The sequence below is a fragment of the Aeromonas sp. QDB17 genome (assembly GCF_027705305.1).
In the GTDB taxonomy this organism is placed as follows: Bacteria; Pseudomonadota; Gammaproteobacteria; order Enterobacterales; family Aeromonadaceae; genus Aeromonas; species Aeromonas caviae.
Window position 1 is genome coordinate 285,535 of record NZ_JAPDBP010000002.1, and the last position, 56,665, is coordinate 342,199.

Here is a 56,665-nt window from a genome sequence, read left to right on the forward strand (position 1 = left end):
GCAGATACTCCTGTACCCGGCGCACCACGGCGGGTGCCAGGCCGCCGCGCACCTCCGGCAGCGCCGGGGCCTCGCGGGTGTGATGGCGATAGGCGTGCAGCATCAGCATCCAGGCACCGTGGGAGAGCGCCATGCGATCGATGCCGTGCTGCCAGTCCAGCTTCATCAATTGCCCCTGCACCAGGGCCGCCGCCTGGGGATCGTCGATGAAGGTCTTGTCTTCCAGTTGCAGATGACGCCCCTCCTTGTCACACGCCTGCTCGGCGATACGGGTGAAGTGGGCGGGGGTGAAGTAGAGGTGGAAGAAGCGAAACTCCTCGCGCACCAGCCACTCGGATCTGTGGTGATCCGGCATGATGCACACCTTGCCCGCACCGCCATGGCCACCGGGGCCGTCCAGCCGCTCGGTCTGCTCGCCCCCCTGCAGGTAGACGCTGATGGTGTGGTTGCCCGGCTTGTGGTAGCGGGTCTGATCGTAGCGGTTGCACCAGCTCGCCACCCCGAGCCCGGGCTCCAGCCAGCAGGAGTCCTCCAGCCTGGCACCTGTGCTCACCAGGGCATCAAAGACCCCTGCCTGTCTTGTCTGCTGCATGGCATGCTGCACGCTTGCGTCCCTCTCTGGCACTTGCCGCCCCTTTCCTGTCGCCATCTTATCGCGCCTCATGGTCAAAGGCTGCGCCTCCGTTGAAAAAACCGCAAGATGGTGCAAGCCGGCCCCCCGCCTCACGGTTCATGCTGATCACATCATCTTCTCTTGATGGGATCACACCATGAATCTGATGCTCTATGTTTCCACCGTCCTCATCTGGGGCAGCACCTGGATTGCCATCGCCTGGCAGCTCGGCCCCATCCCCATCGAGGTCTCGGTGCTCTATCGTTTCGCCCTGGCGGCCCTGGCCCTGTTCGCCCTGCTCACGGTGAGCGGCAAGTTTCCGCGCCTGCCCTGGGCGGGCCAGCGTTATGCAGCCCTGCTCGGCGCGTTGCTATTTTCCACCAACTTCCTCTGTTTCTACCACGCCACCCTCTATATCCCGAGCGGCCTGTCGGCGGTGATTTTCGCCAGCGCCAGCATCTTCAACGGCCTCAATCTCTGGCTGTTCGAGGGTAAACGACCGGGCCTGCGCTGGCTGCAAGGATCGTTGCTGGGGCTGCTTGGCACCCTGCTGCTCTTCTGGCCGGTGCTGGCGGATGCGCAACTGGGTGCAAACGGCTGGAAGGGCTTGCTCTTTGCATGCGCCGGCACTCTCTGCTTCTCCCTGGGCAACCTGGTCTCCGCCCGGGGACAGCGCCAGGGCTATCACGTATTGCAGATGGTACCCTGGGGTATGGTCTACGGCGTGGCGCTGCTGCTGGGCTGGGTCACGGTACTCGGTCAGTCACTCACCCTGCCCACCGACCCGCGCTACCTCGCCGCCATGGTCTATCTGGCCATCTTCGGCTCCGTCATCGCCTTCACCGCCTACCTCACCCTGGTGGGGCGCATCGGTGCCAGCAAGGCGGCCTACGCCACCGTGCTCTTCCCCCTGGTGGCCCTCACCCTTTCCACCTTCTATGAAGGCTTTGTCTGGCAGACGGTCTCCATCGTCGGCGTGGTGGTGAGCCTCATCGGCAACCTGGTGATCTTCGCGCCCCCCGTCAAGGCATGGCGCTGGCCGCTATCAAGGGCCGCAAACGGTACTTGCCCCTGATGCCACCAGCCCCTAAGGTAACCGCGTCCAACACACGAGGAGGGAGGACGCATGTTACTGGAAGGGCTGGAGACACTCTGCCTGCTGGCAAGCGAGGGCACCATGGCCAAGGTTGCAAGCCGCCTCTATATCAGTCAGTCGGCGGTCAGCAAGCGCATCGCCCAGCTGGAGCAGCGCCTTGGCAAGAAGCTCATCGAGCCGGATGGCCGTCATATCCGCCTCACTCCCCAGGCCCGTGAGCTGCTCGCCCGGGTAGCCCCGAGCCTCGCCGAAATGAAGGGGGTGCTGGCGGACAGCCAGATCCTCACGGATCAGACCCCTCTGTCCATCGCCTGCTCCGAAACCCTGCTGGCGGGCTACCTCGCCCGCTTCATGCACGCCTACCTTGAACGGGATCCCCACATTGCCCTCTCTACCCACCACACCCCGGTCATTCTGGCCCGGGTGCGCGGCGGGGATGCCCTGCTCGGGATCTGCGCCGGTCGCCTGCCGCCGGGCCATGGGCTGTGTGCCGAACGGCTGCTGGAGGAGCCCTTCTATCTGGTGGGGGACACTCTGGATGAGGCGGCGCAGCCGGATCACCAGAGCGCCTTGCAAGAAACTGTGACCAGCAAGCAACTGGCTGAAGGCGACGTGAGTAAGGGGGTGCAGGGCAAGGTGCGCAAGATCCTGACCATGGATCTGGAGAACCCCTCCAACCGCTATCTGCGCGAGCCCCTGGCCGCCCTCGGGCTTATCCCCGCCATGGAGCTCGATTCCTACCTGGCGCTGATCGAGCTGGCCAAGGCAGGCATTGGCCCCGTGCTCCTGCCCGCCGGCCTGCTGGCGCTGGTGGGTGAGCAGGGGACACAGGCACGCCCCCTGCCGGGACTGGGCCGCCCGCTCCACCTGGTCTATCGGCCAAACAGCCTCAAGCGCGATCGCATTGCCCGCCTGGTGCAGGCGCTGCAAGCCCATTTCCGGCAACTATCGGCACAGGGCTGAAACGCAAGAGGGCCCGATCTGCGATCGGGCCCTCGTCATGGCGGGTACCGGCTCAGCCCAGCCAGGCAAAAAGCTCGGGGTACTGGCTCCACACCAGCTTGGCGGACATCACCAGGGAGACGGTCACCAGCAGCGGCTTGATGAGCTTCACCCCTTTCTTGAGCACCAGCTTGGAGCCCATGCGCGCCCCGATGAACTGCCCCAGCGCCATGCACAGCCCCACGCTCCACACCACCTTGCCCCCCAGGGTGAAGAAGAGCAGGGAAGCGATGTTGGAGGTGAAGTTGAGCAGCTTGGTGTGGGCAGTGGCCCGCGCCATGCCAAAGCCCGCCAGGGCCACGAAACCGATGGCAAAAAACGACCCCGTGCCCGGCCCGAAGAAGCCGTCATAAAAGCCCACGCCCCCGCCCACCAGCAAGGCGAACGCCATGGGGGTGAGGCGGCGCTGGCTCTCCGCATCGCTCACCCTGGGGGAGAAGTAGAAATAGCAGGCAAACGCCATCAGCAGGAAGGGGAGCAGCCGCTCCAGGATGGCGGCATCGATGGTCTGCACCGCCAGGGTGCCGATGGCCGCCCCGATGAAGGTGCAGATGACAGCCGGCCAGATGATGGCCCACTCAAGGAGCCCCTTGCGAGCATAGAACCAGGTGGCGGAGAAGGAACCGAAACTGCTCTGCAACTTGTTGGTGCCAAGCACCAGGGCCGGCGGCATGCCGGTGGCCAGCAGGGCCGGCACCGTCAAGAGTCCCCCGCCCCCGGCGATGGCATCGATAAAGCCGGCGATGAGGGCCACCCCGAACAGGGCGACCAGGGTGAGCAGTTCCAGTTCCATCCATAGACCTCGTGTGATTGGCGGCGCCCGGCATGGCCTGGAGCCTGAAGGAGTCAACAGGTCGCTATCCTAGCGAGGGCGGGCTCATGAAGCCAACGAAACAATGGCAGCCAACTAATTCCTTATTTTCATTAATCAGCGTGCGAGAGGGCCTGTGCTTTGATAGCCGCCACCCACTGCAACAGGGGCGCTTCATCCTCACCGGGCGCACGGCTTACCCGGCCAGCCATGTAGCGGCTGCTGATGAGGATTAATCCAGAGCGCGGCTCTGGGCTTTGATGGCCTCCAGCCCCTCCAGCAGGGGCGCTTCATCCGCACCGGGCGCACGGCTTACCCGGCCAGCCATGTAGCGGCTGCTGATGAGGATTAATCCAGAGCGCGGCTCTGGCCCTTGATGGCCTCCAGCCCCTGTAGCAGGGGCGCTTCATCCTCGCCGGGCGCACGGCTCACCCGGCCAGCCATGTAGCGGCTGCTGATGAGGATTAATCCAGAGAGCGGTTCTGGCCCTTGATGGCCTCCAGCCCCTCCAGCAGGGGCGCTTCATCCTCGCCGGGCGCACGGCTCACTCGACCAGCCATGTAGCGGCTGCTGAAGAGATTGAACCAGAGCTGCAGCGCCTGTCCCGCCCGCAGCTCCCCGGCCACTTCCAGCACGCAGGCGGCCACCTCGGCAGTGCACAGGTGCTCGTCGCTGTGGGCGACGCGCATGCCGTAGGTAGAGAGCGCATCCGGCTTGATGGCGAGCACCGGGAAGCCGTCCAGATAGGGACTCTTGTTGAACATCTTGCGCGCCTCGGGCCAGGTGCCGTCCAGCAGGATGAACAGCGGCTTCTTGCCGGGGGCCAGTACCACCTCGCCGGTCAGACGGTCGGGCACTTTCTCGCAGGCGGGAAAGACCACGTAGGGCTGCCAGGCGGGATCTGCCAGCAGGGCCAGCAGCTCGGGATGGGGTTCGGTACGCGACCAGAGAAAGGCCCAGGTGGAGTCCGGCAGCACGTCGGCGATGAGCCGCCCGGTGTTGGAGGGCTTCATGGGCTCGCTGTCATACATCATGAGGCAGAAACCGGCCTCGGCCTTGAGCGCCGGGCGCCAGTCGCAGGCACACCAGTCGTGGCGCAGCTGGCAGGCATCGCAGCGTGGCACGCTGCCGCCACGGGCAAGAAAGGGTCGGGTCGAGACGCTCTTGCGCCAGATGCGCAGGCGGTTGACGGCGTGATCGGGGATGGGCTTCATGGAACGCGGCTCTGACGGTGCCTGTGGCGGGACAAAAGGGGGCTGATTGTAACGGTGCGCCCTCCTGGCGGCAAGGCTTGCCGGGCGGCGCCCAGCCCCCTTCCCTCCAGCGTTCTGCCCGCCTCTCCCCCATGAAAAAAGGGGCCCTGAGGCCCCTACTCACCATCCGTTGCAACCGGGTCTGGCGATGTCAGACCGCCTTTCGCAGAATCTGCTCCAGATAGTGCGCGAAGCTGTGGCCGTGGTGCTCCAGCAGTTTCGGGAACATGGAGATGGAGGTCATGCCTGGGAAGGTGTTGATCTCGTTGAGCAAAATCTCCCCCTCTTCGGTCAGGAAGAAGTCGATGCGCGACAGATGGGTCAGCTTGAGCTGACGGAACGCCTTGAGCGCGTACTCGTGGATGGCATCGGCCTGGGCCTGTGTCAGCCCCTCGGCCTTGAGCGCGGTCTCGGTGTGACTGGCGCTGCTGTACTTCTCTTCATAGGTGTAGAACTTGTCCTGGGGTACGCAGATCTCCCCCGGATAGGTGGCCACCAGCTCGTCACCATACTGGTAGACCGCCACTTCCAGCTCGCGGGGCTTGACCGCTTTTTCGATCAATACCTGCTCGGAGTAACCGAAGGCATCGGCAATGCCCTTCACTAGGTCTGCCTCGTTGCTGGCGGAGTAGCAACCCACGGAAGAGCCCTGGGAGGCCGCCTTGATGAAGACCTTGCCCCACTTGGCCAGCGCCGCTTTCGCCTCGGTCAGGCTCGCCTCGCCTTGCTCGGTCAGGAACAGGTAGGGGGTATTGGGGATGCCGATGGCGGTGAGCCACAGCTTGGTGGTGATCTTGTTGAAGCACACCTTGCTCGCCTCGGCGTCACAACCCAGATAAGGCAGGCCGGCCAGCTCGAGGAAGGATTGCAGATCGCCGGTCTCACCGGGATAACCGTGGATGCAGGGCACCACGTAGTCCACCGGACGGGCCACGCTGTCGAACGAGAGCAGCTTGTCCAGCCCCAGCTTGCACTCGCGACCGTCGGCGGAGAGCCAGCGGTCGGCAAACATCTCGACCCGGGTCACTTCGATACCGGGCAGGAGCCCGAGCTGTTTTTCGAGGAAATTGGCGCTGCGCAGCGAGACTTCGTGCTCGGAGCCGCCACCGCCGCACAGCAGCAAGACATGCATGTTCTTCATTAGATGTGATCCCTTGGGAGAAGCGGCTTCGTCATCACCATGTCAAACCCAACCGCATGAAAACCGGACGAAGCCAGAAACGAACATAAGTGCGGGCAGTGTAGCAAGGGAGGGGAAGCCTTGTCAGCCGATGGGGCGCACCTCCCCCTGCCCGGGCAGATAAAAGTCTCTTCCTGTGTCAGAAACAGGATGAAATGCGCTCAGCGGGGGGGATCGACCCGCCCGGCGCCATTGCCGTTGACCCGAAACCAGCCGGCAATGCTGTAGCGCTCCCGACTTGCGGGCAGCACCTCGTGGGGAAACTCTTCAGACAGGAAGAGCACCAGCCGCCCGCCCCGGGGGGAGACATCCATCAGAAACTGCTCGCTGTCGTCATAGACCCGCAATATTCCCCCCGCCTCTGGCTGCCAGTCGTTGTTCAGGTAGAACACCGAGGTGAGCCGGCGGTTGGATCGCCCGGCGAAGGCGTCGCGATGGGTGGCGTAGAAGTCTCCCTGACGGTAGCGGGCAAAGTGGGCCTCGTAGTCGAACAGCCCCAACATCAGGCTGCGATTGGCGGCCAGACGCAGGGACTCCATCCGGGCCAGATAGTCGGCCACCGGCGCGCCGAGGGAGGCGTCGAGCCAGTGGATCTGATCCCGACGGATATCGCGGTTGTCCTGATGCAGGGTCTCACGCCCGATCCCCGCCGGTCGCCACTCGTCCGGCAGGCAGGCCTTGAGGGCATCCACCTCGGCGGCGGTTAAAAAATCATCCACTATCACCCAACCCCGGGTGTAGATGGCATCCATGACGGCTTGATAGTCCAAGATAGGCTCGCAGCGAGGGGAGAGAGTGCGCTTTGTAGCGACTTCGGACCATCGGCACAAACCGGATTGCTTCTCTTGAGAAGTCCCGCCATCAATAGGAGTCTGGGGGGCACAGACGCCCTCCCCCTTGCTCCCCGGCCCTCGGCCCGTTAACGTGCAAGGATTGTCCCCCGGGCGCCTTGTCGCCCCTCTTGCATCAGGAGAAACCATGCCCCTGCCCCTCATCCCCCTGCAACGACTCGATGGCACGGCCTGGTCCACCGCCGATCTGCAGGGCCGTGTCGTGCTGGTGGTCAACGTGGCAAGCCGCTGCGGTTTTACCCCCCAATACACCGGGCTTGAGGCCCTCTATCGCCAGTTCGGCCCCCAAGGCTTCGAGATCCTGGGCTTCCCCTGCGATCAATTCGGCCATCAGGAGCCGGGCGATGCCGAGGAGATCGCCCGCTTCTGCTCTCTCGACTACCCGGTCAGCTTCCCCCTGATGGCCAAGTGCGAGGTCAACGGCGCCGGTACCCACCCCCTCTATCGCTGGCTCAAGGAGCAAAAGCCCGGACTCCTTGGCAGCGAGGCCATCAAGTGGAACTTCACCAAGTTCCTGATTGACCGTGAAGGCCGGGTGGTGGACCGCTTCGCCCCCCAGACCAGGCCGGAGGATCTGGTGCAGGCCATCGAGGGACTGCTCTGACGGGCGTGCGCCGCTCGCGACACGGCTGCTGCGCGTACGCCTCGCATCTGCTATATTACGCGCCCACTGTCTCTTGTGCGGTCGCTTTGCCGGGCTCAGGCCCAGCCTCGATGGCGACCCACCCTATTTTCCATGTCGTGACGGACCAAGGCTGCCGTCACCCGTTGAGCCCAAGGCTCGGAGTGTCCCTCGAACATGTCATTCAATGAACTGGGTCTGTCACCGCACATCCTGCGGGCCGTCAAGGAGCTGGGTTACGAACAACCCACCCCCATCCAGCAGCAAGCCATTCCCGCCATCCTGGCCGGGCAGGACGTGCTGGGCGGCGCCCAGACAGGCACGGGCAAGACGGCCGGTTTCACCCTGCCCATGCTTCATCGACTGCTGGCCAACCACGGCCGTGGCGGTCGTCGCCAGGTGCGAGCCCTGGTGCTGACCCCGACCCGGGAGCTGGCCGCCCAGGTGGGTGAGAGCATCATCAAATATGCCCACCACCTGCCGTTTCGTACCCTGATCGCCTATGGCGGCGTCAGCATCAAGCCAAACCTGGACGCCATCAAGCTCGGGGTCGACATTCTGGTCGCCACCCCGGGCCGCCTGCTGGATCTGCTGACCCAGGGTGCCCTGACCCTGAGCGCCCTCGAGGTACTGGTGCTGGATGAAGCGGACAGAATGCTCGACATGGGGTTCATCACCGACATTCGCCGCATCATGAAGGCCCTGCCGGAGGAGCGTCAGACCCTGCTCTTCTCCGCCACCTTCTCCAATGACATCAAGGCGCTGGCGGACGATCTGCTCAAGGATCCCACCCTCATCGAGGTGGATCCCAGCAACACCGCCGCAGAGCAGGTAAGCCAGCGCATCATCCAGGTCGATCGGGAACGCCGCCGGGAGATGCTCTCCCACATGATTGGCCGTGGCAACTGGCAGCGGGTGCTGGTGTTCGTGCGCACCAAACAGATTGCCGACAGGCTCGCCCAGCAAATGCAGAAAGATGGCCTGGATACGGTCGCCATCCACGGTGACAAGAGCCAGGGGGCCCGCAACCGGGCGCTGGCGGATTTCCGTGAAGGCAAGGTGCGGGTGCTGGTTGCCACCGATATCGCCGCACGGGGTCTGGACATCGATCAGCTGCCCCACGTGATCAACTTCGAGCTGCCCCAGATGGCGGAGGATTACATCCACCGCATCGGCCGCACCGGCCGTGCCGGGCGCGGCGGCGAGGCCATCTCCCTGGTGAGCCAGGACGAGCTGGGTCAGCTCAAGGAGATCGAGGCGCTGATCGGCCAATCCCTGACCGTGGAGATCCTGGAAGGGTACGAGCCGAGCGGCAAGCCGAGCCGTCAAACCCTGCCGGGCAGCAAGCCGGTGCAAAACCCGCCCCGCGCCCGTGGCGCCGCCAATACCAAGGGTGGCAACGGCAAAACAACCGCAGGAAAGAGCAAGGCGAAGAGCGATGGCGGCAAGAAGCCAGCCCCAGCCCGCAAGCGGGAAGTGGTGGGCGAGGACATCGGTTTCGCCCCCATGCGCCGTCTGCCCAAGGCCCAGCGGGGCGACTATCAGGACAACTCCAACGAGGAGTGAGACGGTGCGAGCCCTGCGTCCTGAACAACAAAAAACCGCCCGAGGGCGGTTTTTTCATGCGCCAGCCCCGGCAGACAGGGACAGATGCAGCAGGGGATAAGGTTTGCCCTGCCCGTCCAGTGCCGAGCGGCCCACCACCTCGAAACCCAGGTGGCGATAAAAACCGAGGGCCGGTTCATTTTGCTCGTTGACGTCCACCCGGGTCGCCCCCAGGCGGTGGATGGCATCGGCGACCAGCAGGCGGCCCACTCCGCCCCCCTGCCTGCCGGGGTCGACGAAGAGCATCTCGATATTGCCCTCGTGTACCCCGCAAAAGCCGGCGATCTCCTGCCCGTCACGGGCGCAGGTGAGGGTCACCGCCTCGAAGTAGTGAGCCAGGATGAGCTCGCGCAGGATCGCTATCTCCTCCTTTGGCAAAAAATGGTGGGTGGCGCGCACCGACGCCTCCCAGAGGACGATCAGGGCCTGATAATCCCCGCCCACAGCCTGTTCCAGTCTCATATTCCGTTCACTCGATGGTGGGAAACCTACCCGGCCGCCATGGCCTGCTTGATGACAAACCCCTTCTCGATGCCCGCCTTGAAGCCCAGCTTCTCATAGAGGCGGTGGGCTTCATCGCGCCCCTCCCCCGAGAGCAGCATTACCTTGTAGCAACCCAGCCCCCAGGCCAGGGAGAGCGCCTCTTCAAGCACCTTCTGGCTCAGCCCCTGGCGCCGGAACGCTGCGGCCGTTACCACGTGCTCTATGATGCCAAAGGGCCTGCCACCGTTGGTCAGAGTCGGGATCACCCCGAGCTGGCAGGTGGCGGCGAGCTCGCCACCCACCTCTGCCACGATGATCCGCACCTCGGGCCTGGCCAGCAGGCTCGCGAGCGTCTCCCTCGCCATGGCGGGCGTCATCACGGGATCCCGGGGTCTGAGCTCGGCGTAAAGGCTGAGCAAGCCCGCCAGATCCTGCTCCCTGCACTCTCTGATCACCACCATGACACACCTCCTGATCTGCCACTCTCCTCCGGCTGGTCATGTCATGACGCCAGCATGGGGTGTGCGCAGGCATAAAGAAAATGAGGATGCCTCCCCTGGTTGGGAAGGCATCGGGTTCAGCGGGTCTTGACCGCCTGGAGCAGGACAGAGACGTCGGCGCCAACGCGGCGGGTCGCGATCGCTTCGCGAATATCGCGCTCGCTGTAGCGACTGGCGGGGTAGACCACCACGCAGGCGGTGTCACCGGGAGCGAGGAAGTGGGTCTCGCCAAAGGGGGTGTAGCGGGTGGCGCCAATGCTGATGAGTGCATGGGCCGGGCATCCCGCCTGGGCCAGCAGCCCCTGGATATGCTCGGCCGGGCCTTCGTCCTGCTGATGGTTGAACTTGTCGATGGCCCACGCCAGCAACTGACCGTGGAAATAACTGTAATCCACCGCCGCGCTGTCGATCCCGTAGGGATGCAGCTCACCGTCCCGCTCCAGGTAGCAGGCGATGCGGTAGTCATCGAGCTCGCATCCTGCGGCAAAGTGGGTCAGGGGCAGCAGGTTCGCGGCCAGCCCCTTGCTCTCTTCACCCCAGTTCTTCTTCTCGCTGATCTTGTTGGCGTTGGGACGACGGATGGAGCAGTCGTTGTAGGCGCCAAACGCCTTGGGATGGATGGCCACCACCTGCTCCCCCGTGTACTCCAGCTCGCACCACAGTGCCACCTCGGGTTCAATCTGCACCTTTTCGTCCCCGCTCACCGCCGCCTCCGGCAGGAAGATGGCCTCGCCGCTCAGGGGAAAGACCCCGAGCTGGCCGGGATGGTTCGGCACATAGAAGGGGAACAGCGCCTTGGGGGCGACCTTGTCGTCAACCTTGACGGCGACGAAATCCGCCGCCTCCCCTGCCTGCTCCAGGTGACCGGCGAAGTTGCCCGCCACGCCCAGTCCGATAAAGGGGGTCTGTGAGGTGATCTGCATCTGTGGCTCCACTGGCGCGGCCGGGGCCGCCGCCTCGTTGTCGTTGTTCAGGGCGGCAATACCGCCAAAGAGGGAGCTTATTAGAGCACAGCCCCCGTACGGCGCCCAGCCACCGGGCCACAAGCTGTGCACCAGGGCGGATTTTCCCTCACCATCTGGTCATAAAGTCGGCAGTCGATGCGAAGCTGTGATCCCGATGCTTGGGAGAGCCCGGCACTTTTGCTAGGCTGCCCTATTCATTTGCCGTTCGGGAGCCGTCGCAAGGCCATGACCACCCACTTTCAGGGGCGCTTCGAGGTGGAGTTCAAATACCGCCTGACGGACAGCGCCGCCTTTGTGCATACCCTCACGGCCCTCGGCCCCGAGGTGATGGTGGCGGACAATCATGAGCAGGACTGCTACTTCGACACGGCAGACGGCGCCCTGGCTCGGGCAGAGAAGAGCCTGATCATCCGCACCATGGCCCCCAGCGGCATCCGGCTCTGGATAGTCAAAGGGCCCGGACCCGATCGCTGCGAGGCGGTCAACATCACCGACGCCGACAAGGCCGCCAGCATGGTGCGCACCCTGGGCTACCAGCCGGTGCTGACCATCGACAAGCGGCGCAGCATCTATTTTCTGGGGGCCTTCCACGTCACGGTGGATCACCTGGCAGGTGTCGGTGATTTTGCCGAACTCGCCATCATGACTGACGACGAGGCCGCCCTGCCCGCCTACCGCGCGCAGTTGCTGGCACTGGCTAGCCAGCTGGGACTGGCGCCCGAAATGCGGGAAACCCGCTCCTATCGCACCCTGTGCGAGCAGCGAGCCCCCCTTTGACAAGCGGCAACAAGAGGAATCTGCCCATGATCGACAAACTCGCCTGGTTGACCTTCAAGGAGGGACAACTGCTGTGCGCCCGCTCCCACGGCAAGGACATCTACTACATTCCGGGGGGCAAGCGCGAGCCGGGCGAGAGCGACGAGGCGGCCCTCGTTCGTGAAATTGAGGAAGAGCTCGCGGTCACCCTGAAACCCGACACCCTGGCGTTCGCCTGCGAGTTCAGCGCCCAGGCGGACGGCAAGCCGCAAGGGGTGAATGTCAATCTGCGTTGCTACACGGGGGACGCCGACGGCACGCCCGTCGCCTCGGCGGAGATCGCCGAGCTGCGCTGGCTGGACAGCCGCCACCTGGCCGAAGTCTCCCCCGTCTCCCGCCTGCTGTTCCAGTGGCTGGCAGCGCAGGGACTGATCCATTAAGAGACGGCGCACCTGACCGGATGATAATGGCACCGGCAGGAGAGTCCGCGCCCGAGACGTTAATCCCCCACGTGGGCCAAGAGAGAAGATGAGGACATTCAATGGAGATCCTTGAGGTCGAGAGCACCAGAGGCATCAAACCGGCGCTGATCGCCCTGCTGCAAGATTGCGTGGCCAGCGGTGCCTCGGTGGGCTTTCTGCCTCCCCTGCAGGAAGAGCAGGGGCTGGCGTACTGGCAAGGCATCGAGGGGGAGCTGGCGGATGGAGTGCGCAAGCTCTGGGTGGCGTTCGATCAGCACCATCTGGTGGGCGCCCTGCAGCTCTCCCTGTGCACAAAGGCCAACGGGGGCCACAGGGCCGAAGTGGAAAAGCTGATGGTCCACAGCCAGGCCCGTGGCAAGGGGGTGGGCCGCGCCCTGATGAACGCCATGGAGCAAGGGGCCCGGGACGCCAGGCGTACCTTGCTGGTGCTGGATACCCGGGTCGGCGACGTGGCCTCCAGCCTCTATCGCCAGCTCGGCTATCAGGAGGCCGGCCAGATCCCGGACTTCGCCCGCAATGGGGACGGCACCCTCGCCGCCACCCAGTTCTTCTACAAGCAGCTCTGAGGCAGACGGCCTGGCAAGATCGGACAGCGTGCCGGTCTTGCCCCCTCCAAGGCTCGGCGCACATAGGTTTTTGGTTCAATCAGACTCATCGGCAAGGAGCCATCATGATATTGGAAGTCGCCCATCTGCAGATCTTTCCCGGCAAGGCCACTGACTTCGAGCAGGCCTTCGCCCGGGCCCAGCACATCATCAGCGCCATGCCCGGCTATCTGGGCCACCAGTTGCAGCGTGCCCTGGACGATCCCCATCACTACCTGCTGCTGGTGCAGTGGGCGCGGCTGGAAGATCACACCCGGGGGTTCAGGGGCTCCCCTCAGTACCAGGAGTGGAAGGCCCTGCTGCACCACTTCTACGACCCCTTCCCCAGGGTCGAACATTTTCAGGATGCAACACCGATCAGTGCCGCAAGCTGAGCCTTGATCAGCTCGTCCCGTCACGGGCTGATCAATGGCGTCAGGCCAGGCGCTCGGCCCTGTGGGCAATCTGCGGCTCGGCAAAGGCGCTCTGGGCCGCGATGAGCTGCAGCTCGTAGGCATTCGCCTCCCAGGTCTGTCGCAGCACCGCATCCACCGCGGCGTTGGTGCGCTCGAAGGCGCTAACCCCCTCATACCCCGCCTGCAGGTTGGCCAGCATCAGGGCGCTGATGAGATCCCCCACGCCCACCGGTTGGCGCGCGAAATCGTAAAGGGGACGGGCGATCAGATAGTCTCCCTCGGGGGTGGCAAGCAGCATCTCGAAGCGGCCGGGGACGCTGGCGGCGCGACCCAGGTGCTTGACCAGCACCATCTTCACCCCCTTCTCCAGCAACTGGTGTGCGGCGACCCGGGTCTGGGCCAGGGTTGTCAGATGGACATCGCACAGGGTCTCCAGCTCCAGCAGATTGGGGGCCATGATGTCCGCCACCGGCAGGGCCTGTTCGGTGAGAAAGCGGGTGACGCCAGGGGCGACGATGCACCCCTTCTCCGGATGCCCCATCACGGGATCGCAGAAATAGAGGGCCGCCGGATTGGCTCGCTTCACCGCCGCCACCACCGCCAGGATCTCGTCCCCCTGCTCCGCCGAGCCCAGATAGCCGCTCAGCACCGCATCGCAGCGCGCCAGCACCTCGATATTGCAAAGCCCCTGGCACAGGGCGGCAATGTGGCCCGCCGGCATCGCCATTCCCTGCCAACCCGCCTCGTACTGGGTGTGGTTGGAGAACTGCACCGTATTGATGGGCCACACCTCCATGCCGAGACGGCGCATGGGGAACACGGCGGCGCTGTTGCCGGCACAGCCAAACACCACGTGGGACTGGATAGAGAGAATGCGTTTCATCGACACCACCGCACAAGAAACCTGAGGAAAAGAGGCAATATATCGGATGAAGAGACGGCTCTTCCAGCAATTAACGCCCTGACTCCCTATTTATGCTTCTGCAGGCCTAACCTGCCGCATATTTGACCGCCGCTACCCTGTTTCTGCACAACCCTGGAGCCATCTGCCCGCGGCTGCGGGGTGATAAATGTACTTGTACGCCTCTTGTCTGATGGCATACAAGGTGATTTTTCAACCAACCATGAACAGTCGGGATCAAGGATGAGGTCCGATGACAAGGCGCCAGTCGGCAGTCGGCAGTCGGCAGTCGGCAGTCGGCAGTCGGCAGTCGGCAGTCGGCAGTCGGCAGTCGGCAGTCGGCAGTCGGCAGTCGGCAGTCGGCAGTCGGCAGTCGGCAGTCGGCAGTCGGCAGTCGGCAGTCGGCAGTCGGCAGTCGGCAGTCGGCAGTCGCAAAATAAGGCAACAACGGCAAGGGTCAAGGAGACGTCGGAAGATCACAGGACAAAGGCGCCCTACCCTTGCCTGACACCGTGGCAACGGCAAGCCATACGAAGTGGCGACAGCAAGTCGCCAGCAGTCATCAGAGGGAGCGCGGTGCCCTTGGGCGTCTCAATCCCGGGCGAAGTGGTAGACCCAGCCTTCGTCCGGTGCCATCTCCTCCGGCAGGTCCACCAGAGCAGGCAGCGAGGTGACGGCCCCTTCGGCCGCAAATTGCAGGGCCATCAGAGCGCAGAGCGCGGCATCATAGGGATCCGTTCCAGGGATGAGGATTGCTGGCAGGTGGGGTTGCAGCTCGGGCCGCACCGCAGAGGCTTTGCCCCCCATTTTGGCCAGGGCGGGATAGACCTCCAGCACCGCGCGCCCGGCAGCCCTCGCCTGTTTTGGCACCAGTTGCAGATCCCCGAGGCGCGGCAGCATGGAGAGGGCCAGGGTGGCGTTGTTGCCGAGTCTGTCGAAGGTGGCGGAGAGGGGCTTCTTGCCATAATGCTGATGGAGCCAGCGCTCGCAATCCCGGTAGGCGTAAAGGTTGTCAATCTCCCGCTGGGGCACGGGAAAGCCGCTCCCCCGCCCCGCCAGCAGATCGGCGAGGGCGCGGGGAAAGGCCAGGGGCGCATCGATGCCGAGAGCAAGGCGCGGGCAGGCCAGCACCTGCATCAGCGCCACCTCGTCTTGCAGGGCCGGGCGCAGCAGGGCATCCAGATCCGGCGCGACCCGGGAGCTCAGGCGAAACAGGGGGGAGATCCCGAGCCAGTGCAGACGCGACTCCCGGGCCTGCCAACCCACCACCGCCACCGCCTGGGCATTGCCCTGCCAGCCCCTCACGTCCCAGCCGATGCCGATGGCGTCCATGTGTTCCGTTGTCATGCCCCTGTTACCTCTGTGCAGCCTTGATGGAGCACAGGGTAATAGCTGCCCCTCCTAAAGCAAGGGCAAGTTGGTCCCTAGAAGGATTTCTTGAAGTTGATCAGGGGCAGAATGGGGAAGATGCCGTTCTCGGCGTAGTTGGCCAGGCCAATCTGCAAGCCGTCCAGGTGCTTGGTGGCATTGACGAATCCCAGCTGGAACGTGGTGCGTTCGGCATAGTTGACGAAGCCGACGTTGGCCAGGGCATTGCCCTGGGCGATGTTGACCGCCCCCCAGTTGAGCCCCTTCACATTGTTGGTCAGGTTGACGAAGCCCAGATTGAGGCCGGTATCCTGCCCTTCGTGCCAGTTAACGGCGTTGATGGCGACCCCGCCAAACTGGTGGCGCACCCGGCTCGCGCCAAAGAACACACCAAGCTGCAGACCGGTGAACTGATCCACATCGGAGAGGGCGAACACCGGCAGATCGATCCCCTTCACCTGGCCGGTGCGGCCGTAGAGGAAGGAAGCCCGTGCCCCTTCCACCTGATTGGACGAGGGCAGGTTGACACCGGGCAGGGAGATCTGGACCGGCGTGCTGGCCTGGGCGACACCGGCGAGGGTCAGGGCACCACAGCCGAGCAGCAGGGCGAACGGTTTCATCGGGGATTCCTTGTGAAGAGGGTGTGGCTCAAGGGTACCAGCGCAGGCCCCGAGGGACGAGACCCCGACCCCTGCCCTGCGTCACCTCTCGTCTGAATCCGGGGATGGCTCTCTCGGCGGATTGGAAAATTCAAACAGAAACTAACATTTATGTCATTTACACCAAAGGTGGATTGGTTGCAGAATGCTCAAACGTGTGTTTGAACAGAGCAAACAACACGTAACACAGGGATGACGTGCTGTACCCGCAAGAAGGGTCGATTGACCCGCAAAAACAGTGTTCTGCCGAACCGGAGACCCATGATGAATATGGACGTGATCAAGAGCTTTACCGAGCAGATGCAAGGCTTTGCCGCCCCCCTCACCCGTTACAACCAGCTGCTGGCCAGCAACATCGAACAGCTGACCCGGTTGCAACTGGCGTCCGCCAATGCCTACGCCGAACTGGGGCTCAACCAGTTGCAGGCCGTCGGCAAGGTGCAGGATGCCCAGAGCCTGGCGGCCCTCGGCACCGTGCAGCTGGAGAGCACCAGCCAGCTCTCCCGCCAGATGCTGGATGACATCCAGAAGCTCAACGCCCTCGGCCAGCAGTTCAAGGAAGAGCTGGATGCCCTGACCGCGGACGGCATCAAGAAGAGCACGGGCAAGGCCTGATAACCCCTGGCTGCCCGTCTTGCGGGCAGCCACATCTCCCCACGACTCGACAGAACGGGCAAGTGCCCGCCCCGGGCGTGGGTGAAGGAGAACACATGAGCCAATCATCTTACGGCCCGCTGTTCGAGGCCCTGGCCCACTACAACGACAAGCTGCTGACCATGGCCAGAGCCCAGACCGAGCGCACGGCCCAGGCCCTGCTGCAGACCAGTCTGGACGATCTGGGCAAGGTGCTGGAGCAGGGCAGCCAGCAGCCCTGGCAGCTGATCCAGTCCCAGATGAACTGGTGGCAGGATCAGCTCAAGCTGATGCAGCACACCCTGCTCAAGAGTGCAGGCCAGCCGAGCGAACCGGTGATCACCCCGGATCGCAGCGATCGCCGCTTCAAGGCCGACGCCTGGAGCGAGCAACCCCTCTATGACTACCTCAAGCAATCCTATCTGCTGACCGCAAGACACCTGCTGGCGGCGGTGGATGCCCTGGATGGCGTGCCCGAGAAGAGCCGGGAGCGACTGCGCTTTTTCACCCGCCAGTACGTCAACGCCATGGCTCCCAGCAACTTCCTGGCCACCAACCCGGAGCTGCTCAAGCTCACCCTGGAGTCCGACGGCCAGAATCTGGTGCGCGGCCTTGCGCTCCTGGCCGAAGATCTGGAGCGCAGCGCCGATCACCTCAACATCCGCCTGACCGACGAGTCCGCCTTCGAGCTCGGCCGGGATCTGGCGACCACCCCGGGCCGGGTAGTGCTGCGCACCGAGCTCTTTGAGCTCATCCAGTACAGCCCGACCACGGCGACGGTGGGCAAGACCCCGGTGCTGGTCGTGCCCCCCTTCATCAACAAGTACTACATCATGGACATGCGCCCCCAGAACTCCCTGGTGGCCTGGCTGGTCGCCCAGGGGCAGACAGTCTTCATGATCTCCTGGCGCAACCCGGGGGTGGCACAGGGGCAGGTCGATCTCGACGACTACGTGGTGGACGGTGTCATCGCCGCCCTGGACGCCGTAGAGGCGGCCACCGGCGAGCGGGAGGTGCACGGCATCGGCTACTGCATCGGTGGCACTGCGTTGTCACTCGCCATGGGCTGGCTGGCGGCGCGGCGCCAGAAGCAGCGGGTACGCAGCGCCACCCTGTTCACCACCCTGCTGGACTTCTCCCAGCCCGGGGAGCTTGGCATCTTCATCCACGAGCCCATCATCGCGGCGCTGGAAGCCCAGAACGAGGCCAGGGGCATCATGGACGGGCGCCAGCTGGCGGTCTCCTTCAGTCTGCTGCGAGAGAACAGCCTCTACTGGAACTACTACATCGACAGCTACCTCAAGGGCCAGAGCCCGGTGGCGTTCGATCTTCTGCACTGGAACAGCGACAGCACCAACGTGGCGGGCAAGAGCCACAACAGCCTGCTGCGCCGACTCTACCTGGAAAACCAGCTGGTGAAGGGGGAGCTCAAGATCCGCAACACCCGCATCGATCTCGCCAAGGTGAAGACCCCGGTGCTGCTGGTGTCCGCCGTGGACGATCATATCGCCCTCTGGCAGGGAACTTGGCAGGGCATGGCGCTGTTCGGGGGCGAACGGCGCTTCATTCTGGCCGAATCCGGGCACATCGCCGGCATCATCAATCCGCCGGATGCCAATAAATACGGCTTCTGGCAGAGCGAGGCCGAGGCGGACAGCCCGGCGCAGTGGCTGGCGGGGGCGACCCACCAGAGCGGCTCCTGGTGGCCCGAGATGATGCGCTTTATCAAAGACCGTGACGAGGCAGAGCCCGTCCCCGCCCGGCAGCCTGTCGAGGGGCTGGAGGCGGCCCCCGGCAGCTACGTCAAGGTACGGCTCAATCCGGTGTTTGCTGGCGTCAGGAAGCAAGAAGAGGAACCCGCATGAGCGCACAACCCCTCGATGTGGGCCAGAAGGCTCGCCTGACCAAGCGGTTCGGGGCGGCGGAGGTGGCCGCCTTCGCCGCGCTGTCGGAGGACTTCAACCCCCTGCACCTGGACCCGGCCTTTGCCGCCAGCACCGTGTTTGAGCGCCCCATCGTCCACGGCATGTTGCTGGCGAGCCTCTTCTCCGGGCTGCTCGGTCAGCAGTTGCCGGGCAAGGGGAGCATCTACCTGGGCCAGAGCCTCGGCTTCAAGCTGCCGGTGTTCGTGGGGGACGAGGTGACGGCGGAGGTGGAGGTGATTGCCCTTCGAAGCGACAAGCCCATCGCCACCCTGGCCACCCGCATCTTCACCCAGGGCGGCGCCCTCGCCGTGACGGGGGAAGCGGTGGTGAAACTCCCTTGAGCGCCAGTGGCCCCCAGAGACACAACCAGCCCGGTCGGGCTGGTTTTTTTGCCTGTGCTCGCCCCTTTTTCGGGGCAATTCGACCCGGGCCCTTTCCCTGCCCCGCCTAACTGCCTAGAATGAGCCCCCGCTGTTTCAGCCATTCATCCAGCTAGAGGATTTCCCATGGAGACGTTTCTGCTCGAAGGTCACCCCTTCGTTGCCTTGTGTGACCTGATCAAGCATCAGGGTTGGGCCGATTGTGGCGGTGCCGCCAAGGCGCTGGTCGCCGAGGGCCTGGTGGAAGTGGACGGTCAGGTCGAGACCCGCAAACGCTGCAAGATAGTCGCCGAGCAGGTGGTCAACTTCAACGGCATGAAGGTGGTGGTGAAAGAAGGCGTCAGCCCCGAGATCCTCTGATCCTGACGCCCTGCCACGCAAGCGCTTCCCAGCACAGTGGCCGAGCAGGTGGTCAACTTCAACGGCATGAAGGTGGTCGTGAAAGAAGGCGTCAGCCCCGAGATCCCCTGCTCCTGACGCCCTGCCACGCAAGCGCTACCCAGCACAGTGGCCGCGCAGGTGGTCAACTTCAATGGCATGAAGGTGGTCGTGAAAGAAGGCGTCAGCCCCGAGATCCTCTGATCCTGACGCCCTGCCACGCAAGCGCTTCCCAGCACAGTGGCCGAGCGGATGGTCAACTTCAACGGCATGAAGCATGAAGGCCGTGGTGAAGGAAGGGATCAGTCCCGAGATCCTCTGATCCCGGCTTGAACAAGGGCGCCAAGCGCCCTCGGACCTTCAGCTTGCCTTGATGGAGAGGGTCAGCACGAAGCGGGCCATGGCCTCGTCGCCGTTGCGCGACGGGCAGGTGGCCACCACCTGGATGGGGCGGTTGATGCGCTGCCCGCTCGCCAAGGACTCGTCGATCATGGCGTCGATAAGCTCCCCCGCCGCGCAATCAAACTGCACGTCCCCCTCCGGGCGCTTCAAAAACTCCCCCTGCACATCCTTGAAGGCGAAATGCACCTTCTTGCGCCGCGCCCGCCCCTTCTCCATGACCAGGAGCCCTCCCACCAGGTCGGCACCGGTGGCGAGCGCCCCGAAATACATGCTGCCCAGGTGGTTGCGGGTGCGCCAGCCCAGCGGAATGCGGATGCGCAGCGCCCTGGCGTCCATCTGCTCGATGACGGGGGCACAGAAACCAATGACGGGAATGTAGCGCCAGGCGAACAGACGCAGGGCGAGGTTGGCTTTGAGGCGTTGCAGGTCCATTGCAAACTGATCCGATGAGTGAATGTGAAGCAAATGTTGCCAGCCTGCTTCCCGATAGACAAGCCTCCCGTGCCATCCCTGTGAGCGGCCCCCCAAAGGGTATTTGCAAAATTCATGCAATGGCTGGGTTCTATTTACCTGGCAAATGATAAAACCGGCCTTTCCTGATCCCGGGTCGCCTCTCTTTTCCCCTTTTTCCGATTTTTATCAAGGTCCCGCCCCGGATGACGGGACCATGACAGCCATATCCGAATGAAACACAACGAGAAATACTCCCCGTCAGGGGGCTAGCCCAGGATCCCGCCCCCGCCACTGGGATTATTCGCAGTAACCAAACCCCCTCTCCCTCGCTAGGCTGTTGCTGGCCCGGAAGTAGCCACTCGGCACCGGGTCAACCCGTCTACCAATCTCACCATAAGGATAGAGAGATGAGTCACGTGCAACAGTTGTTCAACGGGGGCGAGAGCGCCGGTACTTTCCAGCTCAACTTCAACAACAACCGTGCCTACGAGCTGTTTGGCCGGGAGTACCTCAAGTGCTATGCCAACCTCAGCGCCAAGGGGAAGATGAGCAAGCCCCTGCCCACCGGGCCGCTGAGCTACACCGTCGACTTCGCCATGGATTGCGGCTGCAGTTCGGTGCTGTTTGACTTCAACCTCGCCTACAAGAAGACCTTCGGCAACCAGTTGCAGGCCCCCCTGTGGCGCGAGTCGGACTACGAGGCCGAGCTGGTGCTCTGCCAGCTGGTGCGCGAGGCACCGGCCAACCGCCTGAGCAACCATGATCAGTTCGCCGAGGCCGAGGCCTTCTTCAACGACGTCAATCTGCCCGACACCGTCCGGGCGGTGGGCACTGATCCCTATGCCGACAAGGACGGCCTGGTGGAGTTCATCGTGGCCAACGAGCTGCTGGACGATCCCGCCGTCATGGCCAAGCTGGCGGAGCAGAAGGCCTACCTCATCGCCATCACCTCCGTGGTCACCGCCTACATCAACCGTTACGCCGAAGCCTATGGCGAGCAGTACAAGACGGACGCGGATCTCTGGGCCAGGGCCCTCTCCAAGATCCCCCTGATGGGGCCGAGCAAGATCGATCAGCAGAGCTACAGCCGCCACATCAAGGGGCTCAGCATCGCCACCGACTTCATCAACTTCATCATGGACGTGGTGGTGAGCCAGGGCACCACGGCGCTGGCCAGCTTCAACAAGTTCCTGCAAAAGCAGGGGGATGCCATCCGCTTCGGGGTGGAGAACAACAAGGACTTCTACAAGACCATCACGGTGGGGGTCACGGTGGAAGTGTTCAAGGTGGGCAACGAACTGGTCTATGTGCCGAAGATCAAGCAGTACCGCGTCAACTTCGACCGCCAGAACAGCAAGTTCACCTCCGCCTGTGCCAGCGCCGAGTTCGTCGACATCTACTTCAACTACCTCTATGCCGCCAACGTGTTCGACTACGAGGCCCTCAAGGACCCCGAGATCAAGCGTGACTTCGACAATTTCATCCAGAAGCAGCGCAAGGCACAAATTGAAGAAGCGGATACCTTCTTCAACGATGACTTCCCGCCCCTGGAGCCCAAGCTGGTCAGCCGCAGCAAGGCCACGGTGTAACCCCGCCAGTCAAAAAAACAGCCGGCAGATGCCGGCTGTTTTTTTAGGTGGGCCTCAGGCCCGTTTCTCTTCAAGCCAGGCCCCCTGGCTCTGCATCTCGAACAGTTGGGCATAATGCCCCCCCAGCGCCATCAGCTCGCCGTGGGTGCCGCGCTCGCTCACCCACCCGCGGGAGAGCAGCAGGATTTCATCGGCATCCACAATGGTGGAGAGACGGTGGGCGATGGCGATGGTGGTGCGGCCACGGCGCGCCGCCGAGAGCGCCTGGGAGAGGGCGAGCTCGGTCTGGGAGTCCACGCTCGCGGTCGCCTCGTCCAGGATGAGGATGCGCGGATCCCCCACCAGGGCGCGGGCAAAGGAGAGCAGCTGGCGCTGGCCGGCGGAGAGGTTCTTGCCCCCCTCCTCCATCAGGGTGGCCAGGCCATCGGGCAGGCGGCGCACGAAATCGGCCAGCTGCACCTCCTCCAGGGCCTGCCAGAGCCGCCCATCCTCGATGCCGTCACGCCCAAGGCGCAGGTTCTCGGCCAGGGTGCCGACGAAGATGAAAGGATCCTGCTGCACCAGGCCGATGCTGCGGCGCACCGCCGAGAGGGCCAGGCCGTTCATGGGGTGATCATCGAAGTGGATGCTCCCCCGATCCAGGGGGTAGAAGCCCATCAGCAGGCTGATGATGGTGGACTTGCCGCTGCCGGTGTGGCCCACCAGCGCCAGCATCTGGCCCGGCCGGGTGGCAAAGCTCACATCTTGCAGCACCTGCTGCTCCCCGTCGTAGGAGAAGCCCACCCCGTCGAAGCGTACCCGTCCCTCCAGGGGGCGCACCTCCCCGACGGTGCTCTCGCGGGTTTCATCGAGCAGGGCGAATACCCGCTCCCCCGCCACCATGGCCTGCTGCAACTGGTTGAGCTGGTTGGTCATCTCGATGAGGGGCTCGATCATCCGCCCCAGATAGCTGATGAAGGCGTAAAGCACCCCCACCTGAATGGCCCCCGCCGTGCTCAGCCCCTCGTGGGCAAACAGGGCCAGCAGACCGATGAGCACCATCATGTAGAAGAGATCGATGAGGGGGCGCAGCAGGATGCCGTTGATCTTGAGGCTCTTGATCCGCGCCTGCCAGTGCTGCTGGTTCACCCCCGCAAAGGCGTTGGCGAAGTGGCGCTCCTGCACCATGGCCTGGATCACCGGCATCCCCTGCAACGACTCGTTGAGACGGCTGTTGATGTCGGAGAGCAAGGATCGGGTCGCCCGCACCACGGGCACGCTCAGTTTCTGGTAGAGCCACATCACGGCCCCCACCGCCGGCAGCAGGGTGGCGCACACCAGCATCAGGCGCAAGTCCAGCAGCGCCATGGAGAGCAGGATGCCGCACAGGAGCACCACTTTTTGCACCAGGAGCCCTATCACCTGGACATAGAGGTTCATGATCGCCTCGGTGTCGTTGGTGATGCGGGAGATGAGGGAGCCCGAGCGGTGCTTGTCGAAATAGCGGGCAGGCAGGCGGATGGCGGTGGCGAACACCTGCTCGCGCAGACGCTGCACCACCGCCTGGGCGATGCGGTTGAAGCGCAGGGATTGCAGGTAGAAGCCGGCCGCCGACAACACCTGCAACCCCAGATAACCGGCGGCAAGGGCGGCGATGATGCCCCACTCCAGCCGGCGCGGCGCCAGGTAGTCATCGATGAAGAGCTTGATGAGCAAGGGGCCCGCCACCTCGGCGCCGGTGGCGAGCAGCAGGCAGATGCCCGCCTGCACCAGCCAGCGGGGGTAGCTGGCGCAGTAGGCGAGCAGCCGTTTGATGGTTGGATTCACAGACTTGCCTCCAGCGCAAGGTTCCACGGGAATTGACTCTTTTTGCTCCCCTCTCCGCTCACGGGAGCCGGGCGGGGGGTGAAGGAAACCAGGGGTCTTGTCATCCTGTTCACAGGCTCTCCTCCACGTCCTGCTCCAGGCGCTGGTAGCGGACCATGTCCGCGTACCAGCCGTTCCTGGCCATCAGGGCCTCGTGACGGCCCCGCTCGCTGATCGCTCCCTGCTCCAGCACCAGGATCTCGTCCGCCTGCTCCACCGCCGTCATGCGGTGGCTCACCAGCACCAGGGTGCGCTTGTGAGCCTTGAGGGCCAGCAGGATCTGCTGCTCGGTGTGGGCATCCACCGCCGAGAGGGCGTCATCCAGCACCAGGATAGGGGCATCCAGCAGCAGGGCGCGGGCGATGGCCAGACGCTGCTTCTGACCGCCGGAGAGGGTCACCCCCTTCTCCCCCACCTCGGTTTCATACCCTTTGGGGAAGCGACTGATGTCGTCGTGCACGCAGGCGATGCGCGCCACCCGCTCAATCTCCTCCCGGCTCGCCTCGGGGCGGCCCAGGGCGATGTTGGCCGCGATGGTGGTGGAGAACAGAAACGGCTCCTGGGGCACATAGGCAAACTGGCTGCGCAGCTCACCCAGCGACAGTTGCGAGATGGGCACCTCCCCCATGCGGATCTCCCCGGCCGTGGGGTTGGCCAGGCGCATCAGCAGCTTGAGCAGGGAGCTCTTGCCTGCCCCGGTGCGTCCCACTATCCCCAGCATGGCGCCAGCCTGCAGGGTGACATCCACCCCCTGCAACAGGGTGCGCTGCTCCAGCCGGTAGCCCAGCCCCTGCACCCGCAGGGGAAACGCCGAGGCCAGCGCCACGGGATGGGCCGGCTCCTCGATGTCGCTGCGCTCCCCCAGCAGGCTTTCGATGCGCGAGTAGGCGGCGCTGCCCCGCTCGATGATGTTGAACAGCCAGGCGATGGCGAACATGGGCCAGATGAGCTGGCCGAGGTACATGGTGAAGCTGGTGAGCTCCCCCAGAGTCAGCTGGTCTTGCAGCACCAGGGCGCTGCCCCCTGCGACCGCCAGAAAATAGGAGCAGCCGATGCACAGGTAAATCACGGGGTCGAACTTGGCGTCGATGCGGGCCACCGCCATGTTGCGCTCCCCCGCCTGACGGGTCAGCTCGGCAAAACCCTCGTCCTCCAGGGATTCGACCGCGTAGGATTTGAGCACCCGCACCCCGGAGAGGGCCTCCTGGGTCTTGTTGTTGAGGCGGGAGAAGGCCCCCTGAGCCGCCTTGAACTCCTTGTAGATCTGGGTCCCGAAGCGGTTCATGAAGAAGGCCATCACCGGCAGGGGCAGCAGGGAGAGCAGGGTCAGCTGCCATGAGTACTGGCTGCACATGATGGAGAGCACCAGGATGCCGACGATGAAGGAGTCCACCAGGGTCAGCACCCCTTCCCCTGCGGTCATCTCCACCGCCTGGATGTCGTTGGTGGCGTGGGCCATCAGATCCCCGGTGCGGTGGCGCTGGTAGAAGTCCGGGCTCATGCGGGTGAAGTGGGTGAAGAGCCGGTTGCGCAGCACATAGGCGAGCCGGTAGGAGGCACCGAACAGCATCACCCGCCACACATAGCGCAGCAGGTAGATGAGCAGGCCAAGGCCCAGCAGCCCTGCCAGATAGCCGGTCAGGGTGCCGCTGTCCAGGTCACCCTTGGCGATGCCATCCACCACCCAACCCACCACCTTGGGGGGGATCACGGTCAACAGGGCCACCATCATCAGAAGGGAGATGGCCGTCAGATAACGCCGCCACTGATCCTTGAAAAACCAGCCAAGCCGCAAAAATACGCTCACAGAGAAGTCCTTGGTCGCAGCGCGCTGCCGCGTGATCGTGAAGAGAAGCTCAATACAATCGCCCCCTGGCGGGGGCGAACGAGTGGGTCATCATAGCCTGAAGCGGGTGACTTGAGAACGATTGCTATCTTGCCCTCCCTCAGAGCCGCTTGTCGGGGGGCGAAAACGGGAAGGCGACCGACTCCTGCTGCTCCCCGGTGAGCAGGAAGTGGGAGACCTCCTCCCGGGTCTGGGTAAAGACCTGCTGCAACTGGTTGAGCTCCCCCTCGCTCAGCTCCTCCTGCAGCCGCAGCCGCCACTCCAGTTCCCCGGCCAGCAGTTGCAGGCGGGAAGCGGAGATGTTGGCCGAGACCCCCTTCAGGGTATGCAGCAAGCGGCACGCCACTTCGGGCTGCTGGCGACGCAGGGCGGTGCGGATGTCCCACAGATCGTCCTTGTGCTCGGAGAGGAACAGCTTGAAGAGGATCTGCAGCGCCTCCCTGTCATGCTCCAGCCGGCGCAGGGCATCCTCCAGATCCAGCACGCCCATGAGGGCCGGCGGCTTGACCTCGATGGGCACCTTGGGCTCCCCGCCGCTGCTCTTCACCCATTGCAGCAGGTTGTTGTAGAGATCGAGCTTGCTCACCGGCTTGGTGACATAGCCGTTCATGCCGACGCCAAGGCAGCGCTCCCTGTCCCCCGGCATGGCGCTGGCGGTGAGGGCGATGATGGGCACATCGTGCTTGTCCACCATCTTGCGGATCTGGTGGGTGGCATCCAGCCCGTCCAGCACCGGCATCTGCAGATCCATCAGGATGACGTCGAACGGCTGCTCCGCCACCTGCTCCACCGCCTCGCGGCCGTTGTCCACCACGGTGACCTTGGCCTCCACCCGGCGCAGGTACTCCAGAATAAGCTGCTGGTTGACCCGGTTGTCCTCGGCCAGCAGCACCCGGGTGCCGCGCAGCAGCTCCCGGAACTGCTGCTGATCCCCCTGGGCCTCCGCCTGGCGGACCTTGCTGTCATGGGAGCTGCCGTTGAGCAGTTCGTCCACCTTGGCCAGCAAGGCGTTTTCGGTCATGGGCTTGGCCAGGAAATGGGTCAGTCCCATGCTCTCCATCCGCCCGTGCAGCCCCTCCCTGGACCAGGCGCTGGTCATCAGGACAGGCAGGCGCCGCCACTGGCTGTGCTGGTACATCTCGAGGGCCAAGTCCAGGCCATCCTCCTGACCCATGCGCCAGTCGAGGATGGCGAGGCGGATGTGATGCCCCTCTTCCCGCAGCACCTGACGGGCGCGGGAGAGGCTGTTGACCGTGATGACGGACGCCCCCGCCCGCCCCAGGATGTCCTTGGCCAGTTCCAGCACCAGCTCGTTGTCATCCATCATCAGGATCAGGGGCTGGTGATCGAAGAAGACCCTGCGCCCCGAGACCCCGTACACCGCTTGGGAGATGGGGATCTCGAACAGGAAGGTGGAGCCCACCCCGGGCTTGCTCTGCACGGTGATCTCCCCGCCCATCAGCCCCACCAGGCGCTGGGAGATGTTGAGGCCAAGCCCGGAGCCGCCATATTTGCGGGTATTGCCCGCCTCCAGCTGGGTAAAGGGCTGGAACAGCTGGGCCTGCTTCTCCGGGGCGATGCCGATGCCGGTATCCCGCACGCTGAAACAGACCCGCATGGGATGCTGGCTGGTGAGCGTAATGGCCACCTCCACCTCGCCCCGCTCGGTGAACTTGATGGCATTGTTCACCAGGTTGACCAGCACCTGACCGAGGCGCAGCGGATCCCCGCGCAGAAAGTCGGGCACGGCGGGAGACTTGTTGATGATGACCTCGATGTGCTTGCGCTCCGCCAGATCCGCGAACATGGCGGCGAGGGAGTCGAGCTGCTCGCTGAGATCGAAGTCGATCTCCTCCAGGGTCAGCTTGCCGGACTCCACCTTGGTGAGATCCAGGATGTCGTTGATGAGCAGCAGCAAGGTGTCCGACGAGGATTTGATCTTGTTGAGATAGTCCCGCTGCTGGGGATCCAGGCTGGTTTGCAGTGCCAGGGCGCTGAAGCCGATGATGGCATTCATGGGGGTGCGGATCTCGTGGCTCATGTTGGCCAGGAAGTCGCTCTTGGCCTGGGCCAGCAGCGCGGCATGGCGTGAGAGCTCGCTCAGCTTCTGGTTGCGGCGCCACAGGGTCGCGGCCACCAGCGAGAAGCAGAGCAGCGCCCCCCCCAGCACCATCAGGTAGAAGCGGCTCTTGAGGGAGGAGGCCCGCTCCAGCTTGCTCTGCTTCCAGGCGGGCAGCGAGCTTAGCCCCTTCATCTCCACCACCTGATTGCGCAGGCGATGGTACTCCATCACCTGCTGATTGAACTCCTGGCCCAGCCGAACGAGGGCCGCGACCCTCGGCTGCTCGCCATAGCGGTCGAGCAGGTGCTGCTGGAGTTGCAGCAGTTGCCGCTGCTCGTTCTGATCCCAGCTGCGTCTGAGGTAGTGGTGCAGGCGCATGAGTTCGGTCAGGTCGCGGTACTGCGCCTCACCGACCGGCAGGGTGCCTTGCAACGCCTTGAGCTGGCCCTGGAAGCGGGGAGCCAGATACTCGATGGTCATCTCCATGGTGTAGAGCCTGGCGAGATCCAGCAGATAACCGTCGATGTCCCGCTGCAACGCCTGGGAGCCGGGGTCGTCCACCGACTCCGGATCCTCGTGCACCAGCCTGACGAACCTGTCCAGGTGACTGGAAAGCAGGCTCAGGCGCTGCTGTACGCTGCCATCGCTGGCCTTCTCGCGCCCCAGCAGATAGACGGTATCGGTATTGACCCGATTGAGCACCATCTCAGCCGCCACGCTCAAATCGAAGGCACGCTGCTGCTGGCTGAGCAACTGCCAGCAATAGGCAGAAAAGCCCACCAGCGATACGATGATAAGGCCAAAGACAACACGATTGGCCCGTGCAACACTCTTCATCCCGTCTCGATTCTCATGTCATGGTCGGCCATCCGGTGACATCAGGTCACGGCCGGAGGCCAACTGTGAAAAACCACTGAGTGCTATGTTACCGTTAGTCAGCGCTTTGATTGCAATAAAGATGTTGCCGGGCCATGAAATAAGGAAGCAATTATGTCACTTGTCACCACCTATTGTAGCCAATGCTTTACCCGCAACCGCCTGCCTGTCGAAAAAGCAGACTCAAACGCGAAATGCGGCCGCTGCCGTCACCCCCTCTTCGAACAAACCCCGGTGGCGGGGCGTCAGGCCAGCTTCGATGCCCTGATCCAGTCCGACATCCCGGTGGTGGTGGACTTTTGGGCAAGCTGGTGTGGCCCCTGCCTGCAGTTTGCCCCCGTCTTTCAGGAGGTCGCCCGGGAGCTTGAGCCCCGCCTTCGCTTCGTGAAACTCGATACCGAGCAGGAGGCCGCCATCGCAGGTCGCTATGGCATCCGCAGCATTCCTACCCTGATGGTCTTCCAGCGGGGGGAGATCCTGGCACAGCGCAGCGGCTCCCTGCCCAAGAGCCTGTTCAAGGAGTGGCTGCTCTCCTTCACCTCCCCCGTCAAATGAAAACAAAATGTTTCATTTCTGTTTGATTGAAGATCCATTTTCACTTGACTCTGTGAGTCGCCACATGATTTGACCATATCCCCCTGTTTCAAACAGGGGGATAAATGTAACCTCGGCATCACAACAACAACCATAAATTAACCGAGAAAACGTTATGCACACATCGGCTGTACCTACGACTCCCCCCTCACGCTGGCTGGACATCAAGTCCGGGATCGTCATCCTGGATCTGCTCCTGCTCTGCGCCATGCTGGCATGGCTCCCGTTTGACCCCATGGTCAACAAGGGGCTGGCCATCCTGATCTTCATCGCCATCCTCTGGCTGACCGAGGCGGTGAACATCACCATCACCGCCATCTCCATCCCGGTGCTCGCCACCCTGCTCGGGGTGTTCGACATGAGCAAGTCGCTGACCGACTTTGCCAACCCCGTCCTGTTCCTCTTTTTTGGCGGCTTTGCCCTCGCGGCAGCCCTCTCCAAGCAGGGACTCGACACCCAGATCGCCGGCAAGGTGATGCAGCTCGCCAAGGGACACCTGGGCTGGGCTTCCATCGTGCTCTTCACCATCACGGCCGCCCTCTCCATGTGGATCAGCAACACCGCCACCGCGGCCATGATGATGCCGCTGGCCCTCGGCATGCTCAAGGGGCTGGACGTTCACAAGGAGCGCCGCACCCTGGTCTTCGTGCTGCTTGGCGTCGCCTATAGCGCCAGCATCGGTGGCATCGGCACCCTGGTGGGCAGCCCCCCCAATGCCATCGCCGCCGCCCAGATGGGCTTGGGCTTCACCGACTGGCTGGAGTTCGGCATCCCCGTGGTGATCATCTTCATGCCGGTGGGCATCGGCCTGCTCTACTGGGTGACCCGTCCCAATCTCTCCCACCAGGTGAGCACCGAGCAGGTCACCATCGAATGGACAGGTCAGCGCAAAGTGACCCTGGCCATCTTCCTGACCACGGTGCTGCTGTGGATTGGATCCCAGCCTCTTGCCAAGGCGCTGGGCGGCATTCCCCAGTTCGATACCCTGATCGCCATGGGCGCCATCCTGGCCATCGCCGTCAGCCGGGTCGCCAGCTGGGATGACATCAACCAGAACACCGACTGGGGCGTGCTGCTGCTGTTCGGGGGTGGTCTCACCTTGAGCGCCATCCTCAAGCAGACCGGGGCCAACGCCTTCCTGGCGGAGCACCTCTCCAGCGGCCTCTCCTCCATGCCCATCTTCGTGATCCTGCTCTGCCTGGCCGCCTTCGTGGTGTTCCTGACCGAGCTGGTCTCCAACACCGCCACCGCCGCGCTGCTGGTGCCGCTGTTCGCCGGGGTGGCCGAGGCTCTGGGGGTCTCCCCCATCGTGGTCTCCGTGCTGATCGCCGTCGGCGCCTCCTGTGCCTTCATGCTGCCGGTGGCCACGCCCCCCAACGCCATCGTCTTCGCCAGCGGCCATATCCAGCAGCGGGAGATGATGCGGGCCGGCCTGGTACTGAACCTGGTGTTCACCGTCATCCTGACCATGCTGGCCTATTTCATGGGGGATATCCTCCACTGAGGTTCGCCCCCTAATGCCCCTCCAAGCCCCGCATCGCCGGGGCTTTTTCTCGCCCCGAAACCACCGCACTCCCTACCCGTGACATCACGGCGACATTAACTCGCACTTAAGAAATCACCTCCATGATGCTGACAACGGCCATCACGCAGCCATGGCTGACGATGGCGATGATCATGGACATCACGACAAGGGGATCACCTCATGGGAAAGACGATGCAGAACAACCGTGAAATCAAGGTATGGGATCCGGTGGTCAGGGGATTTCACTGGGCCACTGTGCTGTTGTGCGTGCTGAATCTCTTCATCCTTGAAGAGGGAGCGCGCAACCACCGCTATGCGGGATATGCGCTGGCAGGACTGCTGGTACTGCGCATCGTATGGGGTTTCATCGGCTCCTATCATGCCCGCTTCGCCCAGTGGCTGCCGACACCGGCCGGCGTCATCACCTATCTCAAGGAGACGATCAAGGGGCGCCACCCCTACTACGCCGGTCACAATCCTTTGGGGTCCTTGATGATATTGCTGCTGTTGACCTGCCTTGTCGGTACCGCCGCCAGCGGGATCATGACCGAATACGGGCCGCTCTCCGGCACCCATCGCATGGAAGAGATCCACGAGTTCTTTGCCAAGGGGTTGCAGGTGGCCATCTTCGTCCATGTACTGGCCGTCATCGCCCTGGATCGCCTGGTACGGGGCGATCTCGTCAGGGCGATGATCACCGGCAAGAAACGGGTGCCGGCGGACACCCGGGTGGTCGACAGGCCTTGAGCCTCCCTCAGCCCGACAGATGAAAAAAAACCCCGCATCGCGGGGTTTTTCACAGGAGCAGACATCAGCCGACGCTGCAGCTCGTCAGTTTCCAGATCCGGTCTACGTAATCCTGGATGGAGCGGTCGGAGTTGAACTTGCCCATGGTGGCCGAGTTGATGATGGCTTTCTTCGCCCACAGGGCCGGATCCCGGTACCAGGCGTCGATCAGCTTGTGCGCCTCGGAGTAGGACTCGAAATCGGCCAGAGTCAGGTAAGGGTCTCCCCCTTCCAGCAGGGAACGCTTGATGGAGGAGAGCTCCCCAGGGCGACCCGGCGTGAAGTAGTCGGTATCAAACCAGTCCAGCACGGCTTTCAGTTCGGAGTTGGCGTAGTAGAAGTCATACGGGTTGTAGCCGCGCGACTTCAGGGACTTCACCTCGTCCACGTTCAGACCGAAGATGGCGCAGTTCTCGGCACCCGCCTCTTCGGCGATCTCGATGTTGGCTCCATCCAGCGTCCCGATGGTGATGGCACCGTTCAGCGCCATCTTCATGTTGCCGGTACCGGATGCTTCGTAACCTGCGGTGGAGATCTGCTCGGAGACATCCGCCGCCGGGATCAGCTTCTCGGCAAGGCTCACGCGGTAGTTCGGCATGAACACCACTTTCAGCTTGCCCTGGATACGGGCGTCGTTGTTGACCCGCTCCGCCAGCTTGTTGATGGCGTAGATGATGTCCTTGGCCAGCTTGTAACCGGGCGCCGCCTTGGAGCCGAAGATGAACACCCGCGGATGCATGTCATAGTCCGGGTTCGCCAGCAGGCGACGGTAGAGCGCCATGATGTGGATGAGGTTCAGCTGCTGGCGCTTGTACTCATGCAGACGCTTGATCTGGACGTCGAAGATCGCCTCCGCGCTCACGTCGATGCCGGTTTCCGCCTTGATGACCTTGACCAGCTTCTCTTTGTTGTGGCGCTTGATGGTCATGAACTGCTGCTGGAACGCCTTGTCGTCGGCAAACTTCACCACGCTGCGCAGCTTGTCCAGTTGCAGCGGCCACTCCTTGCCCACCACCTCGTTGTAGAGTTCGGCAAGTTCCGGGTTGCAGGCCAGCAGCCAGCGACGGGGAGTCACGCCGTTGGTGACGTTGCACATCTTCTCGGGCCACAGCTCGGCATACTCGGGGAAGAGATCTTCCTTTACCAGCTTGGAGTGGATCTCGGCCACGCCGTTCACCTTGGAGGAGCCGATGACGCACAGGTTGCCCATGCGCACCTTGCGCACGTCACCCTCTTCGATGATGGAGAGCTTGGCCTTGATGGCATCGTTGCCCGGCCACTTGGGCTCCACCAGCTCGTTCAGGAAACGGGCGTTGATTTCGTAAATGATCTCGAGATGGCGCGGCAGTACCTTCTCGAACAGGCTGACGGACCACTTCTCCAGCGCTTCCGGCAGCAGGGTGTGGTTGGTGTAGGAGAAGACCTGATAGCAGATGCCCCAGGCGGTATCCCAGTTCAGCCCCTCTTCGTCCACCAGCACGCGCATCAGCTCGGGGATGGCCACGGTGGGGTGGGTATCGTTGAGCTGGATGGCGATTTGCGCGGCAAAGTTGCTGAAGTCACTGCCATGCACCCGCTTGTAGCGACGCATGATGTCCTTGATGGAGCAGGCGCAGAAGAAGTACTGCTGGATCAGGCGCAGCTCCTTGCCGGCGTCGGTCTCATCGTTCGGGTAGAGCACCTTGGAGATGGTCTCGGCCTGGGCCTTCTCGGCCTGGGAGTCGATATAACCACCGGCGTTGAACACGTCCCAGTCGAAGAACTCGGAGGCGCGGGATTCCCACAGACGCAGGATGTTGACGGTGTGACCACCGAAGCCGACCACCGGAATGTCCCAGGGCACCCCTTTGATCTTGCGACCGGCGTGCCACACCTTCTTCAGGCCACCCTTGTCACCAAACACGGTCTCCACGTAGCCGTAGAGCGGGATCTCCTGCACCGATTCCGGGCGGCAGATCTCCCAGGGGTTGCCATATTCGCGCCAGGAGTCCGGACGCTCGATCTGACGGCCATCCTGAATTTCCTGACGGAACAGGCCGTGCTCGTAGTGGATGCCATAGCCCACCGCCGGGTAGTTCAGAGTGGCCAGGGAATCGATGAAGCAGGCAGCCAGACGACCCAGGCCGCCGTTGCCAAGGGCCATGTCAGGCTCTTGTTCACACAGATCGGTCAGTTCCAGACCAAGTTCACCCAGCGCCTCTTCACAGACTTTGTAGAGGGAGAGGTTGTGCAGGTTGTTGGAGGTCAAACGCCCCATCAAAAATTCAGCAGAGAGATAGTGAATCGCACGAGTATCTTTCTTGAAGTGAGTCTGCTGAGTACGGGTCAGGCGCTCGTACACCTGTTCATTGACGGCGGCAGCGGTCGCTTTCCACCAGGCATCCGGAGAGGCTTTCTGTTCGCTTGTACCCAAGGTAGAACGCAGGTGACGCACGATACTCGCCTTGAGCTGATCTTTATCCAGTTGGAGATCCTGGTCTGTCTTCTTCTTGGTAGCCATAAACCATTTTCCTTCGTTACAAATAAAAAATGTCATCCCATCGGGGGGACCGGCGCTGTTGTTATCTCAGAATATGCTCCGGCGGGGGCATACTAGCTAAAGCCAAGGGTTTAAAAGTTAACGTGAGTCACACTTTAACGCATAAAAATGACAGTTTCACCATGAAAACCCTTTCCTTGAGCCAGCCTGAATGAAATATAAATTTCGTTTTAAATCATAGTGATATAAGAAAACAAAAAAGATAGTTTCATGAATAGGTTTTCAATGATTGCCTGTGACTGAAAATACGTGAAAATAACCGCCGACTAGGGAGAAATTGAAAGCGTTTTCAATTCACACCTCCTCGTCAGGTAATAAAAAGGATGCCCCAATCGGAGCACCCTTTGATTTCAATTAACCATGTGCCTTGAACTGATTGCTCATAGGGTCGTAGTGATACCCGATCTGTTGCAGACGGGTAGCCAGCTGATCTTCTGTCATGTCGTAGTAAGCCAGCAGCTCTTCCAGACCATCACACTCCAGCCGCAGCTTCTCGTTGATGATCCCGAGCAGAATGTTCGCATCCAGTCGTTGCAAGGTACTAACGTCCATCTCGCTCCCTCCTCTCCCCATACAGGACTGTATAACCATGAGCGCCGACCCGAAGTTTGTCTACTGGTTAAAAAACATCCTGCATAAGGAAGATATAAATATCCTTTTTAATCATGTAGTTAAAATCATCTCCTGTTAATCGGCTCACACTTTTAGCCACAAATGACTTGTCACTCCTTGCGAACAGAACTACTGTATGTGCATACAGCATGGTTATTCATACAGGAACGACATATGAGCCAGCCCCTGAATCTTTGCCCCCCCTCCTCCTCTGCCGGTCTGATCACCACCTGGCCCACTCGCCATCAGAGCAAGATGGGACAAGAGCAGCGGCGCGGCCCTCTCCATCAGGAAGCGCCGCTGCTCGATGCCCTGGGGCAACTGAGTCAGTCCGACAGTGGCTGGATCCTGCTCGTCGCCCCGCCAGGTCTGCCCGCCGCCGCGCAATTGCAGGCCAGAGGGATCAATCCTGCCAGGGTGCTTGTCGTACACGCCCCCAAGATCAAGAATTGGCAGCGCCTGCTGGAGCAGAGCCTGATCAATGGTCACTGTGCCGCCGTGCTGACCTGGCTGCCCGAACAGGTCGCCCTGGACCGGAGCACATTGAGCTCCCTGGGCCAGCGAGCCGGTGTCCTGACCCGCTTCTTCGAGCCCTCAACCCCTCTGGGTGGGGCACTGAGTTACGGCGGCCAGGATGTCTACCTGAACCACTGATCGCCCTTCGGCGTAACAGCCAATGCGCCGGCATTGCCCACCGGGTTATCCAGGCTTCCGACCCGGGATGCCATGACGACAAAGACAAAGCAGCACAGCAGCACAGCAGCACAGCAGCACAGCAGCACAGCAGCACAGCAGCACAGCAGCACAGCAGCACAGCAGCACAGCAGCACAGCAGCACAGCAGCACAGCAGCACAGCAGCACAGCAGCACAGCAGCACAGCAGCACAGCAGCACAGCAGCACAGCAGCAGTAAATTTGCTCAGGTCCAGACCGTCAAATGAGGCCCGCAAAAAAGGCGACCCGAGGGTCGCCTTTCAACATGCTGCTGTACGGGGCTAATCGCTCTGCGTTTGCACCGAAGCCCGATTGATCAAGCCAGCTTGGTCTCCAGCTCGGCAATCTTGGCGGACCAGTAGGCCGGGCCGGTCTCGTGGATGTTGTTGCCCTGGGAGTCGACCGCCACGGTGACCGGCATGTCTTCCACCTCGAACTCGTAGATGGCCTCCATCCCCAAATCGGCAAAGGCCACCACGCGCGCCTTCTTGATGGCTTTCGCCACCAGATAGGCGGCGCCGCCCACCGCCATCAGGTAGACAGCCTGGTGCTGCTTGATGCTCTCGACCGTCTTGGGGCCGCGCTCGGACTTGCCGATCATGCCGATGAGGCCGGTTTCTCCCAGCATCATGTCGGTGAATTTGTCCATCCGGGTGGACGTGGTGGGGCCAGCCGGGCCGACCACCTCGTCACGCACCGCATCGACCGGGCCCACGTAATAGATGAAGCGGTTGGTGAAATCGACCCCTTCGGGCAGTCCTTCACCCTTTTTCAGCATGTCGGCGATGCGCTTGTGGGCGGCGTCGCGGCCGGTCAGGATCTTGCCGGAGAGCAGCACGGTATCGCCGCTCTTCCAGCTGGCAAGCTCTGCCTTGGTGATACCATCCACGTTGACCCGGCGCACATTGCCACCGGACTCACGGGTGATCTCCGGCCAGTCTTCCAGCCTGGGGGGTGTCAGCTCCGCCGGGCCGGAGCCATCGAGTTCGAAATGCACGTGACGGGTGGCGGCGCAGTTGGGGATCATCACCACGGGCTTGGAGGCGGCGTGGGTCGGTGCGGATTTCACCTTCACATCCAGCACCGTGGTCAGGCCGCCCAGCCCCTGGGCACCGATCCCGAGCTTGTTGACCTTGTCATAGAGCTCGACCCTCAGCTTCTCTTCGGTGGTCTCGGGACCACGGGCAATCAGCTCCTGGATGTCGATGTGCTCCATCAGGGCTTCCTTGGCGAGCACCGCCGCCTTCTCGGCGGTGCCGCCGATGCCGATGCCGAGCATGCCAGGCGGGCACCAGCCAGCCCCCATGGTCGGTACCGTCTTGAGTACCCACTCCACGATATCGTCGGAGGGGTTGAGCATCACCATCTTCGATTTGTTTTCGGAGCCGCCGCCCTTGGCCGCGATACTCACTTCCACCTTGTCGCCGGGGATCATGTCGATGTGCACGACAGCGGGGGCATTGTCTTTGGTGTTCTTGCGGCTGCCGGCCGGATCCGCCAGCACGGAGGCGCGCAACGGGTTGTCCGGATTGGTGTAGGCGCGGCGGGTGCCCTCATCCACCATCTCCTGGACCGTCATGTCGCTGTCCCACTGCACCTGCATGCCAATCTTGACGAAGCAGGTGACGATACCGGTGTCCTGACAGAGCGGGCGATGGCCTTCGGCAGACATGCGGGAGTTGATCAGGATCTGGGCCAGGGCATCCTTGGCGGCCGGGTTGATCTCGCGGTCATAGGCGGCCTTGGCGGCCTGCACGAAATCGAGGGGGTGGTAGAAGGAGATGTACTGCAGGGCGTCAGCAATGGAATCGATAAAGTCCTGTTTTCTAATGATGCTCATATCATCCTCACTGGTCCTTGTTATCGCTTGCGCGAGCAAGGGCTTCCATATGAGCCGGGCCTTCGGCAGGTGGCAAATGCACTTGGAGCCGGCAGACTGCGGCGTGTTTTTATAACGGTGTTTTTCTTAAAAATGCCGGCGGCCATGATACGCTTGACCACCCGAACCGGCTAGGGAGCCGGGCGCAAACTGTTGCCTATGTAACAAAAAATGAAACCAAGACTGCATATCCACCATTTCGACCCGCAGGCCTCGCTCCACACCTGGTTCGCCTGCCTGCAACACCAACCCTGGGCCATCCTGCTGGAATCCGCCGGCCCCCTGGGGGCTGACAACGGTTTTGACATCATCAGCGCCGATCCGCTTGCCACCCTGGAAACCCGGGGTACCAGCACCTGCCTCACCCAGGATAACCACCAGCACCATCATGACGGCGATCCCCTCGCCCTGCTCGCCAAGACCCAGCGAGCCCTGCTCGGGGAGCGTGTTGAGGATGACTCGGGATTGCCGTTTATCGGGGGGGCCCTGGGACTCTTTGGCTACGATCTGGGTCGGCGATTCGAGCGTCTGCCCGCAGTGGCACAACAGGACATTCAGGTGCCCGACATGGCGGTCGGGATCTACGACTGGGCGCTGCTGCGAAATGTCGCGACGGGACACTGGCAACTGGCCCACTGGGGTGATGAAGCCGGCCTCGCCCGCAGGCTCGACTGGCTGATGGCGCAACGCGAACGAACCACCCTCCCCCTTCGCCTGACCGGCCCCTGGCAGAGCAACATGACGCGGGCCGAATACGGCGACAAGTTTGCCCGTATCCAGGCCTATCTGGCGGCGGGGGATTGTTACCAGATCAACCTGACCCAGCGCTTCAGCGCCCCTTATCAGGGGGATGAATGGTCCGCCTATCTCGCCCTGAGCGCCGCCAACAAGGCGCCGTTCTCCGCCTTTGTCCGCCTGCCGCAAAGCGCCATTCTGAGCCTCTCCCCGGAGCGTTTCCTGCTGCTCGACAAGCGCCATATCGAGACCAAGCCCATCAAGGGCACCCGGCCTCGCCACCCGGATCCCGCCCAGGATGCCAGGGTGGCCGAGTCGCTCGCCAGCGCCGACAAGGACAGATCGGAGAACCTGATGATCGTCGATCTGCTGCGCAACGACATCGGCCGGGTGAGCCGGCCGGGGTCGGTCACTGTGCCGCATCTCTTTGCCGTGGAATCCTTCCCGGCGGTGCATCATCTGGTTTCCACCATTCACGGAGAACTGGATGCGCGCTGGCAAGAAGTGGATCTGCTGCGGGCCTGCTTCCCCGGCGGCTCCATCACAGGGGCTCCCAAGATCCGGGCGATGGAGATCATCGAGGAGCTGGAGCCGGTGCGGCGCAATGCCTACTGCGGCAGCATCGGTTATCTGAGTCAGCACGGAAGGATGGATACCAGCATCTGCATCCGTACCCTGATCGCCGAAGCCGGTCAGCTGCACTGCTGGGCGGGAGGCGGCATCATCGCCGACTCCGATCCCGACGCCGAATATCAGGAAACCTACGACAAGGTGGCCCGCATCCTGCCACTGCTCGATGCCCTTTGATCCCATCCGGCCCTGCGGGGCCGACACAAGGAGACCCATGGAGATGACGAGTGCCGAGCTGCTGACCCGCTTTTTGCTGCAGCGCCCCGCCCCCGCCCATCGCCTGGCACTGGCCGGGCTCAAACCTGCCGCCGTGTTGATCCCCCTGGTGGAGCGCCCCGAGGGCCTGCACCTGCTGCTGACGCGCCGCAGCGCCGCCCTGCGCCACCACCCGGGGCAGATCAGCTTTCCCGGCGGGCGTCAGGACCCGGAAGACCGGGACCTCATTCACACCGCGCTCAGGGAAACCGAGGAGGAGCTTGGCATTCCCCCCTCCCAGATCCGGATCATCGGCAGCCTCACCCCTCTCAATACCGTCTCGCGCTACGATGTGCTGCCGGTCCTCGCCATGCTCGACCCAGGCTACGGGCTGACCCTGAGCCAGGACGAGGTGGCCCAGGCCTTCGAAGTCCCCCTCGCTCACGTGCTGGATCCGGGGCAGCACATAGCCCTGAGCCTGCCAAGGGCAGACGGTCGTCACACCATCTATTGGATCCCTTGGGAGCAATCTTTCATCTGGGGAGCCACTGCCAGCATGATCCGCCAGCTTGCCCAGCACATCTCGAAATAACATTTCGACAACATCATGAGGTGGAAAATTATCCAATTAACATTCAAATAACACTGTATTTGATAAATAAATTTTGATTTTTTATTCTTTTGATCACATTTCTACAAGAAAGTACGGGTTTCTGCCGCACAAAGGTGAATTTGATCAACATTTTTGATTAAAAAGAAAGTATTCTTGCGCCGACTAATTAAAACCACACATTCGGGGTGAGACACATGTCCAATACTGTCACTGGCGCACAGGATGTTGCAGCCGCACAGGAGCAAGGAATCAGCTCGGTCCAATCTCGCGGTTGGAGTAAACAAGACACCACCTGGGTGATCAGCCTGTTCGGTACCGCCGTCGGTGCAGGCATCCTGTTCCTGCCCATCAACGCCGGCATGGGTGGCTTCTGGCCGCTGGTGGTGATGGCGCTGCTGGTCGGCCCCATGACTTACCTGGCCCACCGTGGTCTGGCGCGCTTCGTGCTTTCCTCCAAGCAACCCAATGCCGACATCACCCAGGTGGTGGAAGAGCACTTCGGCGTGGGTGCCGGTAAATTGATCACCCTGCTCTACTTCTTTGCCATCTACCCCATCGTGCTGATCTACGGCGTGGGCATCACCAACACGGTGGAAAGCTTCCTGGTCAACCAGTTGCAGATGACGCCGCCCCCGCGCTGGATCCTCTCCATCGTGCTCATCATGGCCATGATGTCCGTGATGCTGGCTGGCGAGAAGCTGATGCTGAAAGTGACCGAGTTCCTGGTCTATCCGCTCATCGCCATTCTGGCGGGCATCTCCCTGTACCTGATCCCGGACTGGACCGGTGCGGCCCTGAATGAAATGCCGAGCACCAAGGACTTCGCCACCACACTGTGGCTGACCATCCCGGTGCTGGTCTTCTCCTTCAACCACAGCCCGGCCATCTCCAGCTTCGCCCTGGCTCAGCGCCGTGATCACGGTGAGCATGCCGTCGCCAAGTCCGACGCCATCCTCAAGCGCACCGCCATCATTCTGCTGGGCTTCGTGATGTTCTTCGTCTTCTCCTGCGTGATGAGCCTGACGCCGGCCCAGCTGGCAGAAGCCAAGTCCCAGAACATCGCCGTGCTCTCCTACCTGGCCAACCAGCATGCGAGCCCCATCATCTCCTACTTCGGTCCGCTGGTTGCCTTCGTGGCCATCGTCTCCTCCTTCTTCGGCCACTATCTGGGTGCCCGTGAAGGTCTGAAAGGGATGATCGTCCAGAACATGCGCAGCTCCGGCAAGGCACCGAACCACAAGAAGGTGGAGCTGTTCATCATCGCCTTCTTTATCCTGACCCTGTGGGGCGTTGCCGTGATCAACCCCTCCATCCTCGGGATGATCGAATCCCTGGGTGGCCCCATCATCGCCACCATCCTGTTCCTCATGCCCATGTACGCCATCAAGCGCGTTCCGGCCATGGCGAAATACCAGGGCCAGATCAGCAACGTCTTCGTGGCGACCATGGGCCTTATCGCCATCTCCGCCATCCTTTATCAACTGGTCGGCTAAGCCTTCCTGCGATACCGTCGGGCCAGCATCTGGCCCGGCGCCTCCCACAGCCCGGCAGATCTCCTCTGCCGGGCTGTGTTCGTTATGATCATCAGGTACTGGGCTCAGATGATCAGAGCCCCCTGCCCTCAAATCAGAGACAGCCCTTTCACCCACTCTCTTTCCCCTTGGTGACAGCTTGCCGCTCATATTCCTTTCCCCATGACACACGACCAAGGCGTGCTGCGTTATCCCGTCATCTACCGCACGCCATCGGCCTTGCCAGGCAGAACACCAGAGCCCTTGTCCTTACCAGGACGCCCGCTCTTCGAGGTTTCGCCCAGAGAGTCCAGGTCCCCACTCAATAGGGCCTTCCTTCAAGGCAATCAAGGAAAGTACCGACCACAGGGCGCAGGCAAACCGCCGAGAGGGCCTTGACCGGGATTCTCGTGCAGCGACCGAAGAACAGATGACCCCTTTGGTCGCCAGAGGGGATGCCACAAGCCGCCACGCTGACAGCACAAACAGCCCGATATGCCCGGCCGAATGCAGGGCCAGGCACGTTGGTACAGGGAATGGCGTGTTGGCGGTGGCGAGAACACGAAGGCGGCCAACGGGCCCCTCCCGGGAAATCACACAGGGGGATCCGAGCACTGTCAATGCCATGACGCGGCGAGAAGGTGCAGGGCGCCTGACGCCCGCGCAAATAAAAAGCGCCCTCCGAAGAGGGCGCCTGTGCAGAGCGGAACGTCTTAGGGGATCAGGCTTCGCGGCTGGGCACCGGGGCGGCATCCAGCAGGCTCTCATCCTCGGCCATGCAGGCGGCCGCAGTGAACAGCACGTCGGTGGAGCTGTTGAGGGCCGTCTCGGCGGAATCCTGCAACACCCCGATGATGAAGCCAACGGCCACCACCTGCATGGCGATGTCGTTGCTGATACCGAACAGGCTGCACGCCAGCGGGATCAGCAGCAGGGAGCCGCCCGCCACACCGGAAGCGCCACAGGCACTGATGGTGGCGACGACGGAGAGCAGAATGGCGGTCGCCATGTCCACTTCCATCCCCAGGGTATGCACCGCCGCCATGGTGAGCACGGTAATGGTGATGGCGGCGCCGGCCATGTTGATGGTGGCCCCCAGCGGGATGGAGACCGCATAGGTGTCTTCCGGCAGGCGCAGCCTCTCGGCCAGAGCCATGTTGACCGGAATGTTGGCGGCGGAACTGCGGGTGAAGAAGGCGGTCACACCGCTCTCTTTCAGGCAGGTCAGCACCAGGGGATAGGGGTTGCGCTTGATCTTCCAGAAGACGATGAGCGGATTGACCACGAAGGCGATGAACAGCATGCAACCGATCAGTACCGCCAGCAGCTGGGCATAGCCAAACAGCGCATCGAAGCCGGTTTCAGCCAGGGTGGAGGCAACCAGACCCAGGATGCCGAGCGGAGCGCAACGGATCACGGCCTTGACGATGGCGGAAACCCCGTGAGACACATCGGAAATCAGTGATTTGGTGCTCTCATTGGCGTGACGCATGGCGATACCAAGGCCGATGGCCCAGGCCAGGATGCCGATATAGTTGGCTTCCAGCAGTGCTTTCACCGGGTTGGTCACCACGTTGAACAGCAGGGTCTGCAGCACTTCCGTGATGCCCCCCGGCGGCGTGATCTCGGTAGCGCCTGCCACCAGATGCAGGTTGGAGGGGAAGAGGAAGCTCGCCACCACTGCCACGGCAGCCGCCAGGAAGGTACCCAGCACATAGAGCAGCAGGATCGGTTTCATGTTGGTCTTCTGGCCGTGCTTGTGGCCGATGATCGCCGACATCACCAGCACGAAGACCAGCAGCGGCGCCACGGCCTTCAGGGCGCCGACGAACAGACTGCCGAGCAGACCCGCCGCCTTGGCCCACTCGGGCATGAACATCGCAAGAAGGATACCGAATACCAGACCGACCAGGATCTGGCTAACCAGACTGGTGCTGTTGACCAGTCGAATGAGGGGGTGTTGTTGTGTCATCAAGTAGTCCCTGTGCACTCATGGTGCGTGAATCATTAGTCCTGTTGGCAACCAGCCCCGCGCATTGGCACCGGTCCGTTGACGGTGACGCCGTGGGCAGCTCTTCTGGTGGATCTGTCCCGTTCGCGTGGGGTTGCGGACAGGAATATCCCATCTGCCATGGTTTTTTTCCACATAATCACTGAAAAATATCAGGGTTACCTCACAAAAAATCTACAACAATGTGATAACACAATATCAACCACGGTCAAAATGTCACCAAACCAGTCCGATCATCGGCCACCACTGGGCCAGAAGTGATATGATGACGCCCTTTTTCTGGGAGCCTTGCCATGATCACCTCTTTATTGACCCGACACTTCGGCTTTGATCGCTTGCGGCCCGGGCAGGAAGCGGTGATCAGTCGTCTGCTGGCCGGCAAGAGCGCCGCAGCCATCTTCCCGACTGGCGCGGGGAAATCCCTCTGTTATCAATTGCCCGCCCTCGCACTGCCCCACCTGACCCTGGTCATCTCTCCCCTGCTGGCCCTGATGCACGATCAGCTCGCCTTTTTGCGCAGCAAGGGGATCGCCGCCGCCACTCTGGACTCCAGCCAGACAGCGGAAGAGAGCCGGCGCGTGATGCAGCAGGCCAGCGATGGCCAGCTCAAGATCCTGATGATCTCGGTGGAGCGCCTCAAAAATGAGCGCTTTCGCCGCTTCATCGCCCACATCCCCCTGTCACTGCTGGTAGTAGACGAGGCACACTGCATCTCGGAGTGGGGCCACAACTTTCGCCCCGACTACCTCAAGCTGCCGGATCATCGCCGTGAACTGGCCATTCCCCAGGTGCTGTTGCTGACCGCCACCGCCACCCCGGCCGTCATGGCGGACATGCAGGCAAAATTTGCCATCGACCGGGACGATCTGGTGGTCACCGGTTTCTACAGACCCAATCTGGATCTGGCCGTCCTCCCGCTGGCAGGCACTGCCCGCGATACCTGGCTGCGCGAGGAGCTGCACCGGGATCCGGCCGCCCCCACCATCGTCTACGTGACTCTGCAACACAGCGCAGAGCAGTGCGCCGCGCAGTTACAGGCCAGCGGCATCCGGGCATGCGCCTACCATGCGGGGCTCGATCCCGCTCTGCGCAGCCAGATCCAGCGCGACTTCATGGCTGGCAGACTCGACTGCATCGTGGCCACCATCGCCTTTGGCATGGGCATCGACAAGGCCGACATTCGCCGGGTCATTCACTACGACCTGCCCAAGTCCATCGAGAACTACAGCCAGGAGATAGGCCGCGCCGGACGTGACGGGCTTCCCTCCCGCTGCACCGTGCTGGCGAGCCGCGCCCAGTTGCCGGTACTGGAAAACTTCGTCTATGGGGATACGCCGGACAGGGACGCCATCGCGTACTTGCTCGATATCGTGCGCCAGAGCGGCGCCGAGTGGGAATTCAGCCTGCTGCGCCTCTCCAACGAGACCAACATTCGCCAACTGCCCCTCAAGACCCTGCTGGTCTATCTGGAGATGGCAGGGGTCATTGCACCGGCCTACAGCTACTTTGCCGAGTACCGTTTCAGGTTCGTACTGGAAAAACAGGCGATCCTCGCTCGTTTCAATTCCGAACGCCGCCAGTTCCTGGAGCAGGTCTTTGCCTGCGCCCCCCAGGCGCGCACCTGGTGCACCATGGACTTCGAAGCGCTGTGGCAGGGATACCAGGGGGAACGCCAGCGCGCCGCGACGGCGCTGGACTACCTGCAGCAGCAGGGTTGGATCGAGCTTGAAAGCAAGCAGATGACCGAGGTCTATCGGGTGCTGAGCCAGCAGATCGATACCGCGACCCTGGCCGAAGAACTGCATGGATTGTTTGAAAAGAAAGAGCAGAGCGAGCTGGCCCGCCTTCAGGCGCTGCTGGCCTTTTTCACCTCGACCACCTGCCTCAGCCATGAGCTTGCCCGCTATTTTGCCGACGACGCGGCCCCCGAGCGGTGCGGGCACTGTTCCGTCTGCCGGGGAGAGATCGCCGTGTTGCCGCCGCTTGCATCACCGGGCTTGCCCAACGAGCACGGTTTGCGCGCCTGGTGCGATCCGCTGATCGCCCTGTGCCATCAGCGCCATCCCAGGATCCTGACCCGTTTCCTGTGTGGCATCGCCACCCCGCTGACCACCCGTCTCAAAGCCAGGGATCTGGCCGGTTTTGGCCAGTTGGCGAACCATCCCTTCGCCGAGGTGCTGGCGGCGGTGTCAGCCCTCTATCCCGCCGAATCCTGAACTTGCAGGTTTGGCGCCGGTCAGACGCTGAAAAAATAAGACCCTCGCGGATGCGAGGGTCAAGCCAACGGAAACGTGCTTAAACAGAGCTTAGTATCTGCACAATCACCCACTCTCTTGCTAAAGCGATGACTGCTCGACACAGGGCCAATCTAGAGCAGCCAGAATGTAGCGTCAATGTAAAAATTAGAGCAAAAGCACCAAACAAATGACATTACGTTGACGTAAGCGACACGTCTTTTCACCCTCTATTCCCTGCTGCCCTTGCCCTTGCTGGCACCGCCCCCTGACAAAACAGAGCGTCACCATTTTCTCCCTCTGGCACACAAAGATTTATTTTTTATGTCTTTGACATTTGCATCACTGTCGTGGCAAAAATAATTTAACAGTCAGTAACATAGGTATGTCACTTACTGCTTCTTCCCGTACGAGGATCGGGAAGCTCCCGCACAAACTTAAACCAATGATGGCGATGGATTACTGGGGGCTGTTGACTAGGCTTAAGAGGTAAACAGAACAAAAGTAGTGATCCACTCTTTTTCAGGGCAAGCGACTATAACGAGGGCTAAGTTATGGGCATCTTCGAGCACTATCAACAGCGGTATGAGAAGGCCAGAGAGGAGGAGTACAGCATCCAGGAGTTTCTGGATATGTGCAAACAGGACAAATCCTGCTACGCCTCTGCCGCCGAACGTCTGCTGACCGCCATCGGCGAGCCGGAAATGATCGACACCTCGACCAATCCACGTCTCAGCCGTCTCTTTTCCAACCGCGTCGTCGCGCGTTATCCCGCTTTCAAAGACTTCTATGGCATGGAAGAGGCCATCGAACAGATTGTCTCCTACCTCAAACATTCCGCTCAGGGCCTGGAAGAGAAGAAACAGATCCTCTATCTGCTCGGACCGGTTGGCGGCGGTAAATCCTCGCTGGCAGAGAAACTCAAATCCCTGATGCAAAAAGTGCCCATCTATCGCATCAAGGGCTCACCGGTGAACGATCACCCCTTCTGCCTGTTTGACATCGACGAAGATGGCGAAATCCTCGAGAAGGAGTACGGCATCCCTCGCCGTTATCTGCGCCCCATCATGTCTCCCTGGGTCGCCAAGCGCCTTCACGAGTTTGGCGGCGACATCACCAAGTTCAAGGTGGAGAAGGTAAACCCCTCCATCCTCGATCAGATCGCCATCGCCAAGACCGAACCGGGGGACGACAACAACCAGGACATCTCCTCCCTGGTCGGCAAGGTCGATATCCGCATGCTGGAACACTTCGCCCAGGATGATGCCGATGCTTACTCCTACTCCGGTGCGCTGTGCAAGGCAAACCAGGGGATGATGGAGTTCGTCGAGATGTTCAAGGCGCCCATCAAGGTGCTGCACCCGCTGCTGACGGCGACGCAAGAGGGGAACTACAACGGTACCGAGGGGCTCTCCGCCCTCCCCTTCGACGGCATCCTGCTGGCCCACTCCAACGAATCCGAGTGGCAGCAGTTCCGCAACAACAAGAACAACGAAGCCTTCCTCGACCGTGTTTACATCGTCAAGGTGCCCTACTGCCTGCGCGTCTCGGAAGAGGTGAAGATCTATGAAAAGCTGCTGTTCAACAGCGAGCTGACCGAGGCCAAATGCGCACCGGGTACTCTGGAGTTGCTGGGCCAGTTCTCTGTGCTGTCGCGGCTCAAGGAGCCGGAAAACTCCAGCCTCTACTCCAAGATGCGGGTCTATGACGGCGAGAGCCTCAAGGACACCGATCCCAAGGCGAAAAGCTACCAGGAGTATCGCGACTATGCCGGTGTCGACGAGGGCATGAACGGCCTCTCCACCCGCTTCGCGTTCAAGATCCTCTCCCGCGTCTTCAACTTCGACCACGCGGAAGTGGCAGCCAACCCGGTGCACCTCTTCTATGTGCTGGAGCAGCAGATAGAGCGCGAGCAGTTCCCGCAAGAGCTGCACGATCGCTATCTGGAGTTCATCAAGGGTTACCTGACTCCGCGCTACGTCGAGTTCATCGGCAAGGAGATCCAGACCGCCTACCTCGAGTCGTATTCAGAGTACGGTCAGAACATCTTCGATCGCTACGTCACCTACGCCGACTTCTGGATCCAGGATCAGGAGTATCGTGACCCCGAAACCGGCCAGCTGTTTGACAGAGCGTCTCTCAACAGCGAGCTGGAGAAAATTGAAAAACCTGCCGGGATCAGCAACCCGAAAGATTTCCGTAACGAAATCGTCAACTTCGTGCTGCGTGCCCGGGCCAACAATGCAGGCCGTAACCCCAACTGGACCAGTTACGAGAAGCTGCGCACCGTGATCGAGAAGAAGATGTTCTCCAACACGGAAGAGCTGCTGCCGGTTATCTCCTTCAACAGCAAAACCTCGGCCGAGGAGCAGAAGAAGCACGATAACTTTGTCGAACGGATGATGGAGAAAGGCTACACCCGCAAACAGGTGCGACTGCTCTCCGAATGGTATCTCAGGGTACGCAAGTCATCCTGACCCTGCCGTGTTCAAGGGGGAGTTATGGCGCATTTTATCGACCGCAGGCTCAACGGCAAAAACAAAAGCGCTGTCAATCGGCAGCGCTTCATCCGCCGCTACAAGAAGCAGATAAAACAAGCGGTCTCGGATGCTGTCTCCAAGCGCAGCATTCAGGACGTGGACAAGGGCGAGAGCATCAGCATCCCGACCAAGGACATCGGGGAACCCCATTTTCATCAGGGTCATGGCGGCAAACGGGAGATGGTGCATCCGGGCAACGACCAGTTCGTATCTGGTGACAAGATTGACCGGCCCAAAGGGGGTGGCGGCGGCCAGGGGAGTGGCGAGGGCCAGGCTTCGGATCAAGGAGAGGGCGTCGATGATTTCGTCTTCCAGATCTCCAAGGACGAGTACCTGGACTTGCTGTTCGAGGATCTGGAACTGCCGCGGCTGCAAAAGACCCAGCTCAACCAGCTGATGGAGATGAAGACCTACCGGGCCGGCTACACCTCCAACGGGGTGCCTGCCAACATCAACGTGGTGCGCTCCCTGCAAAATTCGCTGGCGCGGCGCATGGCGCTGCAGGCAGGCAAGAAACGTCAGTTGCGTGAACTGGAGGAGCGCCTGGCCCAGCTGGCTTGCGAGCCCAACGACCATTTCGCCGAAATGGCGCAACTTGAAAAAGAGATCAGGGAGCTGAAGCGGCGGATCGATGCAGTCCCCTTTATCGACACCTTCGACCTCAAGTTCAACAACTTCGTCAAACGGCCCGTCCCCTCGAGCCAGGCGGTGATGTTCTGCCTGATGGACGTTTCCGGCTCCATGGATCAGGCCACCAAAGAGATGGCCAAGCGTTTCTATATCCTGCTTTATCTATTCCTGAGCCGGACTTACAAGAATGTCGAGGTGGTCTACATTCGCCACCACACCCAGGCCAAGGAGGTGGACGAGCACGAGTTCTTCTACTCCCAGGAGACCGGCGGCACCATCGTCTCCAGTGCGCTCAAGATGATGAACGACATCATCAACGAACGTTATCCCACCAACCAGTGGAACATCTATGCGGCGCAGGCATCGGACGGTGACAACTGGGCCGATGACTCACCGCAGTGCAGGGAGATCCTAGCGCGGGACATCATGCCGCGGGTGCGCTACTACTCCTACATCGAGATCACCACCCGTGCCCACCAGACTCTGTGGCACGAATATGAGTCAGTAGCCAGCCAGTTCCCCCACTTTGCGATGGAACACATTCGCAAGGTCGAGGATATCTATCCGGTGTTCCGCGAGCTGTTCAAGAAACAAGCGGCGTGAGGAGGTCACATGATCGAAACTGAAAAACGCGTAGCGCCACTGGATGACGGACCAGACTGGAACTTCGATCTTCTGGAGACCTATCATCAGGAGATCGCCCGGGTCGCCCGTTTTTACAAGCTCGACACCTATCCCAACCAGATCGAGGTGATCACTGCAGAGCAGATGATGGATGCCTACTCCAGCGTGGGCATGCCCATCGGTTATCAACACTGGTCATTCGGCAAGCGCTTTATCCACACCGAACGCAACTACAAGCGCGGCCAGATGGGACTGGCCTACGAGATCGTCATCAACTCGGACCCCTGCATCGCCTATCTGATGGAAGAGAACACCATGCCGATGCAGGCGCTGGTCATGGCCCACGCCTGCTATGGTCACAACTCCTTCTTCAAGAACAACTATCTGTTCAAGGCCTGGACCGATGCCTCCTCCATCATCGACTACCTGTTGTTTGCCAAGAACTACATCACCGAGTGCGAGGAAAAACACGGCATCGATGCGGTGGAGAAACTGCTCGACTCCTGCCATGCCCTGATGAACTTCGGGGTGGATCGTTACAAGCGGCCCCAGAAGATCTCTCTGGCCGAGGAGAAGCGACGCCAGAAGGCGCGGGAAGATTATCTGCAAACCCAGGTCAATGAGCTGTGGCGTACCCTGCCCAAGCAGCACAAGATTGCCGGGGTGGAAGACAGGCGCTATCCTGCCGAGCCTCAGGAGAACATCCTCTATTTCATCGAAAAGAATGCCCCCCTGCTCGAGCCCTGGCAGCGCGAGGTGGTACGTATCGTGCGCAAGATCAGTCAGTACTTCTACCCGCAGAAGCAGACGCAGGTGATGAACGAGGGCTGGGCCACCTTCTGGCACTACACCATTCTCAACCACCTCTATGACGAGGGAAAAATCAGCGATCGCTTCATGCTGGAGGTGCTGCACAGCCACACCAACGTCGTCTATCAGCCCCCCTACAACAGCCGGTATTACTCGGGGATCAACCCCTACGCCCTTGGCTTTGCTATGTTCACCGACCTGCGTCGCATCTGCGAGCACCCGACCGAGGAGGACAGATACTGGTTCCCCGATTACGCTGGCACCAACTGGGTCGAGACATTGCATTTCGCCATGCAGAACTTCAAGGACGAAAGCTTCATCAGCCAGTTCCTCAGTCCCAAGGTGATGCGCGACATGAAGCTCTTTGCCATCGATGACGACGATTTGAAGAACTACCTCAAAGTGTCCGCCATTCACAATGAAGAGGGCTACCGGCTGGTGCGTAGCACCCTGTCCGCTCAATACAACCTGAGCAACCTGGAGCCCAACATTCAGGTCTACAACGTGGCAGTGAAAGGCGATCGCTCCCTGACCCTGCGCTATGTTCCCCACAACCGCATCCCCCTTGGCGAGTCACGTCACGAGGTGCTCAAGCATCTGCATCAACTGTGGGGCTTCGATGTGGTGCTGGAGCAGGACAATGGCGAGCTATCCGCAGATATCATCGGCCGTTGTCCGGACCGCAAGAGCATGACCTGACGTCAGTGCCGGGCATAAAAAAACGCGCCATCAGGCGCGTTTTTCTTGGGTCAGAGCAATCAGTTGTCACACAGGTTGCTTGGCATGTCCTGACGCAGACGGGTCCAAAGCTTGCCAGACTCGATGCCGTACTGGCGTACCGTCATGAACACGGCTTCGTGATCCTTGGTTTCGGCCAGCTTGCGCAGCGTCTTGTAGTAGGCATCTGCGGTTTCGCGCGCCTGCTTGTCCGAGAAGTAGTAGCGGCCAACCCGGCTGTACAAGCCCTTGAAACCGTTGAGGATCAAGGCATAGATGGGGTTGCCCGAGGCAAATGAAAGCTGGTGATGCAAACGGTAGTCGAAGTCCGCATAGGCCTCGGCCGTGTTCTCTACATCATCGGCACCCCGCAAGATCTCGGCGGCCTGTTCCGGGTTGTTGCGAATGGCGCCACGGATGAAGATGGTGCAGATGTTGGTCCGGGCGGAGAGCAGCTGTGCCACCAGATCAGGCACCTTGTCCTGATCGAGACGCGCCAGGGTCTCCAGGATGTTGAGACCGGAGGTTTCCCAGAAATTGTTGACCTTGGTCGGTTTGCCATGCTGGATGGTGAGCCAGCCATCACGGGCAAGGCGCTGCAACACTTCACGCAAGGTAGTGCGAGTCACGCCGATCAATTCGGACAGCTCGCGCTCCGCCGGCAGAATGGATCCAGGAGGAAAGCGATTGTTCCAGATGGACTCGATGATGTATTCCTCGGCAAACCCGGCAGGGCTTTGCGCTTTAATGACCATGTAATGACTCTGTTGTAGTGCGTAAAAAGGCCCCCGAATAATAGCAAAGCCGGTCATGCTGGCAAGCAGAAGGTCGGTCCTCTGCTCACATTACCCCGATCTTTTTGTTAAGAATATGTATACAACAGCAGATGGGGAGTCAACCAACACCAAATGATGGGGATATAAGCGTTTGCTCGCTGGGCAAGTTCAGCGAGCTTATTTATAGTTATCGCTCCCTTGATTAAAATCATGTGCAATCAATCTGATACAGGTGAATATCCGGATGTTCGGCTCGGGTCGGGCTCGACTGCATAGACGCAGATATCAACAACAGAACAGAGAACCATCATTATGCCAATCAGCCTAGGGCGCGCGTTTACAAAGAACTTTTTGGGCAATGCTCCGCGATGGTACAAAATTGCCATCGTTCTATTCCTGCTGATCAACCCGATCATTTTCTACGTTGATCCCTTCCTGGCCGGCTGGCTGCTGGTTGTCGAGTTTATTTTCACCCTGGCCATGGCCCTCAAGTGCTATCCGCTGCAACCGGGCGGACTCCTGGCCATCGAAGCCGTGCTCATCGGCATGACCTCCGCCAACCAGATAAAGCATGAGCTGGTGGCCAATATCGAAGTGCTTCTGCTGCTGGTCTTCATGGTGGCCGGCATCTACTTCATGAAGCAGTTGCTGCTCTACGTCTTTACCAAGATGCTGGTGCGCATCCACTCCAAAACGTTGCTTTCTCTCGCCTTCTGCCTGGTGTCTGCATTCCTCTCCGCGTTCCTTGATGCCCTGACCGTGATCGCCGTGGTCATCAGCGTCGCAACCGGCTTCTACGCCATCTACCACAAGGTGGCCTCTCGGGATGAGTCCGGCAACCTGCATCATGATGACGAAGAGATTGACGAGCTCTCCCGCCAGCATCTGAACGAATTTCGTGCCTTCCTGCGCAGCCTGATGATGCACGCCGCCATCGGTACCGCCCTGGGGGGTGTCTGCACCCTGGTCGGCGAACCCCAGAACCTCATCATAGGTGAACAGGCGGGGTGGCACTTCGGTGAATTTGCCATTCGCATGGCGCCAGTCACCATCCCGGTCTTCATCTGCGGCCTGCTGACCTGCATCCTGGTCGAAAAATTCCGCTGGTTCGGTTATGGCGCCCGCTTGCCCGAGCCCGTGCGTCACATCATGGAATCCTACGAGCGCGACGAAGACGCACAACGTACCCCGCAGGACAAGGCCAAGCTGATCGTCCAGGCGCTGATTGCCACCTGGCTTATCACGGGTCTTGCCCTCCATCTGGCTGCAGTTGGGCTGATCGGCCTGACGGTCATCGTGCTCGCGACGGCGTTCACCGGCGTGACTGAAGAACACGCGCTTGGCAAGGCATTCCAGGAGGCTTTGCCGTTCACCGCCCTGCTCACCGTCTTTTTCAGCGTGGTGGCTGTCATCATCGATCAACAGCTGTTCAAGCCGGTGATCCAGTGGGTACTGGCGGCCAAGCCGGAGGATCAGCTTGCCCTCTTCTACCTGGCAAACGGTCTGCTCTCCATGGTCAGTGACAACGTCTTCGTCGGCACCGTCTACATCAACGAGGTGAAGACCGCCCTGATCAACGGCGCCATCAGCCGGGAGCATTTTGATCTGCTGGCCGTGGCCATCAATACCGGCACCAACCTGCCGTCGGTCGCCACCCCCAATGGCCAGGCCGCATTCCTGTTCATGCTCACCTCGGCCCTCGCTCCCCTGCTGCGCCTCTCTTATGGCCGCATGGTCTGGATGGCGCTGCCCTATACTCTGGTGCTGGGGCTTGTCGGCTTTTTCTCCGTGGAACTGCTCCTCGGTCCTGCAACCGAATGGTTCTATCAGGTAGGGTGGTTGCTGGATCATGGGGCACTACCACTGCCCACCCCGTCCACACACTGATCATGAAAGGGGCTGTTCGGCCCCTTTCTTTTCGGATGGGGCTCTGCTCTAATTCAGCCACTATTTTTCTCTGAGAGATCAATCAGATGATCGAGTATCTTCGCCGCATTGCCAGTCATCGTCTGGCCTGGGGATTGCTGGCAGCCTCCGCTTTCGCGCTGGAACTCTGTGCCCTCTTCTTCCAGCACGTGCTGGGTTTGCACCCTTGCGTGATGTGCATCTATGAACGTATCGCCCTCCTCGGCGTGCTCATGGCCGGCCTCCTCGGCATGGTCGCGCCAGAGCGCTGGTACCTGCGCTGGAGTGCCATGCTCCTGTGGGGTTACAGCGCCTTCTGGGGCCTGAAACTGGCGCTCAAGCACGTGGATTACCAGATGAACCCCTCCCCCTTCAACGTATGCGAAGGGTTTGTTGACTTCCCTGCCTGGGCACCACTGGATAAGTGGGTTCCCTGGATGTTCTACCCGGACGGCGACTGCAGCGAGATCAGCTGGCAGTTCCTCGGTTTCTCCATGCCGCAGTGGCTCGTGGTCATCTTTGCCGCCTACCTGCTGGTGTTCGTCATCGTGGCTGCTGGCAACCTGATAAAAGGGCGCTGCTGCAACTAGTCGTTCACTCGACCATAAAAGGGAGCCCATGGCTCCCTTTTTATCTCCTCTTTATCGCCTCACGACCCCATGCCCAGGGGGCCGGGTCCCCTTCTACCTGTTCTGCCAATGAAAATGAAGTGACTGCCTGTGGGTGTGCATCATCATAACAAGCCACAAGCGGGTCAAAGGGCGCAGCAGCGACCTGCCACTCGGCCTACCAACAAGAAGGGAGCCATCGGCTCCCTTCTTTCATGTCGTGCACGACGATGTCACGCGCCTTCGGAGGTAGCCTTGCTGGCACTTCTCCTGGCCTTCACCATGCCGATCACCATGGGCAACAAGGAGACCGCGATGATGCCGAAGATGAGCAGGGTAAAGTTGTGGCGCACTACCGGCAGATTGCCAAAGAAGTGGCCGGCATAGACGAAGGAGAGCACCCACAAGAGCCCCCCCACCAGGTTGAACGCCAGGAAGCGGGGATAGGTCATGGCCCCCATGCCCGCCACGAAGGGGGCGAAGGTCCGCACGATGGGCAGGAAGCGGGTGATGATGATGGTCTTGCCGCCATGTTTGGCATAGAAGGCATGAGTCTTGACCAGATAGTCCCGACGAAAGATTTTGGAATCGGGGTTGCGAAACAGCTGCTCACCGAAGAAGTGGCCTATGGTGTAGTTCACCACGTTGCCGAGCACCGCGGCGATGATCAGCACGGCGGCCAGGGTGTGCACGTCCAGCACGCTGCCCACGGTGAGGGCTCCTGCAGCAAACAGCAGGGAGTCCCCCGGCAGGAAGGGGGTCACCACCAGCCCGGTTTCACAGAAGATGATGAGAAATAGGATGGCGTATACCCAGACGCCATAATTCTCGAACAGCTCTTTCAGATGCACGTCAACGTGCAGAATAAAGTCGATGGCAAAGAGGATCAGATCCATTTTTTGGTACCCATGAAGTGAACGGCGTGGAGTCTACGCCAATGAGACCTGGCTCACAATCTCCCCATGGTCCCCTTTTTCGAACCCCATGAAGGGAGTCATTCAATCCCCCCTTCTTTTCCCCTTTCCCTGAACGTAGGCTTCTGCTCACTCGGCCTTGTCCAGAGCGGCCAGCACCTCGCCGGGCAGGCATTTCTCCCAGCCCCACAAGAGGAGCAGCAACAGGGTCGCGTCGTCGAGCCAGCCAAGGAGAGGCACCACATCGGGGACAACGTCCACCGGGCTGATGCCATAGAGCAGGATAAGGATCACCAGCCCCTTCGCCCACCAGGGCGTGCCTGGGTGGCGAAAGCCTTGATAGAGGCGGCGCAAACGCCGCCAGATGAGCCAGCGTCTGGTGCTCATGACGCGATCAGCTCGCCGCGCAGCCGCTGGATCTGATCCCGCAGCGCCGCCGCCTGTTCGAACTCCAGATCCCGCGCATGCTGGAACATCTGCTCTTCCATCCGCTTGATCTCCTTGCTGATCTCGCTGGCAGAGCGGGCATGGTACTCCCCTTGCGGTTCGGCAGCCTTGCGACTCCCCTTGCCGGCCTTGCCCGCCGTGCGGCTGCCCCCCATGTCCATCACATCGCCGATGGCCTTGTTGAGCCCCTTCGGCACGATGCCGTGTTCCAGGTTGTGGGCGTGTTGCAGGGCGCGGCGCCGCTCGGTCTCTTCGATCGCAACCTTCATGGAGTTGGTGATGGTATCCCCGTAAAGGATCACCTTGCCGTTGAGGTTTCGTGCCGCCCGGCCGATGGTCTGAATGAGGGAGCGGGTGGATCGCAGGAAGCCCTCTTTATCCGCATCCAGAATGGCCACCAGGGAGACTTCCGGCATGTCGAGGCCTTCGCGCAGCAGGTTGATGCCCACCAGCACATCGAACTTGCCAAGGCGCAGGTCGCGGATGATCTCCACCCGCTCCACGGTATCAATGTCCGAGTGCAGATAGCGCACCCGTACCTCGTGATCCGCCAGGTATTCGGTCAAGTCCTCCGCCATCCGCTTGGTCAGTGTCGTGACCAGCACCCGCTCCTCCACGGCGACCCGCTTGCGGATCTCGGAGAGCAGATCGTCCACCTGGGTGCTGACCGGTCGCACTTCCACCTCGGGATCGAGCAGGCCGGTGGGACGCACCACCTGCTGCACCACGTCACCGCCGGACTTCTCCAGCTCGTAGGGGCCCGGGGTCGCCGAGACGAACACCGTCTGCGGCATCAGCGCCTCGAACTCGTCAAACTTGAGGGGCCGGTTGTCCAGCGCCGAGGGAAGGCGGAAGCCGTACTCCACCAGGGTCTCCTTGCGGGATCTGTCCCCTTTGAACATGGCGCCGATCTGCGGCACCGTGACGTGGGATTCGTCGATGATGAGCAGGCCGTCCCCCGGCAGGTAGTCAAACAGGGTGGGCGGCGGCTCACCCGGCGCGCGACCGGAGAGGTAGCGGCTGTAGTTCTCGATACCGGAGCAGTAACCCAGCTCCTGCATCATCTCCATGTCGAACTGGGTGCGCTGGCTGATACGCTGCTCCTCCACCAGCTTGTTGAGGCTCATCAGCTGCTCGCGCCGCCCCTTGAGCTCCTCCTTGATGTGCTCGATAGCCCCCAGGATGGTCTCCCGCGGGGTGGCGTAGTGGGTCTTGGGGTAGATGGTGTAGCGCACCACCGTCTGCTCGATGGCACCGGTCAGGGGATCGAACAGGGAGAGGCGTTCTACCTCTTCATCAAACAGCTCCACCCGCAGGGCCAGCTTGTCCGATTCGGCGGGGTAGATGTCGATCACCTCCCCCCGCACCCGGAAGGTGCCGCGCTGGAAGGCCATGTCGTTGCGGGTGTACTGCAGTTCGGCGAGGCGGCGCAGGATATCCCGCTGATTGATCACGTCCCCCACTTTGAGGTGCAGCATCATGCTGAGGTAGGCCTGGGGATCCCCCAGACCATAGATGGCCGACACCGAGGCGACGATCACCACGTCACGCCGCTCCAGCAGCGCCTTGGTGGCTGACAG

At 61.6% G+C, this 56,665-nt stretch carries 49 protein-coding genes and 4 pseudogenes (2 of these 53 running past the window's edge); 27 read left to right on the forward strand and 26 right to left on the reverse strand.

The features are described 5' to 3' along the window. A protein-coding gene (locus OKC41_RS03080; RefSeq protein ID WP_042878017.1) for a helix-turn-helix domain-containing protein crosses the window boundary here: on the reverse strand, positions 1-592 show its 5' portion. It extends 296 nt beyond the left edge of the window; the window shows 592 of its 888 coding nt (coding positions 1-592); it begins with the start codon at positions 590-592; its stop codon lies off the left edge, out of view. Positions 593-770: 178 nt separating this feature from the next. Between OKC41_RS03080 and OKC41_RS03085 the strand changes: the two genes are divergently transcribed. Further along, complete coding sequence (locus OKC41_RS03085; RefSeq protein WP_041215090.1) at positions 771-1,688, forward strand: DMT family transporter; 918 nt, start codon at positions 771-773, stop codon at positions 1,686-1,688. Positions 1,689-1,739: 51 nt separating this feature from the next. Next, complete coding sequence (locus tag OKC41_RS03090; protein ID WP_201893861.1) at positions 1,740-2,672, forward strand: LysR family transcriptional regulator; 933 nt, start codon at positions 1,740-1,742, stop codon at positions 2,670-2,672. A 52-nt stretch (positions 2,673-2,724) separates the two neighbouring features. Here the strand turns inward: OKC41_RS03090 and OKC41_RS03095 are convergent, their stop codons facing one another. From OKC41_RS03095 to OKC41_RS03125, 7 genes and pseudogenes are all read right to left on the reverse strand, one after another. After that, positions 2,725-3,504: a TSUP family transporter gene (locus OKC41_RS03095; RefSeq protein ID WP_010674863.1), complete on the reverse strand. Its 780-nt coding sequence runs from the start codon at positions 3,502-3,504 to the stop codon at positions 2,725-2,727. A 131-nt stretch (positions 3,505-3,635) separates the two neighbouring features. Then, positions 3,636-3,752, reverse strand: a pseudogene (locus tag OKC41_RS03100) (DTW domain-containing protein); the annotation flags it as partial. A gap of 2 nt (positions 3,753-3,754) precedes the next feature. Next, positions 3,755-3,868 (reverse strand): annotated as a pseudogene (locus OKC41_RS03105) (DTW domain-containing protein); the annotation flags it as partial. A gap of 2 nt (positions 3,869-3,870) precedes the next feature. Next, positions 3,871-3,984 (reverse strand): annotated as a pseudogene (locus OKC41_RS03110) (DTW domain-containing protein); the annotation flags it as partial. A 2-nt stretch (positions 3,985-3,986) separates the two neighbouring features. After that, positions 3,987-4,736: a DTW domain-containing protein gene (locus OKC41_RS03115; RefSeq protein WP_270671744.1), complete on the reverse strand. Its 750-nt coding sequence runs from the start codon at positions 4,734-4,736 to the stop codon at positions 3,987-3,989. A 190-nt stretch (positions 4,737-4,926) separates the two neighbouring features. After that, positions 4,927-5,916, reverse strand: coding sequence for a D-alanine--D-alanine ligase (locus tag OKC41_RS03120; RefSeq protein ID WP_041215087.1), 990 nt, complete (start codon positions 5,914-5,916; stop codon positions 4,927-4,929). A gap of 200 nt (positions 5,917-6,116) precedes the next feature. Further along, complete coding sequence (locus OKC41_RS03125; protein ID WP_041211488.1) at positions 6,117-6,725, reverse strand: 2OG-Fe(II) oxygenase; 609 nt, start codon at positions 6,723-6,725, stop codon at positions 6,117-6,119. 208 nt (positions 6,726-6,933) lie between these two features. Here OKC41_RS03125 and OKC41_RS03130 point away from each other — a divergent pair, with 208 nt between their 5' ends. Then, positions 6,934-7,410: a glutathione peroxidase gene (locus tag OKC41_RS03130; RefSeq protein WP_048207793.1), complete on the forward strand. Its 477-nt coding sequence runs from the start codon at positions 6,934-6,936 to the stop codon at positions 7,408-7,410. A gap of 195 nt (positions 7,411-7,605) precedes the next feature. Further along, positions 7,606-8,994, forward strand: coding sequence for a DEAD/DEAH box helicase (locus OKC41_RS03135; RefSeq protein ID WP_041215085.1), 1,389 nt, complete (start codon positions 7,606-7,608; stop codon positions 8,992-8,994). Positions 8,995-9,048: 54 nt separating this feature from the next. Here OKC41_RS03135 and OKC41_RS03140 read toward each other — a convergent pair whose 3' ends face one another. The 3 genes from OKC41_RS03140 to OKC41_RS03150 all read right to left on the reverse strand — a co-directional run bounded on the left by OKC41_RS03140 (position 9,049) and on the right by OKC41_RS03150 (position 10,939). Next, positions 9,049-9,495, reverse strand: coding sequence for a GNAT family N-acetyltransferase (locus OKC41_RS03140; protein WP_201893859.1), 447 nt, complete (start codon positions 9,493-9,495; stop codon positions 9,049-9,051). A gap of 26 nt (positions 9,496-9,521) precedes the next feature. Further along, positions 9,522-9,977, reverse strand: coding sequence for a GNAT family N-acetyltransferase (locus OKC41_RS03145; protein ID WP_201893858.1), 456 nt, complete (start codon positions 9,975-9,977; stop codon positions 9,522-9,524). Positions 9,978-10,093: 116 nt separating this feature from the next. Continuing rightward, positions 10,094-10,939: a DUF5718 family protein gene (locus OKC41_RS03150; RefSeq protein WP_201893857.1), complete on the reverse strand. Its 846-nt coding sequence runs from the start codon at positions 10,937-10,939 to the stop codon at positions 10,094-10,096. Between the two features lie 267 nt (positions 10,940-11,206). Here OKC41_RS03150 and cyaB point away from each other — a divergent pair, with 267 nt between their 5' ends. From cyaB to OKC41_RS03170, 4 genes are all read left to right on the forward strand, one after another. After that, positions 11,207-11,758: a class IV adenylate cyclase gene (gene cyaB / locus OKC41_RS03155; RefSeq protein ID WP_113070197.1), complete on the forward strand. Its 552-nt coding sequence runs from the start codon at positions 11,207-11,209 to the stop codon at positions 11,756-11,758. A gap of 26 nt (positions 11,759-11,784) precedes the next feature. Beyond that, positions 11,785-12,177, forward strand: a complete 393-nt coding sequence (locus OKC41_RS03160) for an NUDIX domain-containing protein (protein ID WP_039038593.1) — start codon at positions 11,785-11,787, stop codon at positions 12,175-12,177. 101 nt (positions 12,178-12,278) lie between these two features. After that, complete coding sequence (locus OKC41_RS03165; RefSeq protein ID WP_010674875.1) at positions 12,279-12,785, forward strand: GNAT family N-acetyltransferase; 507 nt, start codon at positions 12,279-12,281, stop codon at positions 12,783-12,785. A gap of 104 nt (positions 12,786-12,889) precedes the next feature. Continuing rightward, entirely contained in the window at positions 12,890-13,198 is a 309-nt protein-coding gene (locus OKC41_RS03170) for an antibiotic biosynthesis monooxygenase (protein ID WP_201893856.1), read from the forward strand. 40 nt (positions 13,199-13,238) lie between these two features. Here OKC41_RS03170 and pdxY read toward each other — a convergent pair whose 3' ends face one another. The 3 genes from pdxY to OKC41_RS03185 all read right to left on the reverse strand — a co-directional run bounded on the left by pdxY (position 13,239) and on the right by OKC41_RS03185 (position 16,108). Continuing rightward, positions 13,239-14,102, reverse strand: a complete 864-nt coding sequence (gene pdxY, locus OKC41_RS03175; RefSeq protein WP_043155167.1) for a pyridoxal kinase PdxY — start codon at positions 14,100-14,102, stop codon at positions 13,239-13,241. A 609-nt stretch (positions 14,103-14,711) separates the two neighbouring features. Then, entirely contained in the window at positions 14,712-15,467 is a 756-nt protein-coding gene (locus OKC41_RS03180; protein WP_201893854.1) for a DUF429 domain-containing protein, read from the reverse strand. Between the two features lie 77 nt (positions 15,468-15,544). Beyond that, on the reverse strand, positions 15,545-16,108 hold the full coding sequence (locus OKC41_RS03185) for a hypothetical protein (protein ID WP_010674879.1): 564 nt from the start codon (positions 16,106-16,108) through the stop codon (positions 15,545-15,547). Positions 16,109-16,411: 303 nt separating this feature from the next. Between OKC41_RS03185 and OKC41_RS03190 the strand changes: the two genes are divergently transcribed. The 5 genes and pseudogenes from OKC41_RS03190 to OKC41_RS03210 all read left to right on the forward strand — a co-directional run. Further along, the gene (locus OKC41_RS03190) at positions 16,412-16,762 is read left to right on the forward strand and encodes a phasin family protein (RefSeq protein WP_201893877.1); all 351 of its coding nucleotides are present in this window, start codon (positions 16,412-16,414) and stop codon (positions 16,760-16,762) included. A gap of 95 nt (positions 16,763-16,857) precedes the next feature. Beyond that, positions 16,858-18,645 (forward strand): class I poly(R)-hydroxyalkanoic acid synthase, encoded by a 1,788-nt coding sequence (locus OKC41_RS03195; protein ID WP_201893852.1) that lies wholly within the window; start codon positions 16,858-16,860, stop codon positions 18,643-18,645. Continuing rightward, positions 18,642-19,046, forward strand: a complete 405-nt coding sequence (locus OKC41_RS03200; protein ID WP_201893844.1) for a MaoC family dehydratase — start codon at positions 18,642-18,644, stop codon at positions 19,044-19,046. The genes OKC41_RS03195 and OKC41_RS03200 overlap by 4 nt, the downstream gene beginning before the upstream one ends. A 165-nt stretch (positions 19,047-19,211) precedes the next feature. Beyond that, the gene (gene ybcJ, locus OKC41_RS03205; RefSeq protein ID WP_010674882.1) at positions 19,212-19,445 is read left to right on the forward strand and encodes a ribosome-associated protein YbcJ; all 234 of its coding nucleotides are present in this window, start codon (positions 19,212-19,214) and stop codon (positions 19,443-19,445) included. Between the two features lie 147 nt (positions 19,446-19,592). After that, positions 19,593-19,667: pseudogene (locus OKC41_RS03210) on the forward strand (ribosome-associated protein); the annotation flags it as partial. 156 nt (positions 19,668-19,823) lie between these two features. On the opposite strand, the gene OKC41_RS03215 reads toward OKC41_RS03210, so the two are convergent. Beyond that, the gene (locus OKC41_RS03215) at positions 19,824-20,297 is read right to left on the reverse strand and encodes a DUF4442 domain-containing protein (RefSeq protein WP_010674883.1); all 474 of its coding nucleotides are present in this window, start codon (positions 20,295-20,297) and stop codon (positions 19,824-19,826) included. Positions 20,298-20,725: 428 nt separating this feature from the next. On the opposite strand from OKC41_RS03215, the gene OKC41_RS03220 reads away from it, so the two are divergent. After that, positions 20,726-21,907 (forward strand): hypothetical protein, encoded by a 1,182-nt coding sequence (locus tag OKC41_RS03220; protein ID WP_042863940.1) that lies wholly within the window; start codon positions 20,726-20,728, stop codon positions 21,905-21,907. A 54-nt stretch (positions 21,908-21,961) separates the two neighbouring features. Here the strand turns inward: OKC41_RS03220 and OKC41_RS03225 are convergent, their stop codons facing one another. The 3 genes from OKC41_RS03225 to OKC41_RS03235 form a co-directional block, all read right to left on the reverse strand. Beyond that, complete coding sequence (locus OKC41_RS03225) at positions 21,962-23,713, reverse strand: ABC transporter transmembrane domain-containing protein (protein WP_201893842.1); 1,752 nt, start codon at positions 23,711-23,713, stop codon at positions 21,962-21,964. Between the two features lie 109 nt (positions 23,714-23,822). Beyond that, complete coding sequence (locus tag OKC41_RS03230; RefSeq protein ID WP_270671745.1) at positions 23,823-25,559, reverse strand: ABC transporter transmembrane domain-containing protein; 1,737 nt, start codon at positions 25,557-25,559, stop codon at positions 23,823-23,825. 139 nt (positions 25,560-25,698) lie between these two features. Continuing rightward, on the reverse strand, positions 25,699-28,497 hold the full coding sequence (locus OKC41_RS03235; RefSeq protein WP_270671746.1) for a response regulator: 2,799 nt from the start codon (positions 28,495-28,497) through the stop codon (positions 25,699-25,701). 153 nt (positions 28,498-28,650) lie between these two features. Here OKC41_RS03235 and trxC point away from each other — a divergent pair, with 153 nt between their 5' ends. From trxC to OKC41_RS03250, 3 genes are all read left to right on the forward strand, one after another. Continuing rightward, positions 28,651-29,091, forward strand: coding sequence for a thioredoxin TrxC (trxC, locus tag OKC41_RS03240; RefSeq protein ID WP_041215078.1), 441 nt, complete (start codon positions 28,651-28,653; stop codon positions 29,089-29,091). Between the two features lie 154 nt (positions 29,092-29,245). After that, positions 29,246-30,634, forward strand: a complete 1,389-nt coding sequence (locus tag OKC41_RS03245; RefSeq protein ID WP_041215077.1) for a DASS family sodium-coupled anion symporter — start codon at positions 29,246-29,248, stop codon at positions 30,632-30,634. Positions 30,635-30,835: 201 nt separating this feature from the next. Further along, positions 30,836-31,402 carry a cytochrome b/b6 domain-containing protein gene (locus tag OKC41_RS03250; protein ID WP_080770075.1) on the forward strand — a complete coding sequence of 189 codons (567 nt, stop codon included), beginning with the start codon at positions 30,836-30,838 and terminating at the stop codon, positions 31,400-31,402. A gap of 64 nt (positions 31,403-31,466) precedes the next feature. Here the strand turns inward: OKC41_RS03250 and OKC41_RS03255 are convergent, their stop codons facing one another. Both OKC41_RS03255 and OKC41_RS03260 read right to left on the reverse strand, forming a co-directional pair. Then, positions 31,467-33,941, reverse strand: coding sequence for a glycogen/starch/alpha-glucan phosphorylase (locus OKC41_RS03255; RefSeq protein WP_103243056.1), 2,475 nt, complete (start codon positions 33,939-33,941; stop codon positions 31,467-31,469). A gap of 393 nt (positions 33,942-34,334) precedes the next feature. Then, on the reverse strand, positions 34,335-34,532 hold the full coding sequence (locus OKC41_RS03260) for a DUF4250 domain-containing protein (RefSeq protein ID WP_005323525.1): 198 nt from the start codon (positions 34,530-34,532) through the stop codon (positions 34,335-34,337). Between the two features lie 234 nt (positions 34,533-34,766). Here OKC41_RS03260 and OKC41_RS03265 point away from each other — a divergent pair, with 234 nt between their 5' ends. Continuing rightward, a complete protein-coding gene (locus tag OKC41_RS03265) occupies positions 34,767-35,246 on the forward strand; it encodes a cell division inhibitor (RefSeq protein WP_183149896.1) in 480 nt (159 codons plus the stop codon). Between the two features lie 376 nt (positions 35,247-35,622). Here OKC41_RS03265 and OKC41_RS03270 read toward each other — a convergent pair whose 3' ends face one another. Continuing rightward, positions 35,623-37,146 (reverse strand): fumarate hydratase, encoded by a 1,524-nt coding sequence (locus tag OKC41_RS03270; RefSeq protein WP_039040872.1) that lies wholly within the window; start codon positions 37,144-37,146, stop codon positions 35,623-35,625. A 210-nt stretch (positions 37,147-37,356) separates the two neighbouring features. Between OKC41_RS03270 and pabB the strand changes: the two genes are divergently transcribed. From pabB to OKC41_RS03285, 3 genes are all read left to right on the forward strand, one after another. Further along, complete coding sequence (pabB, locus tag OKC41_RS03275; protein ID WP_201893823.1) at positions 37,357-38,727, forward strand: aminodeoxychorismate synthase component I; 1,371 nt, start codon at positions 37,357-37,359, stop codon at positions 38,725-38,727. A gap of 43 nt (positions 38,728-38,770) precedes the next feature. Continuing rightward, positions 38,771-39,337, forward strand: a complete 567-nt coding sequence (locus OKC41_RS03280; protein WP_161469939.1) for a CoA pyrophosphatase — start codon at positions 38,771-38,773, stop codon at positions 39,335-39,337. A gap of 215 nt (positions 39,338-39,552) precedes the next feature. Further along, complete coding sequence (locus OKC41_RS03285; RefSeq protein WP_029314600.1) at positions 39,553-40,851, forward strand: serine/threonine transporter; 1,299 nt, start codon at positions 39,553-39,555, stop codon at positions 40,849-40,851. Between the two features lie 739 nt (positions 40,852-41,590). Here the strand turns inward: OKC41_RS03285 and sstT are convergent. Next, positions 41,591-42,841, reverse strand: a complete 1,251-nt coding sequence (gene sstT, locus OKC41_RS03290) for a serine/threonine transporter SstT (RefSeq protein ID WP_041215073.1) — start codon at positions 42,839-42,841, stop codon at positions 41,591-41,593. A 332-nt stretch (positions 42,842-43,173) separates the two neighbouring features. Between sstT and OKC41_RS03295 the strand changes: the two genes are divergently transcribed. From OKC41_RS03295 to OKC41_RS03310, 4 genes are all read left to right on the forward strand, one after another. Next, a complete protein-coding gene (locus OKC41_RS03295) occupies positions 43,174-45,096 on the forward strand; it encodes an ATP-dependent DNA helicase RecQ (RefSeq protein ID WP_201893821.1) in 1,923 nt (640 codons plus the stop codon). 572 nt (positions 45,097-45,668) lie between these two features. Next, positions 45,669-47,591, forward strand: a complete 1,923-nt coding sequence (locus OKC41_RS03300; RefSeq protein WP_010674903.1) for a PrkA family serine protein kinase — start codon at positions 45,669-45,671, stop codon at positions 47,589-47,591. A gap of 24 nt (positions 47,592-47,615) precedes the next feature. Then, positions 47,616-48,887 (forward strand): YeaH/YhbH family protein, encoded by a 1,272-nt coding sequence (locus OKC41_RS03305; RefSeq protein WP_201893819.1) that lies wholly within the window; start codon positions 47,616-47,618, stop codon positions 48,885-48,887. A gap of 9 nt (positions 48,888-48,896) precedes the next feature. Further along, entirely contained in the window at positions 48,897-50,417 is a 1,521-nt protein-coding gene (locus OKC41_RS03310) for a SpoVR family protein (RefSeq protein WP_113070181.1), read from the forward strand. Between the two features lie 59 nt (positions 50,418-50,476). Here OKC41_RS03310 and fadR read toward each other — a convergent pair whose 3' ends face one another. Further along, complete coding sequence (gene fadR / locus OKC41_RS03315) at positions 50,477-51,190, reverse strand: fatty acid metabolism transcriptional regulator FadR (protein WP_010674906.1); 714 nt, start codon at positions 51,188-51,190, stop codon at positions 50,477-50,479. A 333-nt stretch (positions 51,191-51,523) separates the two neighbouring features. On the opposite strand from fadR, the gene nhaB reads away from it, so the two are divergent. Together nhaB and dsbB are read left to right on the forward strand one after the other, a co-directional pair. Beyond that, positions 51,524-53,098, forward strand: a complete 1,575-nt coding sequence (nhaB, locus tag OKC41_RS03320) for a Na(+)/H(+) antiporter NhaB (protein ID WP_201893817.1) — start codon at positions 51,524-51,526, stop codon at positions 53,096-53,098. 86 nt (positions 53,099-53,184) lie between these two features. Continuing rightward, positions 53,185-53,706: a disulfide bond formation protein DsbB gene (gene dsbB / locus OKC41_RS03325; RefSeq protein ID WP_167826369.1), complete on the forward strand. Its 522-nt coding sequence runs from the start codon at positions 53,185-53,187 to the stop codon at positions 53,704-53,706. Positions 53,707-53,957: 251 nt separating this feature from the next. On the opposite strand, the gene OKC41_RS03330 is transcribed toward dsbB, so the two are convergent. From OKC41_RS03330 to uvrB, 3 genes are all read right to left on the reverse strand, one after another. Next, complete coding sequence (locus OKC41_RS03330) at positions 53,958-54,620, reverse strand: DedA family protein (protein WP_010674909.1); 663 nt, start codon at positions 54,618-54,620, stop codon at positions 53,958-53,960. 147 nt (positions 54,621-54,767) lie between these two features. Beyond that, positions 54,768-55,025, reverse strand: a complete 258-nt coding sequence (locus OKC41_RS03335) for a DUF1232 domain-containing protein (RefSeq protein ID WP_041215068.1) — start codon at positions 55,023-55,025, stop codon at positions 54,768-54,770. Continuing rightward, a protein-coding gene (uvrB, locus tag OKC41_RS03340; RefSeq protein WP_041215067.1) for an excinuclease ABC subunit UvrB crosses the window boundary here: on the reverse strand, positions 55,022-56,665 show its 3' portion. 369 nt of this gene lie beyond the right edge of the window; the window shows 1,644 of its 2,013 coding nt (coding positions 370-2,013); its start codon lies off the right edge, out of view — the gene reads right to left on this strand; the stop codon is at positions 55,022-55,024. Before uvrB ends, OKC41_RS03335 begins: the two co-directional genes overlap by 4 nt.

What these genes read in the sequence shown, in the direction of transcription:
- OKC41_RS03190 (WP_201893877.1), top strand. Translation starts at nt 16,412, where the DNA reads ATGAATATGGACGTGATCAAGAGCTTTACCGAGCAGATGCAAGGCTTT.
- OKC41_RS03170 (WP_201893856.1), top strand. Translation starts at nt 12,890, where the DNA reads ATGATATTGGAAGTCGCCCATCTGCAGATCTTTCCCGGCAAGGCCACT.
- OKC41_RS03270 (WP_039040872.1), bottom strand. Translation starts at nt 37,146, where the DNA reads ATGAGCATCATTAGAAAACAGGACTTTATCGATTCCATTGCTGACGCC.
- OKC41_RS03330 (WP_010674909.1), bottom strand. Translation starts at nt 54,620, where the DNA reads ATGGATCTGATCCTCTTTGCCATCGACTTTATTCTGCACGTTGACGTG.
- OKC41_RS03150 (WP_201893857.1), bottom strand. Translation starts at nt 10,939, where the DNA reads ATGCAGATCACCTCACAGACCCCCTTTATCGGACTGGGCGTGGCGGGC.
- OKC41_RS03140 (WP_201893859.1), bottom strand. Translation starts at nt 9,495, where the DNA reads ATGAGACTGGAACAGGCTGTGGGCGGGGATTATCAGGCCCTGATCGTC.
- OKC41_RS03280 (WP_161469939.1), top strand. Translation starts at nt 38,771, where the DNA reads ATGACGAGTGCCGAGCTGCTGACCCGCTTTTTGCTGCAGCGCCCCGCC.
- dsbB (WP_167826369.1), top strand. Translation starts at nt 53,185, where the DNA reads ATGATCGAGTATCTTCGCCGCATTGCCAGTCATCGTCTGGCCTGGGGA.
- OKC41_RS03235 (WP_270671746.1), bottom strand. Translation starts at nt 28,497, where the DNA reads ATGAAGAGTGTTGCACGGGCCAATCGTGTTGTCTTTGGCCTTATCATC.
- OKC41_RS03095 (WP_010674863.1), bottom strand. Translation starts at nt 3,504, where the DNA reads ATGGAACTGGAACTGCTCACCCTGGTCGCCCTGTTCGGGGTGGCCCTC.
- OKC41_RS03300 (WP_010674903.1), top strand. Translation starts at nt 45,669, where the DNA reads ATGGGCATCTTCGAGCACTATCAACAGCGGTATGAGAAGGCCAGAGAG.
- OKC41_RS03285 (WP_029314600.1), top strand. Translation starts at nt 39,553, where the DNA reads ATGTCCAATACTGTCACTGGCGCACAGGATGTTGCAGCCGCACAGGAG.
- cyaB (WP_113070197.1), top strand. Translation starts at nt 11,207, where the DNA reads ATGACCACCCACTTTCAGGGGCGCTTCGAGGTGGAGTTCAAATACCGC.
- ybcJ (WP_010674882.1), top strand. Translation starts at nt 19,212, where the DNA reads ATGGAGACGTTTCTGCTCGAAGGTCACCCCTTCGTTGCCTTGTGTGAC.
- pabB (WP_201893823.1), top strand. Translation starts at nt 37,357, where the DNA reads ATGAAACCAAGACTGCATATCCACCATTTCGACCCGCAGGCCTCGCTC.
- OKC41_RS03295 (WP_201893821.1), top strand. Translation starts at nt 43,174, where the DNA reads ATGATCACCTCTTTATTGACCCGACACTTCGGCTTTGATCGCTTGCGG.
- OKC41_RS03160 (WP_039038593.1), top strand. Translation starts at nt 11,785, where the DNA reads ATGATCGACAAACTCGCCTGGTTGACCTTCAAGGAGGGACAACTGCTG.
- OKC41_RS03135 (WP_041215085.1), top strand. Translation starts at nt 7,606, where the DNA reads ATGTCATTCAATGAACTGGGTCTGTCACCGCACATCCTGCGGGCCGTC.
- OKC41_RS03200 (WP_201893844.1), top strand. Translation starts at nt 18,642, where the DNA reads ATGAGCGCACAACCCCTCGATGTGGGCCAGAAGGCTCGCCTGACCAAG.
- OKC41_RS03310 (WP_113070181.1), top strand. Translation starts at nt 48,897, where the DNA reads ATGATCGAAACTGAAAAACGCGTAGCGCCACTGGATGACGGACCAGAC.
- OKC41_RS03185 (WP_010674879.1), bottom strand. Translation starts at nt 16,108, where the DNA reads ATGAAACCGTTCGCCCTGCTGCTCGGCTGTGGTGCCCTGACCCTCGCC.
- OKC41_RS03165 (WP_010674875.1), top strand. Translation starts at nt 12,279, where the DNA reads ATGGAGATCCTTGAGGTCGAGAGCACCAGAGGCATCAAACCGGCGCTG.
- OKC41_RS03090 (WP_201893861.1), top strand. Translation starts at nt 1,740, where the DNA reads ATGTTACTGGAAGGGCTGGAGACACTCTGCCTGCTGGCAAGCGAGGGC.
- trxC (WP_041215078.1), top strand. Translation starts at nt 28,651, where the DNA reads ATGTCACTTGTCACCACCTATTGTAGCCAATGCTTTACCCGCAACCGC.
- OKC41_RS03215 (WP_010674883.1), bottom strand. Translation starts at nt 20,297, where the DNA reads ATGGACCTGCAACGCCTCAAAGCCAACCTCGCCCTGCGTCTGTTCGCC.
- OKC41_RS03255 (WP_103243056.1), bottom strand. Translation starts at nt 33,941, where the DNA reads ATGGCTACCAAGAAGAAGACAGACCAGGATCTCCAACTGGATAAAGAT.
- OKC41_RS03250 (WP_080770075.1), top strand. Translation starts at nt 30,836, where the DNA reads ATGGGAAAGACGATGCAGAACAACCGTGAAATCAAGGTATGGGATCCG.
- OKC41_RS03335 (WP_041215068.1), bottom strand. Translation starts at nt 55,025, where the DNA reads ATGAGCACCAGACGCTGGCTCATCTGGCGGCGTTTGCGCCGCCTCTAT.
- OKC41_RS03265 (WP_183149896.1), top strand. Translation starts at nt 34,767, where the DNA reads ATGAGCCAGCCCCTGAATCTTTGCCCCCCCTCCTCCTCTGCCGGTCTG.
- OKC41_RS03180 (WP_201893854.1), bottom strand. Translation starts at nt 15,467, where the DNA reads ATGACAACGGAACACATGGACGCCATCGGCATCGGCTGGGACGTGAGG.
- OKC41_RS03085 (WP_041215090.1), top strand. Translation starts at nt 771, where the DNA reads ATGAATCTGATGCTCTATGTTTCCACCGTCCTCATCTGGGGCAGCACC.
- OKC41_RS03260 (WP_005323525.1), bottom strand. Translation starts at nt 34,532, where the DNA reads ATGGACGTTAGTACCTTGCAACGACTGGATGCGAACATTCTGCTCGGG.
- sstT (WP_041215073.1), bottom strand. Translation starts at nt 42,841, where the DNA reads ATGACACAACAACACCCCCTCATTCGACTGGTCAACAGCACCAGTCTG.
- OKC41_RS03115 (WP_270671744.1), bottom strand. Translation starts at nt 4,736, where the DNA reads ATGAAGCCCATCCCCGATCACGCCGTCAACCGCCTGCGCATCTGGCGC.
- fadR (WP_010674906.1), bottom strand. Translation starts at nt 51,190, where the DNA reads ATGGTCATTAAAGCGCAAAGCCCTGCCGGGTTTGCCGAGGAATACATC.
- pdxY (WP_043155167.1), bottom strand. Translation starts at nt 14,102, where the DNA reads ATGAAACGCATTCTCTCTATCCAGTCCCACGTGGTGTTTGGCTGTGCC.
- OKC41_RS03120 (WP_041215087.1), bottom strand. Translation starts at nt 5,916, where the DNA reads ATGAAGAACATGCATGTCTTGCTGCTGTGCGGCGGTGGCGGCTCCGAG.
- OKC41_RS03245 (WP_041215077.1), top strand. Translation starts at nt 29,246, where the DNA reads ATGCACACATCGGCTGTACCTACGACTCCCCCCTCACGCTGGCTGGAC.
- OKC41_RS03220 (WP_042863940.1), top strand. Translation starts at nt 20,726, where the DNA reads ATGAGTCACGTGCAACAGTTGTTCAACGGGGGCGAGAGCGCCGGTACT.
- OKC41_RS03130 (WP_048207793.1), top strand. Translation starts at nt 6,934, where the DNA reads ATGCCCCTGCCCCTCATCCCCCTGCAACGACTCGATGGCACGGCCTGG.
- OKC41_RS03305 (WP_201893819.1), top strand. Translation starts at nt 47,616, where the DNA reads ATGGCGCATTTTATCGACCGCAGGCTCAACGGCAAAAACAAAAGCGCT.
- OKC41_RS03145 (WP_201893858.1), bottom strand. Translation starts at nt 9,977, where the DNA reads ATGGTGGTGATCAGAGAGTGCAGGGAGCAGGATCTGGCGGGCTTGCTC.
- nhaB (WP_201893817.1), top strand. Translation starts at nt 51,524, where the DNA reads ATGCCAATCAGCCTAGGGCGCGCGTTTACAAAGAACTTTTTGGGCAAT.
- OKC41_RS03195 (WP_201893852.1), top strand. Translation starts at nt 16,858, where the DNA reads ATGAGCCAATCATCTTACGGCCCGCTGTTCGAGGCCCTGGCCCACTAC.